Origin of the sequence: Pseudomonas sp. TNT2022 ID642, assembly GCF_028656995.1 — a bacterium.
In the GTDB taxonomy this organism is placed as follows: Bacteria; Pseudomonadota; Gammaproteobacteria; order Pseudomonadales; family Pseudomonadaceae; genus Aquipseudomonas.
The window spans coordinates 1-51,061 of the sequence record NZ_JAMDGW010000040.1; the positions used below are offsets into that span (position 1 = coordinate 1).

At 59.5% G+C, this 51,061-nt stretch carries 47 protein-coding genes, 4 tRNA genes and 1 riboswitch; of the genes, 36 read left to right on the forward strand and 15 right to left on the reverse strand.

Translation table 11 applies throughout. The annotated features are described in order from the left end of the window. Positions 1–102 precede the first annotated feature (102 nt). The 3 genes from M5G26_RS28025 to purM are packed head-to-tail and all read right to left on the reverse strand — an operon-like array spanning position 103 to position 2,533. Positions 103–816, reverse strand: coding sequence for a DUF3108 domain-containing protein (locus M5G26_RS28025; RefSeq protein WP_102900814.1), 714 nt, complete (start codon positions 814–816; stop codon positions 103–105). Positions 817–824: 8 nt separating this feature from the next. Then, complete coding sequence (gene purN, locus M5G26_RS28030; RefSeq protein ID WP_007919841.1) at positions 825–1,475, reverse strand: phosphoribosylglycinamide formyltransferase; 651 nt, start codon at positions 1,473–1,475, stop codon at positions 825–827. Further along, positions 1,475–2,533: a phosphoribosylformylglycinamidine cyclo-ligase gene (purM, locus tag M5G26_RS28035; RefSeq protein ID WP_077571719.1), complete on the reverse strand. Its 1,059-nt coding sequence runs from the start codon at positions 2,531–2,533 to the stop codon at positions 1,475–1,477. Before purM ends, purN begins: the two co-directional genes overlap by 1 nt. Positions 2,534–2,906: 373 nt before the next feature. Here purM and M5G26_RS28040 point away from each other — a divergent pair, with 373 nt between their 5' ends. From M5G26_RS28040 to M5G26_RS28060, 5 genes are all read left to right on the forward strand, one after another. After that, positions 2,907–3,965, forward strand: coding sequence for a DUF2066 domain-containing protein (locus M5G26_RS28040; protein WP_273917050.1), 1,059 nt, complete (start codon positions 2,907–2,909; stop codon positions 3,963–3,965). Positions 3,966–3,999: 34 nt separating this feature from the next. Beyond that, complete coding sequence (locus M5G26_RS28045) at positions 4,000–5,073, forward strand: AI-2E family transporter (RefSeq protein ID WP_102900818.1); 1,074 nt, start codon at positions 4,000–4,002, stop codon at positions 5,071–5,073. A 206-nt stretch (positions 5,074–5,279) separates the two neighbouring features. Beyond that, positions 5,280–5,984: a DnaA regulatory inactivator Hda gene (gene hda, locus M5G26_RS28050; protein ID WP_007919828.1), complete on the forward strand. Its 705-nt coding sequence runs from the start codon at positions 5,280–5,282 to the stop codon at positions 5,982–5,984. 214 nt (positions 5,985–6,198) lie between these two features. After that, the gene (locus M5G26_RS28055) at positions 6,199–6,816 is read left to right on the forward strand and encodes a C40 family peptidase (RefSeq protein WP_007919826.1); all 618 of its coding nucleotides are present in this window, start codon (positions 6,199–6,201) and stop codon (positions 6,814–6,816) included. Between the two features lie 219 nt (positions 6,817–7,035). After that, complete coding sequence (locus M5G26_RS28060) at positions 7,036–7,572, forward strand: C40 family peptidase (protein ID WP_034156233.1); 537 nt, start codon at positions 7,036–7,038, stop codon at positions 7,570–7,572. 132 nt (positions 7,573–7,704) lie between these two features. Here the strand turns inward: M5G26_RS28060 and M5G26_RS28065 are convergent, their stop codons facing one another. Further along, positions 7,705–9,018 (reverse strand): PQQ-dependent sugar dehydrogenase, encoded by a 1,314-nt coding sequence (locus tag M5G26_RS28065; protein ID WP_273917051.1) that lies wholly within the window; start codon positions 9,016–9,018, stop codon positions 7,705–7,707. A 66-nt stretch (positions 9,019–9,084) separates the two neighbouring features. After that, positions 9,085–9,669: a hypothetical protein gene (locus M5G26_RS28070; protein WP_077571724.1), complete on the reverse strand. Its 585-nt coding sequence runs from the start codon at positions 9,667–9,669 to the stop codon at positions 9,085–9,087. A 163-nt stretch (positions 9,670–9,832) separates the two neighbouring features. Continuing rightward, positions 9,833–10,062, forward strand: a riboswitch (cobalamin riboswitch). Between the two features lie 81 nt (positions 10,063–10,143). On the opposite strand from M5G26_RS28070, the gene cobO reads away from it, so the two are divergent. From cobO to M5G26_RS28140, 14 genes are all read left to right on the forward strand, one after another. After that, complete coding sequence (gene cobO / locus M5G26_RS28075; RefSeq protein WP_003223053.1) at positions 10,144–10,755, forward strand: cob(I)yrinic acid a,c-diamide adenosyltransferase; 612 nt, start codon at positions 10,144–10,146, stop codon at positions 10,753–10,755. Further along, the gene (locus tag M5G26_RS28080; RefSeq protein ID WP_273917052.1) at positions 10,752–12,152 is read left to right on the forward strand and encodes a cobyrinate a,c-diamide synthase; all 1,401 of its coding nucleotides are present in this window, start codon (positions 10,752–10,754) and stop codon (positions 12,150–12,152) included. Before cobO ends, M5G26_RS28080 begins: the two co-directional genes overlap by 4 nt. Continuing rightward, entirely contained in the window at positions 12,149–12,799 is a 651-nt protein-coding gene (bluB, locus tag M5G26_RS28085) for a 5,6-dimethylbenzimidazole synthase (RefSeq protein WP_134175153.1), read from the forward strand. Before M5G26_RS28080 ends, bluB begins: the two co-directional genes overlap by 4 nt. Further along, positions 12,796–13,704 (forward strand): adenosylcobinamide-phosphate synthase CbiB, encoded by a 909-nt coding sequence (cbiB, locus tag M5G26_RS28090; RefSeq protein ID WP_273917053.1) that lies wholly within the window; start codon positions 12,796–12,798, stop codon positions 13,702–13,704. The genes bluB and cbiB overlap by 4 nt, the downstream gene beginning before the upstream one ends. After that, positions 13,697–14,689, forward strand: a complete 993-nt coding sequence (gene cobD, locus M5G26_RS28095; protein WP_273917054.1) for a threonine-phosphate decarboxylase CobD — start codon at positions 13,697–13,699, stop codon at positions 14,687–14,689. The genes cbiB and cobD overlap by 8 nt, the downstream gene beginning before the upstream one ends. Then, complete coding sequence (locus tag M5G26_RS28100; RefSeq protein WP_273917055.1) at positions 14,686–16,137, forward strand: cobyric acid synthase; 1,452 nt, start codon at positions 14,686–14,688, stop codon at positions 16,135–16,137. The genes cobD and M5G26_RS28100 overlap by 4 nt, the downstream gene beginning before the upstream one ends. 149 nt (positions 16,138–16,286) lie before the next feature. Further along, positions 16,287–16,808, forward strand: coding sequence for a bifunctional adenosylcobinamide kinase/adenosylcobinamide-phosphate guanylyltransferase (gene cobU / locus M5G26_RS28105; RefSeq protein ID WP_273917056.1), 522 nt, complete (start codon positions 16,287–16,289; stop codon positions 16,806–16,808). Next, positions 16,805–17,860 (forward strand): nicotinate-nucleotide--dimethylbenzimidazole phosphoribosyltransferase, encoded by a 1,056-nt coding sequence (cobT, locus tag M5G26_RS28110; RefSeq protein ID WP_273917057.1) that lies wholly within the window; start codon positions 16,805–16,807, stop codon positions 17,858–17,860. Before cobU ends, cobT begins: the two co-directional genes overlap by 4 nt. Continuing rightward, positions 17,857–18,432 carry an alpha-ribazole phosphatase family protein gene (cobC, locus tag M5G26_RS28115; protein ID WP_273917058.1) on the forward strand — a complete coding sequence of 192 codons (576 nt, stop codon included), beginning with the start codon at positions 17,857–17,859 and terminating at the stop codon, positions 18,430–18,432. Before cobT ends, cobC begins: the two co-directional genes overlap by 4 nt. Before the next feature lies 1 nt (position 18,433). Further along, a complete protein-coding gene (locus tag M5G26_RS28120; RefSeq protein ID WP_273917059.1) occupies positions 18,434–19,165 on the forward strand; it encodes an adenosylcobinamide-GDP ribazoletransferase in 732 nt (243 codons plus the stop codon). Between the two features lie 175 nt (positions 19,166–19,340). Then, positions 19,341–19,745, forward strand: coding sequence for a MarR family winged helix-turn-helix transcriptional regulator (locus M5G26_RS28125; protein ID WP_007919794.1), 405 nt, complete (start codon positions 19,341–19,343; stop codon positions 19,743–19,745). A gap of 53 nt (positions 19,746–19,798) precedes the next feature. Next, positions 19,799–21,007, forward strand: a complete 1,209-nt coding sequence (locus M5G26_RS28130) for an MFS transporter (RefSeq protein WP_273917060.1) — start codon at positions 19,799–19,801, stop codon at positions 21,005–21,007. Continuing rightward, positions 21,004–21,126, forward strand: coding sequence for a hypothetical protein (locus tag M5G26_RS28135; protein WP_273917061.1), 123 nt, complete (start codon positions 21,004–21,006; stop codon positions 21,124–21,126). Before M5G26_RS28130 ends, M5G26_RS28135 begins: the two co-directional genes overlap by 4 nt. 54 nt (positions 21,127–21,180) lie before the next feature. Next, positions 21,181–21,741 (forward strand): glutathione peroxidase, encoded by a 561-nt coding sequence (locus M5G26_RS28140; RefSeq protein ID WP_273917062.1) that lies wholly within the window; start codon positions 21,181–21,183, stop codon positions 21,739–21,741. Positions 21,742–21,921: 180 nt separating this feature from the next. Here M5G26_RS28140 and M5G26_RS28145 read toward each other — a convergent pair whose 3' ends face one another. From M5G26_RS28145 to M5G26_RS28155, 3 genes are all read right to left on the reverse strand, one after another. Then, positions 21,922–23,193: an OmpP1/FadL family transporter gene (locus M5G26_RS28145; protein WP_038364009.1), complete on the reverse strand. Its 1,272-nt coding sequence runs from the start codon at positions 23,191–23,193 to the stop codon at positions 21,922–21,924. Positions 23,194–23,339: 146 nt separating this feature from the next. Then, positions 23,340–23,822, reverse strand: a complete 483-nt coding sequence (locus M5G26_RS28150) for a hypothetical protein (protein ID WP_122597308.1) — start codon at positions 23,820–23,822, stop codon at positions 23,340–23,342. 274 nt (positions 23,823–24,096) lie between these two features. After that, positions 24,097–24,321: a hypothetical protein gene (locus tag M5G26_RS28155; RefSeq protein WP_034156218.1), complete on the reverse strand. Its 225-nt coding sequence runs from the start codon at positions 24,319–24,321 to the stop codon at positions 24,097–24,099. 963 nt (positions 24,322–25,284) lie between these two features. Between M5G26_RS28155 and M5G26_RS28160 the strand changes: the two genes are divergently transcribed. Beyond that, complete coding sequence (locus tag M5G26_RS28160; RefSeq protein WP_095119969.1) at positions 25,285–25,608, forward strand: hypothetical protein; 324 nt, start codon at positions 25,285–25,287, stop codon at positions 25,606–25,608. Positions 25,609–25,783: 175 nt separating this feature from the next. Beyond that, a complete protein-coding gene (gene rmuC / locus M5G26_RS28165) occupies positions 25,784–27,148 on the forward strand; it encodes a DNA recombination protein RmuC (protein ID WP_176470067.1) in 1,365 nt (454 codons plus the stop codon). Between the two features lie 87 nt (positions 27,149–27,235). On the opposite strand, the gene M5G26_RS28170 is transcribed toward rmuC, so the two are convergent. Further along, complete coding sequence (locus M5G26_RS28170) at positions 27,236–30,706, reverse strand: hybrid sensor histidine kinase/response regulator (RefSeq protein ID WP_273917063.1); 3,471 nt, start codon at positions 30,704–30,706, stop codon at positions 27,236–27,238. Positions 30,707–30,964: 258 nt separating this feature from the next. Then, positions 30,965–31,507 carry a TetR/AcrR family transcriptional regulator gene (locus M5G26_RS28175; protein WP_134175128.1) on the reverse strand — a complete coding sequence of 181 codons (543 nt, stop codon included), beginning with the start codon at positions 31,505–31,507 and terminating at the stop codon, positions 30,965–30,967. A gap of 91 nt (positions 31,508–31,598) precedes the next feature. On the opposite strand from M5G26_RS28175, the gene M5G26_RS28180 reads away from it, so the two are divergent. The 4 genes from M5G26_RS28180 to M5G26_RS28195 all read left to right on the forward strand — a co-directional run bounded on the left by M5G26_RS28180 (position 31,599) and on the right by M5G26_RS28195 (position 36,380). Next, positions 31,599–32,786 carry an MFS transporter gene (locus tag M5G26_RS28180; protein ID WP_273917064.1) on the forward strand — a complete coding sequence of 396 codons (1,188 nt, stop codon included), beginning with the start codon at positions 31,599–31,601 and terminating at the stop codon, positions 32,784–32,786. Between the two features lie 51 nt (positions 32,787–32,837). After that, positions 32,838–33,149, forward strand: coding sequence for a cupin domain-containing protein (locus tag M5G26_RS28185; RefSeq protein ID WP_273917065.1), 312 nt, complete (start codon positions 32,838–32,840; stop codon positions 33,147–33,149). Between the two features lie 105 nt (positions 33,150–33,254). Then, a complete protein-coding gene (locus M5G26_RS28190; protein ID WP_273917066.1) occupies positions 33,255–34,406 on the forward strand; it encodes a TDT family transporter in 1,152 nt (383 codons plus the stop codon). 99 nt (positions 34,407–34,505) lie between these two features. Then, entirely contained in the window at positions 34,506–36,380 is a 1,875-nt protein-coding gene (locus M5G26_RS28195) for an MFS transporter (RefSeq protein WP_273917067.1), read from the forward strand. 114 nt (positions 36,381–36,494) lie between these two features. Here M5G26_RS28195 and sugE read toward each other — a convergent pair whose 3' ends face one another. From sugE to rdgC, 3 genes are all read right to left on the reverse strand, one after another. Further along, a complete protein-coding gene (sugE, locus tag M5G26_RS28200; protein WP_122597317.1) occupies positions 36,495–36,809 on the reverse strand; it encodes a quaternary ammonium compound efflux SMR transporter SugE in 315 nt (104 codons plus the stop codon). Positions 36,810–36,928: 119 nt separating this feature from the next. After that, positions 36,929–37,894 carry a bile acid:sodium symporter family protein gene (locus M5G26_RS28205; protein ID WP_273917068.1) on the reverse strand — a complete coding sequence of 322 codons (966 nt, stop codon included), beginning with the start codon at positions 37,892–37,894 and terminating at the stop codon, positions 36,929–36,931. Positions 37,895–38,045: 151 nt separating this feature from the next. Next, positions 38,046–38,966 (reverse strand): recombination-associated protein RdgC, encoded by a 921-nt coding sequence (gene rdgC / locus M5G26_RS28210; protein ID WP_007919763.1) that lies wholly within the window; start codon positions 38,964–38,966, stop codon positions 38,046–38,048. A 159-nt stretch (positions 38,967–39,125) separates the two neighbouring features. Between rdgC and M5G26_RS28215 the strand changes: the two genes are divergently transcribed. The 5 genes from M5G26_RS28215 to M5G26_RS28235 all read left to right on the forward strand — a co-directional run bounded on the left by M5G26_RS28215 (position 39,126) and on the right by M5G26_RS28235 (position 41,214). Continuing rightward, positions 39,126–39,201 (forward strand) — tRNA-Val (locus M5G26_RS28215). Between the two features lie 19 nt (positions 39,202–39,220). Beyond that, positions 39,221–39,297: transfer RNA gene (locus tag M5G26_RS28220), tRNA-Asp, on the forward strand. Positions 39,298–39,488: 191 nt separating this feature from the next. Beyond that, positions 39,489–39,564, forward strand: a tRNA-Val gene (locus M5G26_RS28225). Positions 39,565–39,583: 19 nt separating this feature from the next. Further along, positions 39,584–39,660, forward strand: a tRNA-Asp gene (locus M5G26_RS28230). A 204-nt stretch (positions 39,661–39,864) separates the two neighbouring features. Beyond that, positions 39,865–41,214, forward strand: a complete 1,350-nt coding sequence (locus M5G26_RS28235) for a hypothetical protein (RefSeq protein WP_273917069.1) — start codon at positions 39,865–39,867, stop codon at positions 41,212–41,214. Between the two features lie 20 nt (positions 41,215–41,234). Here M5G26_RS28235 and M5G26_RS28240 read toward each other — a convergent pair whose 3' ends face one another. Both M5G26_RS28240 and M5G26_RS28245 read right to left on the reverse strand, forming a co-directional pair. Then, positions 41,235–42,398: a catalase family protein gene (locus tag M5G26_RS28240; protein WP_134175116.1), complete on the reverse strand. Its 1,164-nt coding sequence runs from the start codon at positions 42,396–42,398 to the stop codon at positions 41,235–41,237. After that, a complete protein-coding gene (locus M5G26_RS28245; protein ID WP_273917070.1) occupies positions 42,395–44,203 on the reverse strand; it encodes a di-heme-cytochrome C peroxidase in 1,809 nt (602 codons plus the stop codon). The genes M5G26_RS28240 and M5G26_RS28245 overlap by 4 nt, the downstream gene beginning before the upstream one ends. 270 nt (positions 44,204–44,473) lie before the next feature. On the opposite strand from M5G26_RS28245, the gene M5G26_RS28250 reads away from it, so the two are divergent. The 6 genes from M5G26_RS28250 to M5G26_RS28275 all read left to right on the forward strand — a co-directional run. Continuing rightward, positions 44,474–45,193 (forward strand): FKBP-type peptidyl-prolyl cis-trans isomerase, encoded by a 720-nt coding sequence (locus M5G26_RS28250; protein WP_103306955.1) that lies wholly within the window; start codon positions 44,474–44,476, stop codon positions 45,191–45,193. A 294-nt stretch (positions 45,194–45,487) separates the two neighbouring features. Further along, complete coding sequence (locus M5G26_RS28255) at positions 45,488–45,943, forward strand: YkvA family protein (RefSeq protein WP_016987828.1); 456 nt, start codon at positions 45,488–45,490, stop codon at positions 45,941–45,943. A 112-nt stretch (positions 45,944–46,055) separates the two neighbouring features. Then, positions 46,056–46,397 (forward strand): helix-turn-helix domain-containing protein, encoded by a 342-nt coding sequence (locus M5G26_RS28260; protein ID WP_134175112.1) that lies wholly within the window; start codon positions 46,056–46,058, stop codon positions 46,395–46,397. Beyond that, positions 46,394–46,765 carry a hypothetical protein gene (locus M5G26_RS28265; RefSeq protein WP_003223109.1) on the forward strand — a complete coding sequence of 124 codons (372 nt, stop codon included), beginning with the start codon at positions 46,394–46,396 and terminating at the stop codon, positions 46,763–46,765. The genes M5G26_RS28260 and M5G26_RS28265 overlap by 4 nt, the downstream gene beginning before the upstream one ends. Then, positions 46,766–47,173, forward strand: a complete 408-nt coding sequence (locus M5G26_RS28270; protein ID WP_175554949.1) for an SEL1-like repeat protein — start codon at positions 46,766–46,768, stop codon at positions 47,171–47,173. It abuts the gene before it with no gap. A 239-nt stretch (positions 47,174–47,412) separates the two neighbouring features. Further along, a partial coding sequence (locus M5G26_RS28275) for a DUF6531 domain-containing protein (protein ID WP_273917071.1) occupies positions 47,413–51,061 on the forward strand: 3,649 nt, incomplete at its 3' end.

Consider the following 51,061-nt stretch of genomic DNA (forward strand, 5'->3'; position numbering starts at 1 on the left):
AAGCCAGATCAGGTGAGGGGTGAAGGTGACACAAAAGGTCGGGCTAAAGTGCAGACCAAAAAAAGCCCCGCATTTCGCGAGGCTCTTTGTTCTTGCGGCGGATCAGCTGCCTTTAACGGTTTTACCGTTGACGGTGCCGTCCTGGAGCATGATGTTGTACTCCTTGCCGTCGGTTTCAACCTGTTGCAGGCGAACCAGCAGGTAATCCCAGTCCTTGGCGAACCAGAGGACGGTGATGCGCTTGCTTTGTGTCGGGTCGCGTACGCGCTCGACCTTGATCGCATCGATCTTGCCAGCCTTGGTTTCGACTTTTTCCGAACCCAGCACGCGGAAGTCATAGGTATCGACTTCGCCGTCATCGACCACTTGATAGCTCATGGTCTTCTTGCCGGCTGCCACATCATGCTGCAGTGCCAGTTGATAGGTGGACTTGTCGACCATGCCACGGTTCAGCGGGATTTTCACCGCGTCGCCACGGTCGGTGCCGGTGACCATTTTGCTGTTCCAGTCGAAATCCAGATCAGCCTTTTTCGCTTTGCCCAGGCCGCCACGTTCGAAGTGGTAGGACTGCGGCAGCAGGGTGTCCTTGTCCAGGGTCAGGGTGCTTTCTTCAGTCAGGCTGGCGATCATCATCGAGGCCTTGAAGCTGAGCTTCCAGACGCCATTGGCTTCCTTGACCAGACTGCGCTCGGCGGTGCCGCTCATGGGCAGTTGCTTCCAGTCGGCGGTGTAGCTGGCGGAGAACGGTTGAAGTTCGGCTGCCTGCGCGAAGGGCAGGGCGAGCAGAGCGCAAGCGAAGAGCAGGGCGCGACGCATAATATCTCCTAGTTTCGAATCAAGTGGCCGCTGGCCGCGAGTAACTGGCCATCCAGTAAAGCACCGTGTTCACCGAGTGCCAGCCTGCCTTCGGCAAACCAGCGTACTGCCATCGGGTAGATCAGGTGTTCCTGAACGTGGACTCGCTGCGCGAGACTCTGCGGCGTGTCGTGCAACTCTACCGGTAATACTGCCTGTACGACCAGTGGTCCGCCATCGAGTTCCTCGGTGACGAAGTGCACGGAGCAGCCGTGCTCCGTGTCGCCGGCCTCCAGCGCGCGCTGATGAGTGTGTAACCCTTTGTATTTGGGTAGCAGCGACGGGTGGATGTTGAGCAGGCGACCCTGGTAGTGGCGAACGAAGTCAGCGCTGAGAATGCGCATGAAGCCGGCCAGCACCACGAGTTTCGGTTGGAATTCGTCGATCAGTTCGATCAGAGCAGCATCGAAGGCCTCGCGACCTTCGAAGGCCTTGTGATCCAGTGAACGGGTGGCGATACCCGCATCACTGGCGCGTTGCAGGCCGTAGGCGTCGGCGCGATTGGAAATCACTGCAGCGATGCGGACCGGGCTGTCGCCGGTCCGCGTGCTGTCGATCAGAGCCTGCAAGTTACTGCCGGTGCCGGACAACAGCACCACGACATCACAGGTTGCGGACATTAATGAGCCTTAAGGTTCTGCAGATCAACCTGAGCAGCGCCTTCGGCAGCGGCAGCGATCTGACCGATGACCCAAGGCTGTTCGCCAGCGTCACGCAGGGTGTTCAGCGCAACTTCTACGTGTTCCTGAGCCACGCAGATAACCATGCCAACGCCGCAGTTCAGCACGCGGTGCATCTCGGTTTCGTCAACGTTGCCTTTTTCCTGCAGCCAGTCGAATACCGCAGGGCGAGTCCAGCTAGCCACGTCAACCACCGCCTGAGCGCCTTTTGGCAGAACGCGCGGGATGTTGTCGAGCAGGCCGCCACCGGTGATGTGGGCCATGGCTTTGACGGCGCCGGTGTCTTTGATCAGCTTGAGCAGCGGCTTCACGTAGATGCGGGTCGGGGCCATCAGCAGGTCGGTCAGCGGTTTGCCGTCGAGCTGGATGTTTTCGATGTCGGCACCGGACACTTCGATGATCTTGCGGATCAGCGAGTAGCCGTTGGAGTGCGGGCCGGACGATGGCAGCGCGATCAGAGCGTCACCGGTGGCGACTTTCGAGCCGTCGATGATTTCAGCTTTTTCCACGACGCCGACGCAGAAGCCGGCCAGGTCGTAGTCTTCGCCTTCGTACATGCCTGGCATTTCAGCGGTTTCGCCGCCAACCAGCGAGCAACCCGACAGTTCGCAGCCAGCGCCGATGCCGGTCACCACTTGGGCAGCGGTGTCGACATTGAGTTTGCCGGTGGCGTAGTAGTCGAGGAAGAACAGTGGCTCAGCGCCGCAAACCACGAGGTCGTTCACGCACATGGCAACCAGGTCGATACCGATGCTGTCGTGCTTGTTCAGGTTCAGCGCCAGACGCAGCTTGGTGCCGACGCCGTCGGTGCCGGAAACCAGCACTGGCTGCTTGTAGCCGGCCGGGATTTCGCAGAGGGCGCCGAAACCGCCCAGGCCGCCCATGACTTCCGGGCGCGCAGTGCGCTTGGCGACGCTCTTGATGCGTTCGACCAATGCTTCACCGGCGTCGATGTCTACACCGGCGTCCTTGTAGCTCAGGGAGGGTTGCTTGCTCATGATCCAGGCCTTTAGGGGAGGGGATTCAGGGGTAACGACCGAGTTCAGCGGGAACTTCGAAATCGACGGGGCGATGGCCTCACGCGAGTTTCGAGGTGCCCGGCTGTTGCCGGTCTGCGAAGGCGCGCGATTTTATCAGGCTTGAGGGGCAGCGGCCATCCTCGCACCGACGGGCAGGGCCATATCCATGGAAATTTTTTGCAAATGAGCCGTATGAACGCCTGTATAAGGTGGGGCGATTAACCGTCTATCGTTATCACTGTGCAAAAACTTACCGCTGTCGTGTGAATGTTTGGTGCTGGCAGATTGTCACAGCCTTGCTCAACCGATTCACGCGGCCTGTTCCAGCCGCTCCTGTCGACGGGAATTTTCCATGCGTTTTTGTAAATTGTTGTTTGTGGGTTGTTTGTCGCTGATCAGCCTGGCGAGTCACGCCGAAAACCTCAAAGGCCTCTATCAAGTACGTGAACCGGTCAATGGCCAGGCGCCGGAGGAGCGTGATCGCGCCACTCAAGCGGCTCTCGATACATTGGTGTTGCGCCTGACCGGCGATCCGAAGGCTGCGCAAAACCCGGGGCTGGCGGCGATTCGCAAGGATCCGCAGCAGATCATCAGTCAATTCGGTTTCGATGCCGGGCCGCCGGAGGTGCTGAAGGTTGATTTCGATCCGGCGACCACCGAGCAGGCGCTGCGGCGTGCCGGGTTGTCGGTGTGGGGCGCCAGTCGGCCGTCGATCCTGAGTTGGTGGCTGAACGACTCGGCTGAGGGGTCGAGTCTGGTTGGCGATGGTCAAGCCGCTGCCGCGCCCTTACGTCGAGCTGCGCAACATCGCGGTTTGCCATTGCGTTTGCCTTTGGCGGACTTGAGCGAGCAATTGGTTGCCACGGCGCCAGCGTTGGAAGGCACGGATCCGGCACCGTTACGCGGCGCTTCCGAACGCTATAACGCTGACGCCTTGCTGGCGGTGCATGCCCGTGAAGAAGGCGGGCAGTGGCAGGCCAAGTGGCACTTGTGGCTGGGCGACCAGAAAGAGGCGGGCAGTGTGCAGGGCGCCGATCAGGCCGCTGTGGCAGACGCGGTAATGCTCGCAGTGGCCGAGCGCCTGGCACCACGTTTCGTGGCCAAACCCGGCGCTTCGGGCCAGCAGATTCTGGAAGTGCAGGGTATGAATCTTGAGCACTACGCGGCGCTGTTACGGTTACTCGAACCGTTTGGCGTGCGTCTGCAAAGTGTTGACGGCGATCGCATCGTCTATCGGGTCAATGGCAGCGCCGATCAGATGCGTGCGCAGTTGTCGCTGGCCAGGTTGCAGGAGTTGCCGGCCGAGGCGCCGATACCGGTGGCTGCGCCACAGCCTGCGGTTGCAGGTGCGGCACCGGTCGCGGCTCCGGCCCCGAGCCCGGCAGCACCGTCGTTGCGGTTTCGCTGGTAAGTCTTTCCTTATATAGAAGCTTCAGGAGTGGTACATGGCCGATACGCGGCGTTGGTTCTGGCTTGGTGGGGTTGTCCTGCTTTGCGCGTTTGTGTGGTTGCTGCACCCGATCCTCACGCCGTTTCTGGTGGCGCTGCTGCTGGCTTATCTGTTCGATCCACTGGTGGATCGCCTGGAGCGACTTGGTTTGTCGCGCACCTGGGGCGTGATCGCGGTGTTTGCTTTGTTCACCCTGATCGTCACGGCGCTGATGCTGGTGCTGGTGCCGATGCTCGCCAAACAGTTGCTGCGACTGTACGAACTGGCACCGCAGATGCTCGATTGGCTGCAGCACACGGCAGTGCCGTGGGCACAGTCGAAGCTGGGGCTGTCGGACGGTTTCTGGAAGTTCGATAAGGTCAAGGCCGCAATCAGCGAGCACATGGGTCAGACCACCGACATTGTTGGCGTGGTGCTGAGTCAGGCAACGGCCTCCAGTCTGGCGCTGATCGGCTGGCTGGCCAATCTGGTGCTGATCCCGGTAGTAAGTTTCTACCTGCTGCGCGACTGGGACGTGATGATGGCCAAGATCCGCAGCCTGCTGCCGCGTGATCGGGAAGAGACCATCGTATCGCTGGCCGGTGAGTGTCATGAGGTACTGGGTGCGTTTGTTCGCGGTCAGTTGTTGGTGATGGTGGCACTGGGGGTGATTTACGCAGCGGGTCTGATGATCGTCGGGCTGGAGCTGGGGCTGTTGATCGGTCTGATCGCGGGTCTGGCGGCCATCGTGCCGTACATGGGCTTCGTGATCGGTATTGGCGCGGCACTGATTGCCGGTTTGTTCCAGTTCGGTGGCGATCTGTACCCGATGGTCGGGATCGTCGCGGTGTTCATGGTCGGTCAGGCGCTGGAAGGGATGGTGCTGACCCCGCTGCTGGTGGGTGATCGTATCGGTCTGCATCCGGTGGCAGTGATCTTTGCGATTCTGGCCGGTGGCGAGCTGTTCGGTTTCACCGGTGTGCTGTTGGCGTTGCCAGTGGCGGCGGTGATCATGGTGCTGGTGCGCCATGTGCACGACTTGTACAAGGATTCTGACATCTATAGTGGTGTCGACGATCCGCAGTTGTAATCGGGCAGGGCGGCCCGGCGAATAGCCGGGTTGGCCCGCGTCCTGCAGGCGTTGGCGCCAAAGAATCTGTCATAAAACCAGCGTGTTAACGCAAACCTTTGATTTTGCTTGGACTCTGTCGCATTGTGCGCTCAGCTTCACGGGTATAAACTTCGCAAACTTTACACAGAGGCCACTAACGGTTCCTTGAGAACTGTTCAGTCAGCATGAAACCGATTCAGCTGCCCCTAGGTGTGCGTCTGCGTGACGACGCCACCTTCATCAACTACTACCCAGGCGCCAATGCCGCTGCACTCGGCTATGTCGAGCGTCTATGCGAAGCCGACGCCGGCTGGACAGAAAGCCTGATCTACCTGTGGGGCAAACACGGCGTAGGGCGTACGCATCTGTTGCAGGCAGCATGTCTGCGTTTTGAGCAAATGGGCGAGCCGGCGGTGTACTTGCCGTTGGCCGAGTTGATGGATCGCGGCGTCGAAATCCTCGACAACCTCGAGCAGTACGAACTGGTTTGCCTGGATGACTTGCAGGTAATTGCCGGCAAGGCTGATTGGGAAGAGGCGATGTTTCATCTGTTCAACCGTCTGCGTGACAGCGGTCGGCGTCTGCTGATCGCCGCTTCCACTTCTCCGCGTGAACTGCCGGTCAAACTGGCTGACTTGAAATCGCGCCTGACCCTGGCGCTGATTTTCCAGATGCGTCCGCTCTCCGATGAAGACAAATTGCGCGCCTTGCAGTTGCGCGCATCGCGTCGCGGTCTGCACCTGACCGATGAAGTCGGGCATTTTATTTTGACTCGCGGCACCCGCAGTATGAGTGCGCTATTCGACTTGCTTGAACAGCTCGATCAGGCTTCGTTGCAGGCTCAGCGCAAGCTGACCATTCCCTTCCTGAAAGAAACGCTAGGCTGGTAACGGCGCGGCTTTCAGCGTGTCTCGGCATATTTCAGGCGCCAGAAAATCCGCTTTCCTGCAGGGTGTGCAGGCCGCGTATCGGTTCAAATGGGCTTAAGCGCTTAGATGTAAACGAGAAACCGAGAAGTCACAAAAAGATCGATTGAATTTGCAAATGAGGTTGATAGCGGGCATAGTCTCGGCTTCTTTACAACTATCAGCCACGGTCGTGCCCATGCTAAAGCGCTTCGCACCCCTCGTGCCTCTCGCACTCGTCACCCTGTTGTACGGTTGCGCTGCTCATTCTCCAGTTCAAGAGCAGCCTCAACAGGTTAAAAATTCTGCCACGGCCCAGTCTTCCGTTATTTACCAGGAAGAGCTGGACACCGAAAAAGAACTCAACGAATTCAATGGCAAGAAGCCTTATCAGCTTCCTGTTCTGGCCGACAGCATCCTCGAACGCGGCATGTCCCTGATCGGTACCCGTTACCGTTTCGGCGGTACCTCTGAAGCCGGTTTCGATTGCAGCGGTTTCATCGGCTACCTGTTCCGCGAAGAAGCCGGCATGAACCTGCCACGCTCGACCCGCGAAATGATCAACGTTGATGCGCCACTCGTGTCGCGCAGCAACCTTGAGCCGGGCGATCTGCTGTTCTTCGCCACCAACGGTCGTCGCGGTCGTGTCAGTCACGCCGGGATCTACCTCGGTGACAACCAGTTCATCCACTCCAGCAGTCGTCGCAGCGGCGGTGTTCGCATCGACAGCCTGGGTGACAGCTACTGGAGCAAGACCTTCATCGAAGCGAAACGCGCTCTGGCCAACGCTCCGACTGTAGTCACTGCTCGCAAGTAATCCCCCGTTGTCGCTGCGTTCGCGGCGACAATCAGGCTTCCGGTAACGGAGTAGACCTAGACTTTACAAGGTGAAGTTAAAGTCTTACTTGAAGTTTGCCGCGTAGCCGCTAGAATCCTGTATCTATATTGATGGCAAACCGCCTGCGTGCTCACGCAGGCGGTTTTGTTTTCTGTCCTCCGGCAGAAAAAGCCGCAGCCAGATCAGGATGTTCTGCTTATGACGATGTCGGCCCGCCTCACTTTGATCTTCTTCGCAGCGCTGCTCAGCGCCTGCGCCAGTCGCACACCGCCTCCTGCGCCGGTGGTTCGCGCGCCGGTCGTGTTCGGCCCCTCCCAAGCTTTTTCACCTGCTGCTGAAGACGTGCTGTTTCGCGCGCTTGGCCTGGTGGGCACGCCTTATCGCTGGGGCGGCAACACGCCGGATTCGGGGTTTGATTGCAGCGGGCTGATCGGGTTTGTCTATCGCGATGCGGCGGGAATCTCTCTGCCACGCTCCACACGCGAGATGATCGTCATGCAGGCACCGAATGTCGGCAAGGAAGGCCTGCAGACCGGCGACCTGATCTTCTTCGCCACCAATGGCGGCTCGCAGGTCAGTCACGCGGGGATCTACGTCGGCGAAGGGCGCTTTGTACATGCGCCGGCCACGGGTGGCACGGTCAAGCTGGACAGTCTGTCGAAGGCGTATTGGCAGAAGGCTTATCTGAGTGCCAAGCGGGTGTTGCAGCCGGAGCATCTGGCGCATAACCCGTAGTAAAATCGCAGCAATCCTGATGTGGGAGCGAGCCTGCTCGCGAAAGCGGTGTATCAGTCAACTCAATGGAGACTGACACTCCGCATTCGCGAGCAGGCTCGCTCCCACAGTTGTTTCAGGTCACATCCAGCATCACTTCGTGGCCGACACTCGCCACACCTTGTTGCCGACATCATCCGCCACCAGCAAGCCACCCTGCTGGTCGATCACCACGCCCACCGGCCGCCCCAATGCATTCTCGTCTTTGTCGAGGAACCCGGTCAGGACATCCACCGGTGTGCCGCTCGGCTTGCCACCGGTAAACGGTACGAAAATAACTTTGTAACCACTGTGCGGTTTGCGGTTCCATGAGCCGTGCTGGCCGATAAACGCGCCTTCCTTGAACTGCGCCGGCAACGTGTTGCCCTCGGCAAAACTCAAGCCCAGCGAGGCGGTGTGTGGCCCGACCGCGTAATCCGGGGCGATGGCCTTGGCCACCAGGTCGGGGTTTTGCGGCGAAACGCGGACATCGACATGTTGGCCGTAGTAGCTGAACGGCCAGCCATAGAAACCACCGTCCTTGACAGAGGTGATGTAGTCCGGCACCAGATCACTGCCGATCTCGTCGCGTTCGTTGACAGCTGTCCACAGCGCGCCACTTTTCGGCTCCCAGGCCAGACCATTGGGGTTGCGGATGCCTGAGGCAAAAATCCGGTGATTGCCGGTCGCCCGATCGACTTCCCAGATCGCTGCGCGACCTTCTTCCTTATCCAGACCATTTTCGCCGACGTTGCTGTTCGAGCCGACGGTGACGTACAGCTTGCTGCCGTCCTTGCTGGCGATGACGTTTTTGGTCCAGTGGTGATTCAGCGTGCCGCCAGGCAAATCGACAACCTTGATTGGCTGCGACTTGATCTCGGTCGCGCCCGGTTCGTAGTTAAAGCGCAGCAGGCGGTCGGTGTCAGCGACGTAAAGATCATTGCCGACCAGGGTCATGCCGAACGGCGAGTTGAGGTTCTGCAGAAACACCGTGCGTGTTTCCGCGACGCCATCGTGGTCGGCGTCACGCAGCAAGGTGATGCGATTCGGGCTCGGCACGCCGGCGCCGGCCTTACCCATGACTTTCTTCATGACCCAGCCGCGAATGCCGCTGCTGTCATCAGGTTTGGGCGGGGCATTGGTTTCTGCCACCAGCACGTCGCCGTTGGGCAGTACGTAAAGCCAGCGCGGATGGTCGAGGCCTTCGGCGAATGCAGCGACTTGCGTGCCAGTCGCTGCCGTCGGTTTAGCGCCCTCCGGCCAGCCGATTGCCGGGGCGATATTCACCGTCGGGATCAGGGTCTTGTTCGGTTCGGGCAGCTTCGGCGACGAGCCGGTGCCGTCGGAGACTTGCAGGCTGGAGGTTTCACCGCAGGCGGCGAGTCCTCCGGCGAAGGCGATGACAAAAACGAGCTGGGGCTTGCGCATTGCTGATCTTCCCTATGAATGCATTCCTAATCATAGAGGAGGGCGCAAGCCCGATGGTTCAACTGCTCAGCCGCGGGCCTCTTTGAACAGCACGGCGATGCCCGGGTGATAGTTGCCCGCTTCGCTGCGCAACTTGCGGTAGGCGTAAGGGAAATACCAGGCGACCGCGCAGGTGTGTTCCTTTTGCAGATCGTCGACCATGTCCTGCAGCTCTTCGGGGCTGGCGCTGTGCTGGGCTTTTTGCGGCGCGACAAACAGGCAGCCGAGCTTGAGGTCGCTGGCATAACTGATGCGTTTGGCGTCGTTGGTGATGTCCAGCAGGGCTTGGGTCAGATTGAGGTTGGTAACCTTTGGCCAGCGCTGGGTGGCCTGGATAAAGGCGCGGTCTTCGGCGCCGGCGAGAAACAGATCGGCGCGGGCATTGCGCTCGCCTTCTTCGTTCTGTTTGCGCGTGGCAGTGTCGTTCAAAGTGACCAGCTCAGCCATCCAGGCGGCTGCCGAGAGCAATCCGAGATTGGCTTTCTCGTCATGCCAGTAAGGGGTGTCGCTGTCGCCGCGCACGGCGTTGTAGCGGTCGATACAGTCAAACCAGCGTTCAAGCACCGGGCGCAGAAATTCCAGGCGCGGGTTGCTGATGATCATGCCTTGCATCGTCATCATCCTTTATTGTTGTAGTGGGCTTTTCGGGAAAAGCATGGCTCTTTGATATCATTTGTATCAGTGTGGCACAAGATTGGCGTCAGATAATTGATCGGCGGCAGTTATTCGCCCGATGGCCGCCTCTTTAATTGACGCTCCCCCCCCAACCCTCTAACCTTCGCGGCTTGTTTCAGGTGCTCTGTGACCTGCGTCGACAGAGTGAAACAGGGAAGCCGGTGAGGGTTGTCTTCGCACGAAGAACCACCACGATCCCGGCGCTGCCCCCGCAACGGTAAATGAGTGAAAACTGCGCCTTGAGCCACTGCCTCGACAGAAGCGGGAAGGCGCGCAGTCAGGCCAACGCCGCTCATGAGCCCGGAGACCGGCCTGATCCATCCAGCGGCATCACGGTGGGCGATGCCAGGCTTTTTGCCGTCTATTCTTGTGCCTGCCCGCCGTTATCCAGCCTCAACGGAGAGCTCCCCCATGACTGATTCCCCCGAGCGCGACGAACGCCATCTGGCCCGTATGCAGCGCAAAAAAGCCGTGATCGACGAACGCATCGCCAACTCGCCTGACGAGTGCGGCCTGGTACTGGTGTTGACCGGTAACGGCAAAGGCAAAAGCAGCTCGGCCTTCGGCATGCTTGCGCGCGCCATGGGCCACGGCATGCAGTGCGGCGTCGTGCAGTTCATCAAGGGGCGCAACAGCACCGGCGAAGAATTGTTTTTCCGCCGCTTCCCTGAGCAAGTGCGCTTTCATGTGATGGGCGAGGGCTTCACCTGGGAAACCCAGGATCGTCAGCGCGACATCGCCGCTGCCGAAGCCGCGTGGGCTGTGTCCCGCGAACTGCTGCGCGATCCGTCGATCGGTCTGGTGGTGCTCGACGAACTCAACATCGCTCTCAAACATGGTTACCTCGATCTCGATCAGGTGCTCAGCGATTTGCAGGCGCGTCCGCCGATGCAGCATGTGATCGTCACCGGTCGCGCGGCCAAGCCGGAAATGATCGAAATGGGCGACACCGTGACTGAAATGGGCATGCTCAAACACGCCTTCCAGGCTGGCATCAAAGCGCAGAAAGGCGTCGAACTTTGAATCAACCACGTCACTGCCCGGCGGTGCTCATCGCCGCGCCGGCCTCCGGTCAGGGCAAGACCACCGTCACCGCCGCACTGGCCCGTTTGCATCGCAATCAGGGGCGCAAAGTGCGCGTGTTCAAATGCGGCCCGGACTTTCTTGATCCGATGATTCTCGAGCGCGCCAGCGGTGCGCCGGTGTATCAACTGGACATGTGGATGGTCGGCGAGCAGGAAAGTCGTCGCCTGTTGTGGGAAGCCGCTGCCGAGGCGGATCTGATTCTGATCGAAGGTGTGATGGGCCTGTTTGATGGCACGCCTTCCAGCGCCGATCTGGCGCGGCATTTTGGTGTGCCGGTGCTCGGCGTGATCGACGGCACGGCCATGGCGCAAACCTTTGGTGCGCTGGCGCTGGGCTTGGCGAAGTATCAGCCGGATCTGCCGTTTGCCGGCGTGCTGGCCAATCGTGTCGGCACCTTGCGCCATGCGCAATTGCTCGAAGGCAGCCTCACCGAAGGCCTGCGCTGGTATGGCGCATTGTCCCGTGAGACGGGCATTGAGTTGCCAAGTCGTCATCTCGGCCTGGTTCAGGCCAGCGAACTGAATGATCTGGATGTGCGTCTCGACGCCGCCGCCGATGCATTGGCCAGCAGTTGCGAGGTAGCGCTGCCACCGGCCGTGGAATTCGCCGCGCCTGATGTGATCGCCGTCGAACCGTTGCTGAAAAACGTGCGAATTGCCGTCGCCCGCGATGAAGCGTTTGCCTTCACCTATGGCGCGAGTCTCGATCTGTTGCGGGCGATGGGCGCCGAGCTGAGTTTCTTCTCGCCGATCCGCGATACGCAATTGCCTGACGCTGACAGTCTGTATCTGCCCGGTGGTTATCCGGAATTGCACCACGTTGCGTTGTCGCAAAACACCGCGATGCTGGAGGCGATTCGTGCGCATCACGCGACGGGCAAACCGTTGCTCGCTGAATGTGGCGGCATGTTGTATCTGCTCGACTCTTTGACGGATGTTGAAGGCACTCGCGCCGAACTGGTCGGCCTGCTTAAGGGCGATGCAGTAATGCAAAAGCGTCTGGCGGCGTTGGCATTGCAAGCGGTGGATCTGCCGGAAGGTTCGTTGCGTGGCCACACTTATCACCACTCCCTGACGACGACTGAGTTGACGCCGATTGCCCGTGGCTTGAGCCCGAACGGTGGGCGTGGGGCGGAGGCGGTTTATCGCGATGGGCGGATGACGGCTTCTTATGTGCACTTCTATTTCCCGTCGAATCCTGCGGCTGTCGCAGCATTGTTTGCGCCTGGCCTCCAGGCCGCCATCGCTGGCAAGCCAGCTCCCACAGTGGACGGTGAGCTTCCTGAAGAAATGCAATCCCCTGTGGGAGCTGGCTTGCCAGCGATGGGGCCATGACCGACAACTCATTTACCGAAGCCGAACGCCAAGCGGTCTACAAAGCCATTGCCGAACGCCGCGACATGCGTCACTTCACCGGCGGCACCGTTGAACCAGAACTGCTGCGCCGACTACTGGAAGCCGCCCACCAGGCCCCAAGCGTCGGCCTGATGCAGCCCTGGCGCTTCATCCGCATCAGCGACCGTACCCTGCGCGGCGAGATCCAGAATCTTGTGGAAGAGGAACGCATCCGCACCGCTGAAGCCCTCGGCGAGCGCAGTGACGAGTTCATGAAACTCAAAGTCGAAGGCATCCATGACTGCGCCGAGGTGTTGGTTGCCGCATTGATGGACGATCGCGAAAAACACATCTTCGGTCGCCGCACGCTGCCGGAAATGGACATGGCTTCGCTGTCCTGCGCGATCCAGAATCTGTGGCTGGCCGCGCGCGCCGAAGGCTTGGGCATGGGCTGGGTTTCGCTGTTCGAGCCGCAGGCACTGGCGGATTTGTTGAAATTGCCCGAAGGCGCCAAGCCGCTGGCCGTTTTGTGTCTGGGCCCGGTCAAGGAATTCTATCCGGCGCCGATGCTGGTACTCGAAGGGTGGGCGCAGGCGCGGCCGCTCAATGAGTTGCTGTATGAAAATTATTGGGGAGTGAGTCAATGAGTGTGGCGTTGCTGAGTGTCGCTGCGGTTGCGCTGGATGCGCTGCTCGGTGAACCGAAACACTGGCATCCGCTGGTGGCGTTCGGTAATTTCGCCGGGCGCATCGAGCAACGATTCAACGCCGGTGGTCGTGGCTGGCGCAGCCATGGCGTCACTGCGTGGGTGATCGCCGTGCTGCCGCTGACCTTGCTCGCCACTGCGTTTTCCTGGGCGCCTTACGTGGGCTGGGTCGTCGAGATTCTCGCGCTGTATTGCGCCCTCGGCATGCGCAGCCTCGGCGAGCATGTCGCGCCGGTGGCTGCTGCATTACGTGCGGATGATCTGGACGAGGCGCGCAAACGCGTTGGCTATCTGGTCAGCCGTCAGACCGATGAGCTCGACAGCACCGCTGTCGCTCGCGCCGCCACTGAGTCAGTGCTGGAAAACGGCAGTGATGCGGTGTTTGCCGCGTTGTTCTGGTTTGTCGTCGCCGGTGCGCCGGGCGTGGTCCTCTATCGCTTGAGCAACACGCTCGATGCGATGTGGGGGTATCGCAACGAACGCTTCGAGCGCTTCGGTTGGGCGGCGGCGAAAATCGACGACGTGCTGAACTACATTCCTGCGCGTCTGGTGGCATTGACCTACGCGCTGCTCGGCAAAACCCGACTCGCGCTGAAGTGCTGGCGCACCCAGGCGCCGCAGTGGGACAGCCCCAACGCCGGTCCGGTGATGGCGGCCGGTGCCGGTGCGCTGGGCGTGGAATTGGGCGGCCCGGCGATCTATCACGGTGAACTGCATGAGCGCCCGCAACTCGGCGAAGGACAACCGGCCGATGCCGATTCCATCGACCGTGGCTGGCAATTGGTCCAGCGCGGCGTATGGTTATGGCTGCTGATTCTCTGCGTGGGGGCTGAATTCTATGCTTGAGCACGGTGGCCGGCTGCGCAAGGCTGCTCACGATTACGGCATCGCCGAGGCCGACTGGCTCGACCTCTCCAGCGGTCTGGCGCCGTGGCCGTTTCCGATCCCGGCGATCCCGCTGCGTGCTTGGGCGCGCTTGCCGGAAACCGATGACGGTCTGGAGCAAGCCGCGTGCGATTACTACGGCACCGCGCAAGTGCTGCCGGTGGCCGGTTCGCAGATGGCCATCCAGTTGCTGCCGCGTTTGCGCCGGGCCGGCAAGGTCGGCGTGTTATCACCGTGTTATGCCGAACATGCCGAAGCGTGGCGCCGCAGCGGTTACATCGTGCGTGAAGTGCTCGAGCAGGAAGTCGAGTTCTTTCTCGACAGCCTCGATGTGCTGGTGGTGGTCAATCCGAACAACCCGACCGGCCTGAGTCTGACCCCGGCGCGCTTGCTCGACTGGCACGCGCGGCTCGCGCAGCGCGGTGGCTGGCTGGTGGTCGATGAAGCGTTCATGGACAACACGCCACAACTGAGCCTGGCCGCCCATGCCCATCAAGTCGGGCTGATCGTGCTGCGCTCGTTCGGCAAGTTTTTCGGCCTGGCCGGCGTGCGTCTGGGCTTTGTGCTGGCGGAACGCAAGTTGCTCCGACTGCTCGCGGAACAGGTCGGGCCGTGGGTCGTCAGCGGGCCGACGCGGGTGCTGGGGCAGGCTTGCCTGCAAGACACCGAAGGGCATACGCGACAACGGATTCGCAGTGATGAAGCAAGCGAACGGCTGGCGGCGTTGCTTGAACGCTACGGCTTCAAACCGCAGGGCGGCTGCGCATTGTTTCAGTGGCTGATCACCGATCAAGCGCCAGCTCTATACGAATTCATGGCCCGGCGCGGCATTCTTCTGCGCATCTTTACCCACAACAGCAGTCTGCGTTTTGGCTTGCCCGCCGATGCGGCTGAAGAGGCGCGTCTCGAACACGCTTTAATCGCCTTCACCAAGGACAACTCATGACCACGCTGATGGTGCAGGGCACCACTTCCGATGCCGGTAAAAGTACGCTGGTGACGGCGCTGTGCCGTTGGGCGACCCGGCAGGGCGTGGCGGTCGTACCGTTCAAGCCGCAGAACATGGCGCTCAACAGCGCGGTGACTGCCGATGGCGGGGAGATCGGCCGTGCGCAAGCGGTACAGGCGCAAGCGGCGAACCTTGAGCCGCACACCGACATGAACCCGGTGCTGCTGAAGCCCAACAGCGACACCGGCGCGCAAGTGATCATTCATGGCCGCGCGGTTACGTCGATGAACGCCGTTGCCTATCACGATTACAAAGCCATCGCGATGCAGGCCGTGCTGGCCTCGCATGACCGTCTCAGTGCGGCGTATCCGATGGTGATGGTCGAGGGCGCAGGCTCGCCCGCCGAGATCAATCTGCGCGCTGGCGACATCGCCAACATGGGTTTTGCCGAAGCGGTGGATTGCCCGGTTTTGCTCATCGCGGACATCAACCGTGGCGGGGTTTTCGCGCATCTGGTCGGCACACTGGAGCTGCTGTCGCCGAGCGAACAGGCGCGGGTCAAAGGCTTCATCATCAATCGTTTTCGCGGCGACATCGCCTTGCTGCAACCGGGCCTCGACTGGCTCGAACAGCGCACCGGCAAACCGGTGGTGGGCGTGTTGCCCTACGTGATGGATCTGCATCTGGAAGCCGAGGACGGCATTGATCAGCGCCAGACCGACAAGGCCGAACAAGTGCTGAAAGTGGTGGTGCCGGTGCTGCCACGCATCAGCAATCACACCGACTTCGATCCGCTGCGCTTGCATCCTCAGGTCGATCTGCAATTTGTCGGGTCGGGGCAGGCGATTCCGGCTGCCGACCTGATCATCCTGCCGGGGTCGAAGAGTGTGCGTAGCGATCTGGCCTATTTGCGCGCCAATGGCTGGGATACGGCGATCTCTCGGCACTTGCGTTATGGCGGCAAACTGCTGGGGATCTGTGGCGGTCTGCAGATGCTCGGCGAGCAGGTGCATGATCCGCTCGGCCTCGAAGGTGCGCCGGGCACGAGTGCCGGTTTGGGCTTGCTGGCGTTCGACACTACGCTTGAAGCCGAGAAGCAGTTGCGCAATGTGCGTGGGCGGTTGGCGCTGGAAGATGCTGAGGTCAGTGGCTATGAAATTCATGCGGGCGTGACCACGGGACCGGCACTGGAAAGCGCAGCGGTGCATCTGGATGACGGCCGTTGCGACGGTGCGCAGAGTCCTGACGGGCAAGTGTTCGGCACCTACTTGCATGGCTTGTTCGAATCGCCGACGGCGAGTGCAGCGTTGCTGCGCTGGGCCGGGTTGAGCGATGTGCAGGAGGTGGATTATCACGGCTTGCGCGAACGCGATATCGAGCGCTTGGCGGATCTGGTGGAGCAGCATCTGGATACTGATCTGTTGCGACAGCTCTGCGGGATTTGAGGTGACTGTGCGGGCCTCTTTGCGAGCAGGCTCGCTCCCACAATGAATGCGGTTAGCCATACATTTTGAGTACAACTCATAACCCTGTGGGAGCGAGCCTGCTCGCGAAAGCGACGGCCGCCTCACTAGATATTTTCCTGGATAAACCCATGCTCCAACTGATCCTCGGCGGCGCCCGCTCCGGCAAAAGCCGCCTGGCGGAAAAACTCGCCAGCGAAAGCAATCTTGCCGTGACCTACATCGCCACCAGTCAACCGCTGGACGGTGAAATGAGCGACCGCGTCGCCCACCATCGCGCGCGCCGTCCCGCTGAATGGGCACTCATCGAAGAACCCTTGGAACTGGCCCGCGTCCTGCGCGAAAGCGCCAGCGCCGAACGTTGCCTGCTGGTCGATTGCCTGACCCTGTGGCTGACCAATCTGCTGATGCTCGATGACGCCGAACGTCTCGCCGCTGAGCGCGAAGCCCTGCTCGAATGCCTGGTCTCGCTGCCGGGTGAAATCATTTTTGTCAGCAACGAGACCGGAATGGGTGTCGTGCCGCTGGGCGAATTGACTCGCCGCTACGTCGATGAAGCCGGTTGGCTGCATCAAGCTCTGGCCGAGCGCTGTCAGCGTGTTGTCCTGACCGTCGCCGGCCTGCCCCTGACTCTGAAAGGACCTGCGTTATGACTCAAACCTGGTGGCTGAATCCGTGCAAACCGGTCGACCTCAACGTCGTTGAACAAGCGGCGGCGCGGCAGCAGCAACTGACCAAACCCGCCGGCTCCCTCGGTCGTCTCGAATCGGTGGCAGTGCAACTGGCCGGCCTGCAAGGTCAGGTCAAACCGACGCTGGCGCAGGTCTGGATCGCGATTTTTGCCGGTGATCATGGCGTGGTCGCAGAAGGGGTTTCGGCATTCCCGCAGGAAGTCACCGGGCAGATGCTGCTCAACTTCGTCAGTGGCGGCGCGGCGATCAGCGTGCTGGCACGTCAGCTTGGCGCGCAGCTGGAAGTGGTCGATCTGGGCACGGTGAATCCCTCGCTGAACCTGCCGGGTGTGCGCCACTTGAACATCGGCGCGGGTACGGCGAACTTCGTGCTGGGCGCGGCGATGACTCACGCCCAGGGCGAACGGGCATTGCAGGCCGGTCGCGACAGTCTGCTGCGGGCGAAAGCGGCGGGTGCGCAGTTGTTCATCGGTGGTGAAATGGGCATTGGCAACACCACAGCGGCAAGTGCCTTGGCTTGTGCCTTGCTCGATTGCCCGGTGGCGCATCTGACCGGCCCCGGCACCGGGCTGAATGCCGAAGGTGTCAGTCACAAGGCGCAAGTGATCGAGCGGGCGCTGGCGTTGCATGCAGCGCAGCGTGGCGATGCGTTGCAGACCCTGTTCAATCTGGGTGGTTTTGAAATCGCCGCGTTGGTCGGTGCGTATCTGGCAGCGGCTCAAGAAGGCGTTGCGGTGCTGGTCGACGGCTTTATCTGCACGGTCGCGGCGCTGGTCGCGGTGCGCTTGAATCCAGCCTGCCGCGAGTGGTTGTTGTTCGGTCATCGCGGTGCCGAGCCGGGCCATCGTCATGTGCTGGAAACCCTGAACGCTGAGCCGTTGCTGGAACTCGGCCTGCGTCTGGGCGAGGGCAGTGGCGCGGCGCTGGCGGTGCCATTGTTGCGTCTGGCCTGTGATCTGCACGGGCAGATGGCGACATTCGCCGAAGCAGCAGTGGCGGATCGTCCGGCATGACATTACATCTGGATCTGCTGCGCCATGGTGAAACTGAGCTCGGCGGTGGTTTGCGCGGCAGCCTCGACGATGCGCTGACCGAAAAGGGTTGGACGCAAATGCGTGCAGCCGTGGTCGAGGGCGGGCCGTGGGATCGGATCGTCAGTTCGCCGTTACAACGTTGCGCGCGGTTTGCCGCAGAGCTGGGTGAGCAACTGAACCTGTCAGTGCATCTGGACAAGGATCTGCAGGAACTGCATTTCGGTGCGTGGGAAGGGCAGAGCGCGGCAGCGTTGATGGAGACCGATGCTGAAGCGCTGGGGTTGTTCTGGGCCGATCCGTATTCCTTCACTCCACCGCAGGGTGAGCCGGTCAGCGAGTTCGCGGCGCGGGTGCTGGCGGCTGTTGCGCGCCTGCACAGCGCCTACGCGGGTGAGCGGGTTCTGCTGATCAGTCACGGCGGGGTAATGCGCCTGTTGCTGGCGCAAGCGCGGGGGTTGCCGCGCGAACAACTGCTCAATGTCGAAGTCGCTCACGGCGCGTTGTTTGCGCTGACGGTTGAGCCCGATGGTTCGCTCAAGGAAGGTCACTGACATGTTGCCGCTGTGGATAGCCCTGCAATTTCTCAGCAGCCTGCCGATTCGTTTGCCGGGGATGCCCGAGCAGGAGCAACTTGGGCGGTCGTTGCTGTTTTATCCGCTGGTGGGATTGCTGTTCGGCGTGATCCTGTGGGCGCTGAATCTCGCCTTGAGCGGCGCGCCGTTGTTGCTGCATGCGGCATTGCTGTTGACGGTTTGGGTCTTGCTCAGCGGTGCACTGCACCTTGATGGTCTGGCTGACAGCGCCGATGCCTGGCTCGGTGGTTTTGGTGATCGCGAGCGCACGCTGACGATCATGAAGGATCCACGTAGCGGGCCGATTGCGGTGGTGACGCTGGTGTTGGTGTTGCTGCTCAAGTTTGCGGCGCTGTTGGCGTTGGTCGAGCAACAGCAAGGCCTTGCGTTGATCATCGTGCCGTTGCTCGGGCGGGCGGCGTTGCTCGGGTTGTTTCTGACTACACCGTATGTGCGTGCGGGTGGGTTGGGGCAGGCGTTGGCGGATCATTTGCCGCGCAAAGCTGGATGGTGGGTGTTGGGCGCAAGTGCGCTGGGCTGCTTGCTGATCGCCGGTTTTAGCGCGGTTGTCGCGTTGCCGATCGCTGTCGGTGTGTTTGTCTGGTTGCGGCAGGTGATGATGCGGCGGTTGGGCGGGACGACCGGTGATACGGCGGGGGCGTTGCTGGAATTGCTGGAGATGATGGTGCTGGCTGGATGGGTTTTGGTCTGACAGTTTTGGATTGTCTGTGCCGGCCTCTTCGCGAGCAGGTTCGCTCCCACAGGGGAGCGCATTGCAAATGTGGGAGCGAGCCTGCTCGCGAAAGCGGTGTGTCAGACACCAGAAATGTTATGGGTAAACTCATCTGTAACTTGATTTAACATAGTCGCGGGTATATACACGCATCATGCTTCCTTCTCAGTGTTTGTGCACCAACCTGCGTCGCGCCGCTCGTGGCGTCAGCAGGCATTACGACGGCGCTCTCGACGGCTTCGGGATCAACGTTGCCCAGTATTCTTTGCTGTGCAACCTGCAGCGTCTGGATCAACCGAGTATTTCCGAGCTGGCCGAAGCCATGGGCCTGGACCGCAGCACCCTCGGGCGCAATTTACGGGTGCTGGAAGGTGAGGGGCTGGTGGCATTGGCCGAGGGCGAGGACATGCGTAACCGCATCGTCAAGCTCACTGAAACCGGCGTGCAACGCCTGGCAGCAGCACTGCCAGCCTGGGAGGCGGCGCAGCAGCGGTTGATCGACCGACTGGGTGCCGAGAAGCGCGAAACCTTGCTCAGATTGCTGGATGAACTGGCCTAAGGCCGGTTTTTTCCAAACTCAAGCGGGTATATACCCGCAAGCGGAGAATAACAATGACATCGATGTGGCGTACGTGCGGTTGGGTGTTGCTGGGGAGTGCGCTGATCCTGGCGTTGTCGTTGGGCGTACGGCACGGTTTCGGTCTGTTCCTGTCACCGATGAGTGCGCAGTTCGGCTGGGGGCGTGAGGTGTTCGCCTTCGCCATCGCTTTGCAGAATCTGATCTGGGGTCTGGCGCAGCCGTTTACCGGTGCGCTGGCCGACCGTTTCGGTGCGGCAAAAGTAGTGCTGATCGGTGGCGTGCTGTATGCACTGGGTCTGGTGTGCATGGGCCTGTCGGACTCAGCGGTGACGCTGTCACTGAGCGCCGGTTTGCTGATCGGTATCGGTCTGTCCGGCACTTCGTTCTCGGTGATTCTCGGCGTCGTCGGCCGCGCCGTGCCGCCGGAGAAACGCAGCATGGGCATGGGCATTGCCAGCGCCGCCGGTTCGTTCGGCCAGTTCGCCATGTTGCCGGGCACCCTCGGGTTGATCGGCTGGCTCGGCTGGTCGGCGGCACTGTTGGTCTTGGGGCTGCTGGTGGCGATGATCGTGCCGTTGGTGAGCATGCTCAAGGACAAACCGCTGCCGGTGCTGGGTCATGAGCAAACCCTCTCCGAAGCCTTGCGCGAAGCTTGCTCGCATTCCGGTTTCTGGCTGCTGGCGTTCGGTTTTTTCGTCTGCGGTTTTCAGGTGGTGTTCATTGGCGTGCATCTGCCGGCGTATCTGGTCGATCAGCATCTGCCAGCCAGCGTTGGTACTACGGTGCTGGCGTTGATCGGCTTGTTCAATATCTTCGGCACCTACACCGCCGGTTGGCTCGGCGGGCGCATGTCCAAGCCGCGCTTGCTCACAGCCCTATACCTGTTGCGCGCGGTGGTGATCGTGTTGTTCCTGTGGCTACCGGTGACGACTGCGTCGGCGTACCTGTTCGGCATGGCCATGGGCTTCTTGTGGCTGTCGACGGTGCCGTTGACCAACGGTACGGTGGCGACCTTGTTCGGGGTGCGAAATCTGTCCATGCTCGGCGGCATCGTGTTCCTGTTCCACCAGTTGGGTTCGTTCCTGGGTGGCTGGCTGGGCGGGGTGGTGTATGACCGAACCGGGAGTTATGACTTGATCTGGCAAGTGGCTGTTCTTTTGAGTCTGCTGGCGGCCGCGCTGAACTGGCCGGTACGCGAGCGTCCGGTCGCACGCCTGCAAGCCGCGGCGAGTGGCGCATGAGTCGATTCTGGCCACGATTGGTCATCGCTGCACTCGGCGTCGCTCTGCTGGCGCTGGTGTGGTGGGGCTGGCATCAGGGCGGTCTGGCGCTGATGCAGTTGGGTATGAGCATTTGCTAGAACGTGGCGTGGCGAGTAACGTCGAAGTCTGACAACTGCTCAAGGATGCTCGACATGCTGAAGCGCTGGTGTGCTGTTCCCGCGTTGCTGATGGCGTTGACTGGCCTGGCTCAGGCCGCCGACTGTCCGGAATTGCTGCAAGGCTCGCTGCCCAAGCTGCGAGCCAAGGAATCCATTGATCTGTGCAAGCAGTACGCCGACAAGCCGTTGGTGGTGGTCAATACCGCGAGTTTCTGTGGTTTCGCGCCGCAGTTCGAAGGCCTTGAGGCGCTGTATAAACGCTACGAAGGTCAAGGGCTGCAAATGCTCGGCGTGCCTTCCAATGACTTCAAACAGGAGTCCAAGGACAGCGCCGAGACCGCCAAGGTCTGTTACGCCAATTACGGCGTGACCTTCGCCATGACCGAACCACAGAAGGTCCGTGGCGATGACGCTACGCATCTGTTCCAGGTGCTGGCTGCACAAAGCAGCGCACCGAAGTGGAATTTCTACAAATATGTGGTCGATCGCCAAGGCAAGGTCATCGCCAATTTCTCCAGCCTGACCAAACCGGATGATCCGGAGTTTATTGCCGCGATCGAAAAGGCGATCGCCTCGAAACCCTTGAAGCCATGATCTGCAGGAGCTGCGGCACGCTGCGATCTTTTGATTTTAAAAAAACAGATCAAAAGATCGCAGCCTCGTTGCACTCGACAGCGCCTGCAGGTCGCACAAATTTCAGGCACTAAAAAGCCCCGCCTCTGCAAAGAGAGCGGGGCTTTTTTGTGGGCGAGGGATCAGCCTCGCCACAAAGCATCAGAAGCGGTAGGTCGCGCCGACACCGAAACCATTTGCCGAGTTTTCATACTTGGCATCGTAGGTCTGGCCACGGTTGTTTTCGTTGCGGATCTTGACCGACTCTTCCTTCAGGTACGAGTAAGCGACGTCGATGGTCAGGTCGTCGGTCGGGCTCCAGCCGGCACCGATACTGAAGATGGTGCGGTCGCCAGTCGGAATGCGTGGCGAACGGTCTTCGTTATTGGTCGGCGACTGGTCGAACGTCAGGCCGGTACGCAGTACCCATTCCTTGTTCAACTGATACGAAGTACCCACGGCGTAAGCCCAAGAGTCGTGCCAGTTCTGGTCTTCGTTGATCGAACCGAACTGGCCGGCCAGCAGCGGCTGAACGCCAGAGTTTTTCACGGTGATTTTTTCCAGCTGGCTCCAACGGGTCCAGGTGGTACCGGCATACACGTTCCAGCGGTCGTTGATCGCCTGGGTAACCGAGAGGTCGACCGATTCAGGCGTGGTGATCTTCAGCGAAGCGTCGTACTTCTGGTTGGCGCCCAGGCCGATTGCACCCAGCACACCGTAGTTGACCTTGGTGTTGCCTTCGAGCTTGTAGTCGACTTTCGAGTGGTAGGTCAGACCGACACGAGTGGTGTCGGTGGCTTGTACCAGCAGGCCGACGTTGTAGCCCAGTGCGGTGTCGTCACCCTTGATCTTGACCTTGCCGTCCGGGAACGCCGGAGAGATCGACAGGTTGGATTCCAGCGCGCCGTCAATGCGGTTGATGGTTGGGCCGAAACCGATCGACACTTTGTCGTTGAAAGCGTAGCTGACGGTCGGTTGGAAAGTGATGACTTGTACTTCGGACTTGCTGCCAAAGTAACGGCCGGCAAAGCCGTTTTCATAATCAGTGATCAGGCCGAATGGCACATAAACGCCAAGGCCGAATGCCCAGTGATCATCAATCGGTTTGACGTAGAAGCCCATAGGTACAGCGGTGAAGGGCACCATGTCGCCTTTGTTGCTGCCGCCGTTGGGGCTGGAACTGGCATTGCTGATATCGGTGTGAGCATCGACAACGGCTACGCCACCGGTCACTTGTTCGCGCTTGATGCGCGACATGCCGGCAGGGTTGCCATAAACAGTGCTTGCGTCGTCGGCAGAAGAAGATCGCCCGGCAAAACCAGTCCCCATCCCGCTGATGCTTTGTTCGTTGAGGGCAAAGCCGGCCGCGAAAATTTGGGTGGAGGCGAGGGTAACGGCGAGGCTAAGGGTGGTTTTGAGCATGACTTTTTTCATTATTAGAACTCCTGATGATCACCGGGGCGAAAATTACCAACATTTTCGTCCCAGCGCTATAGTCCGTATGCCTTGAGTTAGAGCGGTTTTGTAGGACAATCCGACCAGAATCGCGACCTGTTGGGCGATCTTCTGAAACCGGTCGGTCAGCAAGCGACCTGATTCACCGTTGAAACACAGGTGTGCCAGGCAAAAGTGAAGTCGCGCAGACGACCTTGGGGTTGAAAGGTCTGACGCCAGATACGCGCCATTCCCAGCAAATCGTTGGAATCGGGAAGGGTGGGGTTTTGTTCTTCAACCAGCAGCCAGGCAATGGCCGTGGCGTAACGCAGATTTACCGTCAATTCCAGGTGCGGGCCGGTCAGGAAGGCATGCTGACTGGCGAGGCCGCGAACCAGGCTGGCACGTTCCGGATCGAGTGCCAGATAATCATCCCAAAGGGCCTGATGGCGATGCTCGGCAATCCGGTAGAGGCCGTGGCCACGGCGGTCGTGCAGGGCGGAACCCAAGGCTGACTGGCTGGCGGCAATGCCCAGCAGCAGAGATTCGGCAGTCGCGCTGTGACGTCCCAGATAGATCAGCGTAGGGCGGATCACGTAGCGGCACAGTTCGCTGGCAGCGATACCCATAAAACCCTCGGTTCTTGTTATTGATGGCGAGTCCTGAAGGGGGGCTTGGCAGCAGTGGATCGGTTCAGGCTCGCCGCAAGCGGATCACGCCGCTTGAGTTGAAGTGTAGTGTCATATTCGCGACGTAAAGGCCTGTTTTTAAAATATTTCCGGCTTCGAGTTATAACCGTTATATCGGATGGTGCTTAAGCGCAAAGGGTAAAAAGTGAAACATCGGGCAATAAAAAGCCCCGCATTGTGTGCGGGGCTTTTGCTTTTGCAGCCTTTTCGGCTCTCAGGCAATCAATGCCTGACGTGTACGGTCGATCACGGCCTGCAGCGGTTCGGCGCTGGAGTACTGATCGGGGTACAGACGCTCGCTGTGGCGGGCGATACCGTGTTCGTTGACCAGTGTGAAGCTGAAGCAGCCTTTGCGAGCGGCCATGATCAGGCAGTTCATTGGTGCAAAAGCGTTGGTTAGGGTGCGAATGGCATCCTGAGTGTGGATTTGAGTAGACATAGTTATTAGGTGTTCCTACAAATGACACGGATAAGAACCGTGCAACGTTAAAACGTTCCAGTAACGTCAACCACCATTGGTCGAACGAAGAACCCGACTGGAACAAAGCAGCCAGTTTGAAGCGCAATATAAGTTGGCGCGCTTGGGCTGGCAGGTAGGTACTTAGGAGGGCAGGCAACACATCAAGGGCAAAGGTTCTGGGCCCAGGGTGAAGATCCTGATCAATTTGCAGGTTGGTTCGGTCAGAGTAAGTGGTCTTCGCAACACCCTTCGCATCATTCGAAGGCGGTGTCGTCGCAAGATTTACCTGGAAACCATCGAGGGGTCGTTCCCGCTTTTTTCGGTAGGGCTTCTTGGTAGAAGGCTGACCGTGGGGATGTGTTCGACCGGAATTGACTTTCAGCTTGGTACTAACGCCGCGGATAGTAACGGATCGAAACGGGTAAAGCAAACCTCGTGTAGAAAAGAGTGCAGCCAGAGATCGAGCCTGTTTTGCGTGTTTGCTCAATTGCCCGCAATTGGCGCATTTTTCGACCGTCGGTCGGTGAAGATATCTTCATCAAACCGCGCGATAGACCGGCTTATCCCCAAGCCTGACCATAAACCGACCCGAAAAAGCGCATCGATATAACCAGGTAACAGGTACTTGTGCACATTAGTTGCGCAAGCTGTAACAGCGCTGTCATACCAATCCTGACTCCAATGGCTGCCTGCATCGAAAGTTTAAGTCAATGAAAAACATCGCTTTTTTTTGTTGGTGAAAAAATCGTCAGTTTGACTGCGAGCCCCATTCCATAAGGCTTTGCGAGGGTTGGAGGGCGGTTGTCCACTGAGTTATCCACAGCTTCTGTGGATTGTCCCGAGCGCTTGCTCTAGGACGGGCGTGCCGGGTTGTTTTTCGACTTTACCTGTAAGAAAAAGAGAGTAGAGTGGCGCGCCTTCCGATTCGTCCCACAGTGCTTTATGAAGTTTCGCTCAGTATCAGACTCTGTTACCTCAGAACCTCCTCGTGTTACTCCACCCAAGCGCTTTACCGTTCGCGTTGCCGAATGGCTGCTCGACAGCCCGCGCCTGAGCGCCAGCCACAATGCCAAACACCTTGCTGGCCGACTGCTCAAGCAACCGGCGCGTGAAGGTGTGGTCGCCGCGCAAAGCCGCCTCGGACAATTGATGTGCCGCGAGTGTGGGAACGCCCGTGACCGGCGTATCGGTCAGGATCTGCTGCGTCAGGCCGCCCGCGCTGGCGACCGACGCGCGCAGCAGGAACTCGGTCTGCTCGAAGACTGAGCTGTCCAAGACCTGACACCTTGGTTAACCTTCAGGCTTTATCGAATCGGCAGGAGTCGCTATGGCTATGGACTTGACCAGCGTGTTGCTCGGTCTCGCAGGGGCAGGGCTGCCATTGTTGGCACTCGCCTGGCAACTGCAGCGCCGGGCGAGCAATGGCCAAGCCGAGGTCGCCTTGCTCGAAGAGCGCCTGGCCATGGCACAACTGGCACAGGACGGACTCAACGCGCAGCTCGACGCCAGTCGCGATGAAGTCGCCGATCTCGGCCAGGCCAATGCCGCCAAGCAGGCTGATCTGGCCGCTTTGCGCCGGGAAGTCGAACTGCTGCAGATCGAGCGTGACGACGCCCGCGATGCCTCACATGCCTGGAACCTCGAACGCGCCAACAAGGAAGCTGAACTGCGCCGCCTGGACGCACAGGCCGCTTCGCTGAACGCCGAGCTGCGCGAACAACAGGAAAGCCACCAGCAACGCCTCAGCGACCTGCAAGGCTCGCGCGATGAGCTGCGAGCGCAGTTTGCCGAACTGGCTGGCAAGATCTTCGATGAGCGCGAGCAGCGCTTTGCCGAAACCAGTCAGCAACGGCTCGGTCAGTTGCTCGATCCGCTGAAAGAACGCATTCAATCCTTTGAAAAGCGTGTGGAAGAAAGCTATCAGGCCGAGGCTCGCGAGCGCTTCTCGCTGGCCAAGGAGCTTGAACGGTTGCAGGCGCTCAACCTGCGTTTGAGCGACGAAGCGACCAACCTGACCCGCGCCCTCAAAGGCCAGAAAACCCAAGGCAACTGGGGCGAGCTGATTCTTGAACGTGTGCTCGAACACGCCGGTCTGGAGAAGGGCCGCGAGTACCAGACGCAGGTCAACCTCAAAGGCCCGGACGGCGAGCGCTTCCAGCCTGACGTGATCATCTATCTTCCGGGCGACAAGCAAGTGGTGGTGGACTCCAAGGTGAGCCTCACCGCGTATCAGCAATACGTGGCTGCCGACGACGACAGCCTCGGGCAGATCGCGATCAAGCAGCACGTGCTGTCGTTGCGCAATCACGTCAAAGGCCTGGCCGGCAAGGATTACAAGCGTCTGGAAGGGTTGCACAGCCTGGATTTCGTCTTGCTCTTCGTGCCGATCGAAGCGGCGTTTTCGGCGGCGTTGCAGGCTGAGCCATCACTGTTCCAGGAAGCCTTCGACCGCAACATCGTCATCGTCAGCCCGACCACATTGTTGGCGACCTTGCGAGTGATCGACAGTCTGTGGAAGCAGGAGCGCCAGAGTCAGAATGCCCGGGAAATCGCCGAGCGCGCCGGGTGGCTGTACGACAAGTTCGTGCTGTTCATTCAGGATCTCGACGAGGTCGGCAATCGACTGCAACAGCTGGATAAAGCCTACAGTTCAGCGCGCAACAAGCTCACAGAGGGGCGCGGCAATCTGGTCAGTCGCAGTGAACAACTCAAATTGCTCGGCGCGCGGGCGAGCAAGAGCTTGCCGGCGGATTTGCTGGAGCGGGCGATGACCGACGTCGATGGTCTCGTCGAGCTCCCTGAATAAAGATCAAAAGATCGCAGCCTCCGGCAGCTCCTACATTGGTACGGCGTACATCCTGTAGGAGCTGTCGAAGGCTGCGATCTTTTGCTTCTATAGCGGCAAATACCGACTCAACAACGCCCGCAACGCCGCCGGTTTCACCGGTTTGGCCAGATAATCCAGCCCCGCCGCATGCACCTGCGCAACCATTTCCGGTCGCCCGTCAGCACTGATCACCACTCCAGGCACCGGCTCGCCCAACGTGGTGCGCAACCACGCCATCAACTCGGTGCCGGTATCCCCGTGATCGAGGTGATAGTCGACCAGCGCCACTTGCGGTCGCACGCCGTCGTTCAACAACGCCGCGCATTCCTCACGATTACGCGCCGTCCATACCTGACAGCCCCAGCGGCTCAATAAGCTGTTCATGCCGATCAGAATGCTGTCTTCGTTGTCGATGCACAGCACTTGCGCGCCGCTCAGCAGCTTGCCGTTCAATTCCACGGCGGCGCTGGCCGGCACGGCTTGTGAGCGAGTCAGCGGCACGCTGACGCTGAACACGCTGCCGCGGCCTGGCCACGAACGTACACGCAAAGTGTGGCCGAGCACTCGGCACAAGCCATCGGCAATTGCCAAACCCAGCCCGAGGCCTTTTTCGGCGCGGGTCTGATGGCTGTCGAGGCGCTTGAACTCCTCGAAAATCACCTGTTGTTTGTCTTCCGGAATCCCTGGTCCGCGATCCCACACTTCCAGACACAATTCGCCGCCACGTCGACGCACGCCCAGTAACACCGGGCCTTTGGCGTAGCGGAACGCATTGGTGAGGAAGTTCTGCAAAATCCTGCGCAGCAATTTGATGTCGCTGTCGATACGCAAATGACTGCCGCGCACACGGAAGCTCAGGCCTTGTTCCTGCGCCAGCGCCTTGAACTCGGCACCGAGAGTGTCGAACAGCTCATTGACGGCGAACGGCTTGCGATCCGGGTTGATCTTGCCGTTTTCCAGTCGGGAAATATCCAACAAATCGCTGATCAGATCCTCGGCCGAGCGCAACGAACTGTCGAGATGTTGCACCAGTTTCTGCGCCTCGCTGCTCAAGCCGTCGTCCTGGTGGGAGAGGGCGGCGGAGAACAGCCGGGCGGCGTTCAACGGTTGCATCAAGTCATGACTGACCGCCGCGAGAAAACGGGTTTTCGACTGGTTGGCGGCTTCGGCGGTGCCCTTGGCTTCGGTCAGTGCGACGTTGAGTTGCGACAATTCTTGGGTGCGTTCGCTGACTCGCTGCTCCAGCCCTTCGTTGGCTTCGGTCAACGCCTGCTCGGCTTCGCGGAACGCGGTGATGTCGGTGAAACTCATGACGAAACCGCCACCCGGCATCGGGTTGCCGATCAACTCGATCACCCGGCCGTTGGGAAACAGCCGTTCAGATGTATGCGCGCGGCCCTGACGCATCCAGTGCAAACGGCGGGCAACGTGGACTTCCGCTTCGCCGGGGCCGCACAGGCCGCGCTCGGCGTTGTAGCGAATGATGTCGGCAATCGGCCGACCGACGCTGATCAAGCCATCCGGGTAATTGAACAATTCCAGATAACGCCGGTTCCAGGCCACCAGTTTCAGCGACTGATCGACCACACTGATGCCTTGGGTGATGTTCTCGATCGCACCTTGCAGCAGAGCGCGGTTGAACTGCAGTACCTCGGAGGCTTCGTCGGCGATTCGGACGACGTCTTCCAGCTGCATTTCCCGACCTTCGATGGCGGCTTTTACTACAGCACGCGTCGAAGAAGCGCCAAGCACACCGGCCAGCAAGCGCTCGGTATGGGCGATCCATTCGCCGTCGGCATTCTGGTTCGGGTTGAAGCCTTTGCCCTGTCGATAGGCGAAGCGAATAAAGCTCTGACGCGCACGTTCCTCACCGACGAAACGCGCGGCCAATTGCAGCAGGTCGTCGATTTGTACCGCCAGCATCGAGCGCGCACTCGGCCGTGCACTGATCTCCTGACCGATGAAACGCCCGGCCTGCCAATGCTCCGACACGCGCGTGCGGGATAGCACCGAGACCCAGGCAAACAAGGTGAAGTTACCGGCCAGCGACAACACCACACCTTGGGTCAGCGGGGTAATCGGCAAATTCAGCGGATTGCTGTGCAGCCACGCCAGCCCCGGAAAACTGCTCAGTGACCAACCGAGACTGTGCGCGGCAATCGGCAGGATCAACGTGTAGAACCAGAGGAAAGTGCCCGCAGCCAAACCGGCGAAAACGCCGCGACGGTTGGCCTGTTTCCAGTACAAGGCGCCGAGCATGGCCGGTGCCAGTTGCGTGACGGCTGCAAAAGCGATCTGGCCGATGGTCGCCAGGCTCGCCGTTGAACCGAGCAAGCGATAGCTGACGTAGGCCAGCAACAGAATCACCACGATGCTCACGCGCCGCACCGAGAGCATCCACTGACGGAACACTTCGAACGGGCGCTCGGCGTTATTGCGGCGCAGCAACCACGGTAACAGCATGTCGTTGGAGACCATGGTCGATAGCGCCACGCTGGCGACAATCACCATGCCCGTGGCCGCCGACGCGCCACCGATAAACGCCAGCATCGCCAGCGCCGGATGCGCCTGCGCCAGTGGCAGGCTGATCACGAAGGAGTCGGGCAGTACGTCGCTGGGCAGCAGCATCTGACCGGCCAGCGCGATCGGGACTACAAACAATGCGGCCAGCGCGAGATAGGCAGGAAACACCCATTTGGCCAGACGCAGATCCTGCGGATCGATGTTCTCCACCACCGTCACATGGAACTGCCGGGGCAGGCAGATGATCGCCATCATTGCCACGCCGGTCTGCACCACCATCGAGGGCCAATTGATGGTTTCTTTCCAGTATTCCTCGAGGCGTGGGGCGAGCATCGCCTGGTTGAACAGGTCATCGAAACCGTCATACAGGCCATAGGTGACGAAGGCGCCGACGGCGAGAAACGCGAACAGTTTGACCAGCGACTCAAAGGCAATCGCCAGCACCATGCCCCGGTGGTGCTCGGTGGCATCGAGGTTGCGCGTACCGAAAACGATGGTGAACAGCGCCAGCACCAGCGACACGATCAGCGCGGTGTCCTGGGCGCGGGTGCCCATGGCGTCCGCCCCGGCGCCGATCAGCAGGTTTACGCCGAGAACGATGCCTTTGAGTTGCAGGGCAATGTAGGGGAGGACGCCGACCAGGCAGATCAGCGCCACGACCACCGCCAGCGATTGCGATTTGCCGTAACGCGCGGCGATAAAGTCAGCGATGGAGGTGATGTTCTCCTGTTTGCTGATCATCACCATTTTTTGCAGGACCCACGGCGCGCCCACCAGCAGCAAAATCGGCCCGAGGTAAATCGGCAGGAATGACCACAATTGCTCGGCGGCTTGACCGACAGCGCCGAAGAACGTCCAACTGGTGCAATAAACCGCCAGCGACAGGCTGTAAACCCAGGCACGCACGCGCGGCGGCAACGGCGCGCTGCGCCGGTCGCCGTAGAAGGCGATGGCGAACATGATGGCCATATAGGCCAGGGCGACGGCGGCGATCAGCCCGGTGGACAGCGACATGCAACACTCCCGACAAAAGACTCCCCGGCACTCCTGCCCGGGCGGACAGTCTCGCATGCGCGGGGCGGTTAGTCAGTGTCGACCAAGGTCGTGGCGTGGTGGGGTGTCGCAGGTTTGAATGGAGGCGTTGTGCGTTGACATTGCCAGGCATCGAACCCTGTAGGAGCTGTCGAGTGAAACGAGGCTGCGATCTTTTGATTTTTCAAAATCAAGATCAAAAGATCGCAGCGTGCCGCAGCTTCTACATGAATATCGGCGTCAGTCCTGACGCAACGCAATATCAATCAGCCGATGCAGCTCATCCACCTCCAGCGCCGCCGCCGAAAACAGAATGCGGAACACCACCGGCGCCACCACCAGATTGATCAACCGATCAACACTCGGAGCCGCCTCATCGGGATGTCGCTCAACAATCGTCTGCAACTGCGCGCCAATGATCGTCACGCAATAGCCCGGCGTAGCACTGGCCTGCACGTCGCGCATCATGTTGCGTCCAGGCTCGGAACTCATCTCATCGAGATACTGCTCGGCCCAAGCCCGAATATCACTGCGCAAGCTGCCGGTCTGGGCCGGTTCGCTGTCCGGACGCATGCGGGCGAGGGCGACGTCGGCCAGCAACGCCGACAGATCACCCCAACGCCGGTAAATCGTCGACGGCGTCACCCCGGCGCGTGCGGCGATTTGCGGGACGGTCACGGTCGAGCGCTCCTGTTCTTGCAGGAGCGCTCGGACTGCCGAATGAATTGCATCTTGCACCCGGGCACTGCGGCCGCCGGGGCGTAAACCTTCTTTAATAGCCATGGCGCAGACCTTAACACAAAGAATTTGCTTTAAGCGCGAGGCAGTAGCACACTCCGCAAAAGCAAAAAATTAGCTTTTGCGGAGTGTGCCCATGACCAGCCTTGCTTCTAACCGTTCCAGCCTGTGGTTTCTGGCGATAACTCTTCTGAGTTTTCTCGCCGCCTCCACAGCACCGACGCCGTTGTATCACCTGTATCAGGATCAACTGCACTTTTCGGCAGCCGTCCTGACCCTGATTTTCGGCGTCTACGCCCTCAGCCTGTTGGCGGCTCTATTAACCGTCGGCTCGCTGTCCGACCACTTGGGGCGCAAACCGGTGATCTTCGCCGCGGTGCTGCTCAACGCCTTGGCGATGTTGCTGTTTATCTACGCCGACAGCGTGGCGTGGCTGATCAGCGCGCGCGTTCTGCAGGGTTTTGCCACCGGCATGGCAACCGCTGTTTTAAGCGCAACATTGCTCGATGCCGATCGTCAGCAGGGGCCGCTGATCAACAGTGTCGCGCCGTTGCTCGGCATGGCCTTGGGCGGCATGGGTTGCGGTTTGCTGGCGCAGTTCGCGCCAGCGCCGTTGCAACTGACCTATTGGCTGCTACTCGGACTGTTTGTACTGCAGGGCATTTATGTCTGGCGCTTACCGGAAAGCGTCACCCCGCAAGCCGGGGCGTGGGCATCGTTGCGCCCGACGTTGCATGTGCCGGTGCAGGCGCGTTCGACGTTGTGGCGCGTGTTGCCGCTGAATACGGCAACGTGGGCACTCGGCGGTTTTTACGCATCGCTGGCACCTTCACTGGTGCGCACGGCCACCGGTTCGAACTCCAATCTGATCGGTGGCGCAACCGTGGCTGCCTTGACGGTGACCGGTGCATTGATGATTTTCACGCTGCGCAATCGTCCTGCCGCGCGAGCATTGCAGTTGGGCGCGAGCCTGCTGCCGATCGGTCTGGTGTTGATTCTGCTGGGTGTGCACAGCGCCAGTCTGTCGCTGTTTTTCCTCGGCACGCTGGTAGCCGGTTGCGGCTTTGGCTCGGGATTTCTCGGTGCCGTGCGTAGCCTGGTGCCGCTGGCCTTGCCCCATGAGCGGGCAGGATTGATGGCGGCCTATTACGTGCTCAGTTATCTGGCGTTCTGTCTGCCGGCATTGCTCGCCGGGCACTTGTCGCGCAGCTACGGTTTACTGGCGACCACCGATGGTTACGGGGCGATTTTGATTGTTTTGGCTGTCGGCGCGCTGTTGCTCAGCCTGCGCCCAGCGCCAGCCAAAGTCTGTCGCGCTCCATAAACGGCGCGCTTTCGGTTAGCCTTGCCCGGCCTTCTTCTCACGGATCGACTCATGAAGATTATTCGCAGCAAGACCTTCACCGCCGAGCGCGCCTGGGGTGCGCTGGACATCGCCAATATGAACGGCATCACCACGCGCCTGCACTGGACGGATCAGCCGTACAAATGGCACGTCAACGATGGCGCGGAAGTATTTGTGGTGCTCGATGGCCAAGTGCTGATGCATTACCGCGAGCAGGGCGAAGAAAAACAGGTGCAGATGAATGTCGGCGACATCTTCTATGCGAGCGTCGGCACCGAGCACGTCGCCCATCCGCAAGGCGCGGCGCGGATTCTGGTGATCGAGAGCGAAGGCAGCGTTTAATCGCTTATTGGTAAAACAGATAACAGTTAGAGATATTACCCGTTATATAGATATTCGATTCGGTTCTACCATGGACTCAACCTCACCAGAGGACAGGAGTTCATGATGATTTGCCCCAACAGCGCCAAACCCGGCATCAAGCCGCTCAGTCAACTTCAGCATCCGCGCGAAGTGATCCGCCAGTTCACCCCGAACTGGTTCGCCGCCACAATGGGCACCGGTGTGCTGGCGTTGGCGCTGGCGCAACTGCCGTTGGCCATTCCAGGCCTGCACGCCATTGCTGAAGGTTTGTGGTTGTTCAACATTCTGTTGTTCAGCCTGTTTACCGCTGCCTACGCCGCGCGCTGGATCCTGTTCTTTGATGAAGCGCGGCGGATTTTCGGCCACTCCACGGTATCGATGTTCTTCGGCACCATTCCCATGGGGCTGGCCACGATCATCAACGGCTTTCTGCTGTTCGGCCTGCCGCGCTGGGGCGACGGTGTGATTCATCTTGCCGAAGTGCTGTGGTGGATTGATGTGGCCATGTCACTGGCTTGCGGCGTGTTGATTCCGTACATGATGTTTACCCGTCAGGAACACAGCATCGACCAGATGACCGCCGTTTGGCTGCTGCCGGTGGTGGCGGCAGAAGTGGCAGCGGCCAGCGGTGGTTTGCTCGCACCGCATCTCACCGATGCCCACTCGCAACTGGTGGTACTGACGACGAGCTACGTGCTCTGGGCCTTTTCCCTACCGGTAGCGTTCAGCATTCTGACGATCCTGCTGCTGCGCATGGCCCTGCACAAACTGCCCCACGAGAACATGGCCGCTTCGAGCTGGCTGGCCCTCGGCCCGATCGGCACCGGTGCGCTGGGCATGTTGCTGTTGGGCGGTGATGCACCAGCGATTTTCGCGGCGAACGGTCTGCCGGGCATCGGCGAGATCGCTTCGGGTCTGGGACTTATTGCCGGCATTACCCTGTGGGGTTTCGGGCTGTGGTGGATGCTGATGGCACTGCTGATCACCGTGCGTTACTTGCGTGACGGCATTCCGTTCAACCTCGGCTGGTGGGGATTCACCTTTCCGTTGGGCGTGTATTCGCTGGCAACCCTGAAACTGGCGAGCACTCTGAACCTGACGTTTTTCAGCGTCGTCGGCACGCTGTTGGTGATTTTGCTGGCGGTGATGTGGCTGATTGTCGGCAAGCGCACCGTGCAGGGCGCTTGGCGTGGCGAGCTGTTTGTCTCGCCGTGCATCGCAGGTTTGAAGAAATAACCTGAAAAGTTTAGGTAAGGTGTGGCCTGGATCGCGCTTCGGGATTCCAATAAGCAGTACCCAGGCCTCTCTACCTTAAACATCAGGGAAACACGGAAGATGAGTCACCCCTCACAGTTCAACCTGCTGCGCACCCGGCGCTTCTTGCCATTCTTCATCACGCAGTCGCTCGGCGCGTTCAACGACAACGTGTTCAAGCAGTCGCTGATCCTCGCCATTCTCTATCGGCTGACCATCGAGGGTGACCGTTCGATCTGGGTCAACCTGTGTGCGTTGCTGTTTATCCTGCCGTTCTTCCTGTTCTCGGCGCTGGCCGGGCAGTTCGGGGAAAAATTCGCCAAGGACGCGCTGATCCGTCTGATCAAGCTCGCGGAAATCGCGATCATGGCCGTAGGATCGGTCGGTTTCCTCTTCGATCACCTGTCGCTGATGCTGGTGGCGCTGTTCGCCATGGGCACGCATTCGGCGCTGTTTGGACCGGTGAAATATTCGATCCTGCCGCAGGCGCTGCGTGAGGATGAACTGGTTGGCGGCAACGGCCTGGTGGAAATGGGCACGTTTCTGGCGATTCTCGCCGGGACGATTGGCGCCGGGGTCATCATGTCTTCCTCGCACTATGCGCCGTTGGTGTCCTGCGCGATCGTCGGTATTGCCGTGCTGGGTTATCTGGCCAGCCGCAGCATCCCGCGCGCAGCGGCGTCCTCCCCGGAGATGCGTCTGAACTGGAATATCTTCAGCCAGTCGTGGGCCACGTTGAAACTCGGTTTGGGCCAGACGCCGGCGGTATCGCGTTCGATTGTCGGCAACTCGTGGTTCTGGTTTGTCGGGGCGATTTACCTGACGCAGATTCCGGCCTATGCCAAAGAGTGGATGCACGGTGATGAGACCGTGGTCACCCTGATCCTGACAGTGTTTTCGGTGGGTATCGCGCTCGGCTCGATGCTCTGCGAGAAGCTGTCTGGGCGCAAAGTCGAGATCGGTCTGGTGCCGTTCGGCTCGTTTGGTCTGACCGTGTTCGGTTTGCTGTTGTGGTGGCATTCCGGCGGAATTCCCGACAGCGTCACTGGCCACAGCTGGATTGAAGTGCTGGGCTTCGTGCACACCTGGGCGGTGTTGATCGACATCCTTGGCCTCGGCATATTTGGTGGTTTCTACATCGTGCCGCTGTACGCACTGATCCAGTCACGCACGGCCGAGAACGAGCGGGCGCGGGTGATTGCCGCCAACAACATTCTCAACGCGTTGTTTATGGTGGTATCAGCCATCGTCTCGATCGTGCTGCTGAGCGTGGCCAAGCTGTCGATCCCGCAGTTGTTCCTCGTGGTGTCGCTGCTGAACATCGGCGTCAACGCCTACATCTTCAAGATCGTCCCCGAGTTCAGCATGCGCTTCATGATCTGGCTGCTCAGCCATTCCATGTACCGCGTCGAGCACCGCAACCTTGAAGCGATTCCCGATGAAGGCGCGGCATTGCTGGTGTGCAACCACGTGTCGTTTGTCGATGCCTTGCTGATTGGCGGCGCGGTGCGTCGGCCGATTCGCTTTGTCATGTACTACAAGATCTACAACCTGCCGGTGCTGAACTTTATCTTCCGCACCGCAGGGACAATTCCGATTGCCGGGCGTAACGAAGACATCCAGATCTACGAAAAGGCCTTCACCCGGATTGCCCAGTATCTGAAGGACGGCGAGCTGGTGTGCATCTTCCCGGAAGGCAAGCTGACGGCGGATGGTGAGATGAACGAATTCCGGGGCGGGCTGACACGGATTCTCGAGGAGACGCCGGTGCCGGTGATTCCGCTGGCATTGCAAGGACTGTGGGGAAGTTTCTTCAGTCGCGATCCGAATAAAGGTGTGTTTCGGCGGTTGTGGTCGCGGGTGACGTTGGTGGCGGGTTCGCCGGTGGGCATTGATGCGGCTGAGCCGGCGAAGTTGCAGGGGTTGGTGGGGGAATTGCGCGGGGCTGTTAGATAGTCGGCGATTTTAAGGGGCTCTTCGCGAGCAGGCTCGCTCCCACAGTTGATCGTATTCCTCTGACGGAACGCGATTGAATGTGGGAGCGAGCCTGCTCGCGAAAGCGGTAGTGGTTTAAGCGCTGACCTTAAGGCCAATCAGTCCGGTAATGATCAACGCCACACTGGCCAGCCGAATCAACGCCATTGACTCGCCGAACAGAATAATTCCGGCAATCACCGTACCCACCGCGCCGACACCGGTCCAGATCGCATAGGCCGTGCCCAGCGGCAATTCCTTCATCGCGAGGCCAAGCAGGCCAAGGCTGATGGCCATGGCCGCAATGGTCAGGACGGTGGGGAGTGGGCGAGTGAAACCGTCGGTGTATTTCAGGCCGACGGCCCAGCCGACTTCGAACAGGCCGGCGAAAAACAGAATGATCCAGGACATGCAAGACCTCCATCGATAGACGGGGTCGTCCCCAGATTAATGACTCGATCGAGCCGCAGGGTCGTCCCCGCGTTGCGCGCTAGTTTGACCAGCATTAACCCGGGGATCAAGTTTCGAGGTCAGTCAGCCGCTTGCTGCGCCAGTGTCTCGCGATCTTCCTTTTCACTCATGCGCCGGAAGTACGTCGACAGCAGGGCGCCGGAAATATTGTGCCAGACGCTGAACAGCGCGCTCGGCACCGCTGCCAATGGCGAAAAATGCGCACTGGCCAACGCGGCGCCTAATCCCGAATTCTGCATGCCCACTTCCAGTGCCAGCGACTTGCGTTGGGCCAGCGGCAGCTTGAACAGGCGTCCGGTGAAGTAGCCCAGCAGATAACCGAAGCTGTTGTGCAACATCACTACGGCCATGATCAGCAGGCCGGATTCGGCGATTTTCGCTTGGCTGGCGGCCACCACGGCGGTGACGATGATCACGATGCTGACCACTGACACCAACGGCAACACATCCACTGCGTGGCGCACTTTGTCGCCGAGCAAGCGTTGGGCAACCACACCGAGAATGATCGGCAGCAACACCACTTGCAGGATTGACCAGAACAACTCCATGAACGACACCGGTAGCCACGCCGAAGCCAGTAGCCAGATCAGCGCCGGCGTCAGCAGCGGGGCGAGGAGGGTGGTGACGGCAGCGATAGCCACCGACAACGCCAGATCGCCGCGAGCCAGCCAGGTCATCACGTTGGACGACGTGCCGCTTGGGCAGCAGCCGACCAGAATCACCCCGACGGCGATTTCCGGCGGCAGATGAAACACCTGGCAAAGCAACCATGCCACACCGGGCATGATCACGAAATGTGCAACCACGCCCAGCGCCACACGCCACGGGTGGCGGGCAACGGCAGCAAAGTCGTCGAGTTTGAGGGTCAGGCCCATGCCGAACATGACAAGCCCGAGCAGCGGTACGATCGCGCTTTTCAGGCCGAGGAACCACGCCGGTTGCAGTAATGCCACGACGGCGAAAATCAGAACCCAGTAAGCGAAGGTATTGCCGACAAAGCGGCTGAGTGCAGCCAGTGCGCGCATGGCTTGATCCTTATTATGTGAAAGCGTTAGGAAGCTAAGCATACGTCGCCAGCAAAAAGATCGCAGCCTCCGGCAGCTCCTACAGAAAAACACGTCCTTTGTAGGAGCTGCCGAAGGCTGCGATCTTTTAAGCGTTCACACAAAAAACCGATCAGATCCCCTGCGGAGTCTCTTCCCCACCCAACGCTTCCACCAGCGCCGGCAGGAAATCGCCGAAGGTCAGCATCATCAGGGTGAAGCTGGCATCCAGTTGGCCCAGTGCCTCGTCGCCGCCGTCCTGTTCCGCCTGATCCTGCAACAGATCTTCGAACTTCAGGCGTTTAACGGTCATCTTGTCGTCGAGCATGAACGACAGTTTGTCCTGCCAGGCCAGCGACAGCTGAGTGACCACTTTGCCGGTGCTCAGGTGCAGCTGGATTTCTTCGCTGGTCAGGTCTTGACGCTTGCAACGGACGATACCGCCATCTTCGTGGGTGTCGCGCAGTTCGCACTCGTCCAGTACATAGAAGTCGTCGGCGGCTTTTTGCGTGGTGACCCATTCGGTCATGGTCGCGGTAGGCGACATTTTTACGGTCAGCGGACGGACGGGCAGGGTGCCGATCACTTCACGCAGGGTCGACAGCAGGTCTTCAGCACGTTTCGGGCTGGCCGAGTTGACCAGAATCAGGCCCTGTTTCGGCGCGATGGCGGCGAAGGTCGACGAGCGACGAATGAAGGCGCGCGGCAGGAACGCCTGGATGATTTCATCCTTTATCTGGTCGCGTTCCTTCTTATAGACCTTGCGCATCTGCTCGGCTTCGATCTCTTCGACCTTTTCCTTGACCGCGTCACGCACGACGCTGCCCGGCAGAATACGTTCTTCTTTACGCGCGGAAATCAGCAGGAAGTCACCGCTGACGTGCACCAATGGAGCATCTTCGCCTTTGCCGAACGGCGCGACGAAACCGTAGGTGGTCAACTCCTGGCTTGCACATGGACGCGCCAGTTTGGTGGCCAGTGCAGTTTCCAGCGCCTCGGCATCGACAGGCAGGTCTTGGGTCAGGCGATAGATAAGCAGGTTTTTGAACCACATGGGGTGAGTCTCTCCTTTATACAAAGGGGGGCATTATTGTCTTCGCCGTCTCATAGGCCAACCCTTCTCTAAGCCTTTGGAAGGCCTGAGAAAATTATTTAAAAAAGTGCTTGCCAGAGGTTGGGTCGCTCCGTAGAATGCGCGCCACACCGAAGCGAAGGGTGATTAGCTCAGCTGGGAGAGCGTCTGCCTTACAAGCAGAATGTCGGCGGTTCGATCCCGTCATCACCCACCATTCGTTTCAAGTGTTTAGCGCAGCGGTAGTTCAGTCGGTTAGAATACCGGCCTGTCACGCCGGGGGTCGCGGGTTCGAGTCCCGTCCGCTGCGCCATATTCGGTAACCTGGACCACTGAACGCCAGGTCACCACGGAAAAACCCGCCAAGGCGGGTTTTTTTCTGCTCCGAGGTTGTACCCGCGGGATGTGTCGTTTCACCGGTTTTCGGATTTATTTGAAAAAAACTTCAATTAAATCAACACTTTACGAAAACTTGTGGCATAATGCGTCCCGTAACGAAGCGAAGGGTGATTAGCTCAGCTGGGAGAGCGTCTGCCTTACAAGCAGAATGTCGGCGGTTCGATCCCGTCATCACCCACCATTCGTTTCAAGCGTTTCGCGCAGCGGTAGTTCAGTCGGTTAGAATACCGGCCTGTCACGCCGGGGGTCGCGGGTTCGAGTCCCGTCCGCTGCGCCATATTCGGAATCTGGAACACTGAACGCCAGATTCCACGGAAAGCCCGCCTTGTGCGGGCTTTTTGCTGTCTGGCGTTTGAGTATTTTTCGCTGCATATATCTATGTAGTGCCTGCCAGCCAAGCCGCTTTCGGACAATGGGCAACGTTGTTCATGACTCATTTCGCGTCATGAATTGGTTCATTGCCTACCGAGAGACTGAGTTCATGAGTGATTCCCTTCCAGCAAAACCTGCCGAAAATTCGGTGGACCTGACGTTTCTGGCCCGTAAACCGTCGTTTCTTGAGTGTGATGACGCTGCAGCCTTTCTACATGGCATGAAATTCAAGGAAAACACAGAAGTTCTCTGGTTTATCCTGAAAAATAGCCAAGGACGGTACTTTTGTGCCGAGTTCTTAAAATCAGACGCATCGGAAGTGAATAGCGACAGTGTCCCACCCAACGGTTCGCTCTTTGTATCCAAGTGTGTAAGGAACCAACTGTCCGTCCCTACCGGGTATACCGTCGCCGCCAGTTTTCATCTGCATCCATTTGCAGAGCAGGGCGCGCCAGAAAGCGGAGATGATTTTGTTTACCGTAATCGTTTTTTTTCAATTTCCGATCTGTGGAAAGTCACGAACACAGATCGCCATTATTCCAGGTGCTATCTCTCCATAGGTAACGACGGTCTTATTTCATACGCTTCAACCTCATCAGACTTTGAGCTTGAGCTGTCCAAACAAATTGCGAAAACGTCTGGACGCTCCCAGTTGTTTCAGAGTTTGTACGAAAGAGGGGCTTTTCAGACCAACATCTGGATTTTATTGGCTATCGGGGCCGGTGAACTCAACATTGTTGTCGCAGGCGTTGTAGAAAAGGCGAAGTGGTCTCACCGAGGCGCACTGAAAGCGAGTTGGATACGGGACAATGATCCGGCAAACCAGACAAAACAATCCTCGGTCGAATTGATGCCGATTTTCAGCCCCGTTTTCAATGACGTGGCAGGCGTTGCGTCTTATTGGCGTATCAGGCAGCCCAATTCATCCGAAGGGCAAACTGTGGGCGTTATTCTCAAACATAACCACCGGGATGAGTTTATTGCCACCGCTGCCGAGTCCGGCGAGTACGTTAACTTTGACTTGTCTGTGGTCTTCCCCAAGGATCAGCATGGCAACGTCCAGCTTCCCGAGGGCTTCCGGGTCTATGGTTTCTACCATTCGAGCAAGCCATCGCTTCCAAACCATCTGCCCGCAGCGGACACCGATCTCTTCAAGAACTTTTTTTCCCCAGCCGATATGAAAGTCGGACTGGATCGATTGGTTGCGGCTCCTCAGCACCACTTGTTCATGATCACACCTGATGAGGCGGTCTTGAGCTTTTCGCAACCCGATATTCCTGTCAGATCGTTGATTATTGAATTGACGGCGGACTTTGAGCGGAAGTTGGTCTCGGGTGAAATCACCACACAGATGTTTGTCGACAAAGTAGCGGCGGCCGGAAACCTGAGCGTGCTCTTGCCGAGCAAGACATGGCCCGATGTCGGCCGGATCAGGCCGTCTGTCGAGGTAGTAGGGTGATTGCCGAGCCGGCGCAGTGATCATTTGTCATTACGCTGGTGACGATAATCACTCACCGCCTCGTAAACCGCTTTGCGCAACCGATTGATCCCACCGATTGGTCGATGCGCTTCAATGCCAAACCAAGGATTGAACGACAGGTTGTCGCATTGCAGATTCAATGCCGGGTTATCGAAATCCTGCGGTGGCAAGGTGATCCGCGCGACGGTTTCGAAGGGTGAATCCTGCTCACGCCATTCGATGCTGGTGTCCTCGATCGGCATGTATTTATGGGCATCCTGACGCTGAATCTGCAGCACGAAGCAGGCGGGTACGCGATCGGTCGACAGCTGTTGATTCAACGCGCTGCGCAGGAAGTTCGGCAGGTCGTGATTCTGTTTAGGCAATGTGTAAGCGGGGCAGTTTTCCGGATCGGGTGCTACACGAAACTTTGCATTCGCCTCACCGAATTTGTAGGGCGAAACCGAAAAGTATGTGGTCGCCGTCGGGCTATCCGGCGGCGGCGACAATGTTGCCAGCGCAATAAACAAATGGCGGATCTGCCAGGTACGCGGATCCCATCCGGGGAAAAACGCCATGACCTTCTTGCCATCGGCCTGCGCCGCCACATTCTGACGGTACTCGGCGACATCGCTGACAAAAAAGTTCGGGTGGCTGAACATCACGAAATCCTGTTCAGGCTGTGCCTGGCGGTTGCCGAGCAACTGTTGTCCCGAAACGTCCAGCAGTTTGATCGCCATGCCCCTGGCGTCGCGAATACTGTCGAATTGTGGGTAGGCATTGCCATTGGACAGACGAATCATCGCCTGCCAGGTTTTGCCGGGCTCACTGAACACGCCTTGCCGCAGTGACTGCGCCAATTCCGGCAGAACTTGCACCTGAGCCTTGACGCAGCCATGAGCCTTGGCATGTGCATCACGCAAATAGCGTGTGCCTTCGCGGTGCTGATCGACGATGCGCACGGCGGTCTGGATCACATCCTGAGTCATCGCGGCTTCACCGGGCGGAATCTGCTCCAGCGCTGAAACCGGACCGCGGTGTTGCCAGGCAAACCATGCCGTGGCAACGGCCCAGCCGAGCAGGCCGATGGTGACCATTATCAGTAGGGCTTTGCCAAGCAGGCGTCCAAGCCATAACCAGATTCTGGCCAACAGCGGCAACTCTTTCTTGAAGGTCGAAATCATGGCAGTTGTGCCTCCAGTGGGCCGCCGAGGACTTTCAGGTACTCAAGCAACGCCCAGCGTTCTTCGGGCTGCAGCAGCCGGCCAATCACGCCGTTGCCGCGTTCGCCAGCGCGGAATTCATGGCCGCTGTTGTGGTTGCCAGTGATGCGCGTGTCGAACAGGAAACCATTGGTAAAGGCCTCGCTTCGATAACCCAGATGTCGCGGATCGTATTCGAAGCTGCCCTTGAAAAAGGTCGTGACGCGTTCATCCTGCGGCGACAGCAACTGATAGATGCTCGGCACCGAACCGTTGTGCAGAAACGGCGCGGTGGCCCAGACACCGGCCAGCGGGCGGGCCTTGTAGGCGACTTTTTCACGCACACCGATCGGCAGGCCGAAACCGTCCAGTTGTGGTTTCTCCTGTGGCGTGACGTTGGCTTCGCGGTAGGCGCGATCCTCGACGAAGGCGGTGACGTAAGCCAGGCCTTTGGCCACTGACAACTGGCTCAGATCCAGTGGCTCCTTGGGCGTGGGATGCAGTTTGACGTCCATTTTTTCGAGTTCTTTCAGATCCCACTGCAGGGCGGTCAAATCGAAACGATGGCTGGCGATATTGTTGGCGGCGGTCGGGTCGGTGCCGATGACATTGACCGGCAGCATGTGCAAATGCTGCACCCGGCGCTCACCTTCCTGAGTCTGTCGCGGAACGTGGCAACCGGCGCAATTCTCGGCAAACAGCGAGCGTCCTTTGGCTGCCAGGGGCTTGTCGATGGCACCCAACAGAGCCTCTGGCCAAGCGGGCGGCTTGAGCTTTTGCAGGGTTTCTTCGATCTTGTGCAGATCACGCACGCGCACGCTCGAGGCATAGCGAGCGTCGCCTTGCAGCGGCTGGCCGTTGCCATCGAAAAAATTCAGGGTGGCGCCGACGCCTAACGCTTCACCGATATTGCGCGCCATTGGTTGCTGCGCCGAGCCGTTCCACTGCACCCAATCGAACGTCCACATGTCCCAGAGCTGCGGGTAATCCACCGGAGCATTGGCCACGCGGTAGTTGGCGGGGGAAATCGCATCGCCAAACGTCGCATTGGCAATGCGTCCGAAGGCATCGGCGCGGCCGGGACCTTCTTCGGTCGGATAGAGGCCGCGATGGGTATCGTTCCAGGCGACCTTGAGGAACGTATTCAGTGAGGTTTTGAAGTCTCTGCGCAATTGCTCGTGGCGCGCGTCGTATTCGTCGCCCAGCACGGTTCTGGCGAAACGTTCGAATTTCCATGGGTTGTAGTAAGTCGAGGTAAGACTTGCCACCAAAGCCTGTCCGAAACTGCCGCCGCGCAAAGTAGGAACACTGGAAGGCAGCACATGTTGCGCGGTACCGCCGTCAATCCGCACGGCTTGGCCTTTGAAGCGCAATTCGCCGGTGTGGCAAGCGGCGCAAGTGATGTCCAGATATTGCTCGGAGCTGCCGGGATCCTGATGGCGGGCAAAACCGACGGGGAGGTTGCCGGGGTTGTTCGCCGTGGCTTTCTGCTGCGGATCGATCAGAAAACCAAAACGCGCCAGGTACTCGGGGGAGGCGAAACGTTGCGCCGAGAAGGGCAGTTCCAACGCCTGAAACCACTTATAGCGCAGGCCTTTGACCTGCGTGCCTTGCGGCGTGAAATAGTAGGTTTGCCGCTCTTCTTCGCTCCACTGATCGAGGTAGTGCACCTGCTCGGCGGGGGTGTAGAAGGGTAGTTTCGGGTTGGCGACGTAATACAGCACCACGGCGAGAACCAGTCCCGGCAGCGCGATGATCAGGGTCAGCACACGGAATAAAAGGCGCAAGTTAAACATCCTTGTCGAATTGTTCTGCTGTTATGCCTGAGCCGGACCCGATGCGGCAAGTGGCCATTACGCCAGAAGATGCAAGCAGAGACGCCAGTCATTGTCGGGACAAGATGACAGAAGCTTCATCGTCGCTTTGCCCCCCTGCGTTTTAATCCCTGAACTTATCGGAAGATTCCTGCTCTCATGCCGGTAGCCATTGGTCGTGGCGGCCTGATAAGCTCGCGGCTTTACTCGATTGCCCTTTCGGCGCATGAACAAGGAAATAGCATGAAACAGCATCGGTTGGCGGCGGCGGTAGCCCTGGTTAGCCTGGTACTCGCGGGTTGTGATTCGCAGACCAGCGTAGAGCTGAAAACCCCGGCGCAAAAAGCTTCCTACGGTATCGGCCTGAACATGGGCAAGAGCCTGGCTCAGGAAGGCATGGATGATCTGGACTCCAAAGCGGTAGCCCAGGGCATCGAAGATGCCGTCGGCAAGAAAGAACAGAAGCTGAAAGATGAAGAACTGGTCGAAGCTTTCGCCGCGCTGCAAAAGCGTGCTGAAGAGCGTATGGCCAAGATGAGCGAAGAGTCGGCAGCCGCCGGCAAGAAGTTCCTCGAAGAAAACGGCAAGAAGGCCGGTGTCACAACAACCGCTTCGGGTCTGCAGTACGAAGTGGTCAAGAAAGCCGACGGCCCACAGCCTAAGCCGACCGACGTAGTGACTGTTCACTACACCGGCAAGCTGACCAACGGCACCGTATTCGACAGCTCCGTCGAGCGCGGCAGCCCGATCGATCTGCCGGTTAGCGGCGTGATCCCGGGTTGGGTTGAAGGTCTGCAACTGATGCACGTTGGCGAGAAGTACAAACTGTACATCCCTAGCGATCTGGCTTACGGCGCTCAGTCGCCAAGCCCGGCAATCCCGGCCAACTCGGTTCTGGTCTTCGACCTGGAACTGCTGGCCATCAAGGATCCAGCCAAAGAAGACGCCGCTGCTGCCAAGTAAGCAGTTACGGTTTCAACAACAACGCCTCGCTTATGCGGGGCGTTGTTGCATCTGGAGTCTGGCAAGGGTAAACAGAGCGAACCGATGGCGGTCGCAAGAGTCATAGCCATTGAGGCTGCCCGCGCTAGCCGCCCTGAGCAGCCAAGTCAATGAAATATTGGGGTTTTTTATGTGAGTAAAAAACGCCCGATCTGAGCGCAGCCCTTATGAAACGGGGCTTTCAGCGCTGAAATGCAGCTCTGTTCACAAGGTTATCCACAATTTGTGTGGATAACATTTCAACGGGAGGAATAGATGAAAGCTCCGTGGAATTTCGCTCGATTCCTGCCTCTGGCCGGCCGCCTGCTGGCACGTGGCCGCTTGCCGACCTTGCTGTTTGCGGTCGCCAGTAAGGGCGCCGCACAAGGCAATCGCCTCGGTAAACTCAAGGACGATTTACGTTTACTCCAGGCATTGTGCCTGGCCTATTGGCGCGGCGAGTATCGGGCAATCAGTGGCAAAGCGTTGATTTCGGTCGTTGCGGGGTTGATGTACTTCCTCAGTCCGGTCGATGCGATTCCGGATTTCATTCCCGTATTCGGCATGCTCGACGACATCGCCGTCCTCGCCTGGCTGATGAAAACCCTCGACGATGAACTCAATGCGTTTCGCCTGTGGCGCAACCGCCAGCAGCCGGAAAAACTGGCAGTCGTCGAACGCCTGCCGGATACCCCCGAACAACTGCAACTTCAGGGGCCGAAAAAAACCTGATTCCTCAACACCCGCCACAGATAGATACCCCCCGCGACCTTGGCCGCTGTTAGGATTACACTTCTAGGGAAAAGTGCCGACTCGCTAAGTGTTGTTGTCCTACGGGGTAGTCATGGATATTCAGATAATTGCACGCGATGGCGAACCCGAATACGCGGTTCTGCCGTGGGCTCAGTATCAGGCTCTACTAAAAGCAGCAGGCATCAACGAAACACCGTCGCGTCCGGCAGCCACGCCGCTCGCGGCCTCACCAGACACGATTCTTCCAGGTCTGGATCAACTACGCAGTTTGCGCGAAGGGAAGGGCATCGCCATTGAGGCGTTGGCCCGCACGGTAGGCATCAGCCCGTCATATCTGGCCATGATCGAAAGTGGCGAGCGTCAGCCCGACGCCGCGATTCGCCGCAGCCTGGCCTGGGAATTGACGGTGCCAGGGTGGAGGGATGAATCGTGAGCGTACGCATCAGTCGTCAACATTGGGATGGATTGCTCGGGGAACTGGATCAGGCGCGCCGCCAGCGCCATCTACTGACTTATCGCGCCTTGCTCGAGCGTTTGCAATTGCCGACACCGGCCATGCAAACCTTGACTGCCGCGCTTGAACATCTGGCCGCGCTGGATGCCAAGGCCGAACAACCCTTGCGCAGCTCGCTGGTGATCAGTCAGGGCGCCAGTCGCCTGCCACGCACCGGTTTTTTTGAGTGCGTTGAACGTCTGGGGCGTTTTTCCGGGCCGTCCGATGGTGTTGCTGCGGCCTCTTGGCATGCTTCGGAAGTCGTCCGTGTTTTTGAATACGAGTACCCGGAATCGGCGGAGGCCTGAGTGTTTTTACGACTCAAGGCGCGGGCAAGTTACTGGCTGGCTCGCAGGCTGTTTCACTGGTCATGGTTTGTCCGTCAACCGCGCGGCTGGCGCTGGCTCGAAGGTCAGTTTGCGCGCATGGCCAACCTTGGCGATGTCGGGGCGCAAAGCTTCTATGGGCACATCCTGACCTTTCGTGGTGTCGGCCTGGGTGCGCGTGAAGAAGGTGTGCGCCTGTTGCGGCTGGCGGCACTTGCGGGTGATGGCAAAGCGGCTTACCAGGTCGGCGTGATCAGCTTGGCCGGGACACCGAGCAAGCCGCCGGATCCTGTCGAAGCCGCCCGTTGGTGGCGCATGGCTGCCAAGGCTGAGCACCCGTTGGCTGAACTCAAATTGAAAGAGCTGAGTGCTCGCGACTCAACACTGTAAATCCATTTGTGTCTGCTCAAATAAACGCGGCGTGAGGTTTTCCTCACGCCGCGTTTGCGTTTTTGCGCGCCTGTTTATCTATGAGCGATTTATTACAGACAAGTCCTACAGTCATCGCCTACTTGCCTGACTTCTTTCCTGATTGATCCCCCGCACAGTTCCCGCGCCTAATTTTTGCGCGAGGGAACGCTCATGTTTGATCTGCTTATTCAGTCCACTTCGCACATCCGCGTGCGCTGATGGAAGCCGTCACCCGCATCGAGCAAGCACTCGACAGCTTTCCCGCCACCCTCAGCCTTTACCGCGAGCAGCTCAAGCATTGGGCCAGTCGAGCGGCGGACGAAGTCAGCCACGCCGCAGATCTGCCGTCGCTGATGGGCATGGAGCGGGTCATTCGCTTCGGCTCCGATAGCACTGTCGTCAGCAGCACCGACAACGAGTTTTTCTCCGGCGTCGTCCAGTGCCCGGAGAGCGGCCCGATGCTGATCGAAAGCAAATTCGAGTCGGTGTACGACATTCCGCTCGGCAACATCGTGGTCGATGTGATCGCCATGGACGGTGGCGCAACCACCCCCATCACCCTTGATGCGCAAGGCAAGGGCTCATTCAAAGGAATACCTGGCAAGTTCTACCGGGTGCAGGTGCACAGCGATGTCACTCCGGGTCAGCTCGAGGACCTTTTCAAAGCTTATGACGGCCTGACCGCTGAGCTGGATGGCTGGCTGCGCAGTGAATGGAAGGGTTTCAAACCGCAGTGGTCGCAGTCGGTGGCGACGGCGGCAGGCAACGGCATGCTGGCCGGGAGTTGGGCGGCGATCGAGGGGGTGTGGGACAGCATCGGCCTGCTCTCGGACATTCTCCAGGACCCCGGCCAGTTTGCTGTGCGCTTGGGCAGTGGCGCGGCGGATCTGATCGAGCTGGCGAAAACCGCGCCCGAGGTCATGCAGAACCTGCAACTGCTGGTCAGTGACGAAGCTGCACTGTGCTTGTTGCTACGCACTGCCAGCCTTTGGCTGGAGATGCTGCCGCCCAGTGAAGTCGCCGGCAAAACTGCTGAAGCAGCGTCGATGATGATGGTGCAGTTGCTCATCGATGTGCTGATCAGCGTCGTCTTGACGTTCGTCAGTGGTGGCGCAGGCATCGCTTATCTGACGCTGCGTCTGGCGGATCGCGCCGTGCAATTGCTGTCGGCGGTGAAACGTTTGGTGAAGGCGATGTTCGGCATCGTCGAAGGGTTCATCAAATACGTCGATCAATACAAAAGCGTTGCCGCCCGCGGCATCGCCTCCGGGGTGAAAAAGGGCCGGATGCAATTGCGCTGGAATGCGCAGCGCAACAGCTTGTTGAAGAAAGACGAGCATCACGACGACTCGCCGGATCAGGCGAAAAACCCCAACGGCGACAGCGCCGATTGCGTGCCCTTCACCTGCACCAATGGCTGTCCGGTGTCGATGGTCACCGGCGAAGAACTGCTGACCCTGAGCGATGCGGTGCTCGATGGCGTGTTGCCGTTTGAGTTTGCGCGGTTGTATCGCTCCAGCGCCGCCGAAATCGATATCGGGCTCGGGTTTGGCTGGAGTCATTCGCTGGCGCATCGGCTGGAGTTTTTCGCTGATGAGGTGGTTTGGGTCGATCACGAAAACCGTCGTACCCGCTTTCCAGTGCCGAGCGTTGAACGACCGGCGATTCACAACAGCCTGTCGCGGGCGGCGATTTTCCTTGGCGATGAACCGGAAGAACTGATCCTCGCGCTGGCCGGGGACGCGGCGCGCTTTTATCACTTTCGCGCGGGACGGCTGACAGCGATCAGCGATGCCTATGGCAATCGTCTGACGGTGCAGCTCGATCGGTCTGACCGGGTGCAGCGCCTGGACAACGGCGCCGGGCGTTCGCTGTTGTTGCGCTATGACCGGGCGCAGTTGCTGGGTGTTGATTATCAGGTGTTTCGCGACGGTGCCTGGAGTACCGAACAGGCGCTGGTCAGTTACCGCTACGACGCTTATCGGCACCTGATCGAAGCGACTAACGCCGTCGGCGACAGCGAGCGCTACGACTACGACGACGCTCACGTGATCCTGCAGCGGCAACTGGCCGGTGGCGCGAGTTTCTTCTGGGAGTGGGAGCGTTCGGGGAAATCGGCGCGTTGCGTGCGCCACTGGGCGTCGTTTTCGCAGATGGACACGCGTTACGTCTGGAACGACGACGGCAGTGTCGCGGTGCATTACGTCGATGGCACCGAAGAAACCTACGTCCACGACGAGCGTGCGCGGCTGGTGCGTAAAGTCTCGGCGGATGGCGGCGAACAGCTCAAGGCCTATGACTCATCGGGTCGCTTGATTGCCGAGCAGGATGCCTTGGGTGCCGTCACCGAATACCGCTACGACGAGGTCGGACGGCTGATCGCGCTGATTCCGCCGGCTGACGCGCCAACGTCCTACGAGTATCGCAACGGTTTCCTGCATAAACGCTCTCGCGGTGACGCGGTGTGGATCTACCGGCGCAATGCCGAGGGTGACGTCACCGAGGCAGTCGATCCCGACGGTCAGGTCACCCATTACTACTACGACACCCGTGGACAGTTGCTGTCGATCCGTTATCCGGACAGCAGTCGGCATCGCTTGGTCTGGAACAGCCTCGGCCAGTTGACCGAAGAAACCTTGCCCGACGGTGGCGTACGGCGCTTTTCCTACGATGCACTGGGGCGGCGGACCACGACTGCGGACGAACACGGTGCAGTCACCCGTCAGCACTGGGACGCCGTTGGCCGACTGATTCAGACGACGTTTCCTACCGGCAGCACCCGCGCCTACAGCTACGGCGCCTACGGTCAGGTCACCGCCGAGCGCGATGAGCTGGGGCGCATCACCCGCTACGAATACGATGATGACCTGCACCTGGTCTCGCGGCGGATCAACCCTGATGGCACGCGAGTGCAGTACCGCTACGACCATGCGCAACTGCTGCTCACCGAGATCGAAAACGAGTCCGGAGAAAAGTATCGGCTGGACTACACGCCGACCGGGCTGATTCGCCAGGAGGTCAGTTTTGACGGCCGCCGCACCGCGTACGTCTATGACCTCAACGGGCATCTGCTGGAGAAGACCGAGTTCGGTGATGACGGCTCTTGTTTGCTCACTGCTTATGAGCGCGATGCTGCCGGGCGTCTTCTGCTCAAAACCCTGCCCGACGGGATCAAGGTTTCCTACCAATACGACCGCCTCGGCCGTCTGACTGGTGTCGACGACGGCCAGCAACATCCTTTGGCCTTCGAGTACGACCGCCAGAACCGCTTGATCACCGAGCATCAGGGCTGGGGCACTCTGCGTTACCGCTACGACGCCTGCGGCCAGCTCAAGCGCATACGGCTGCCGGACAACAGCCTGCTCGACTACCACCACGCCAAGGGTGGCGCGCTGAGCGGCATCGACCTCAACGGCGCGCCGCTGACCCGTCACGTCTACCAGTCCGGGCGCGAACAACAACGTCAGCAAGGCCTGCTGCTCAGCGAATATACCTACGACGATCAGGGCCGATTACTCGCCCACGCCGTAGGCCATCAGCGTGATGCGCTGTACCGCCGCGATTATGCCTACAGCGCCAACGGCAATCTCGCGCACATCGCCGACAGCCGCCACGGCCAACGCACCTACGGCTACGACGCCCTCGACCGGCTGATCCGCGTACGTCACTCACGCGACGAACTGCCGGAAAGCTTCGCCCACGACCCGGCCGGCAACCTGCTGATGCAGGACCGCCCCGGCCCCACCCAGGTAAAAGGCAACCGCCTGCTGATGCAGGGCGATCGTCATTACGACTACGACGCCTTCGGCAACCTGATCCGCGAACGCCGTGGTCGCGCGCAGACACTCGTCACCGAATACCGCTACG

What these genes read in the sequence shown, in the direction of transcription:
- M5G26_RS28025 (WP_102900814.1), bottom strand. Translation starts at nt 816, where the DNA reads ATGCGTCGCGCCCTGCTCTTCGCTTGCGCTCTGCTCGCCCTGCCCTTC.
- purN (WP_007919841.1), bottom strand. Translation starts at nt 1,475, where the DNA reads ATGTCCGCAACCTGTGATGTCGTGGTGCTGTTGTCCGGCACCGGCAGT.
- purM (WP_077571719.1), bottom strand. Translation starts at nt 2,533, where the DNA reads ATGAGCAAGCAACCCTCCCTGAGCTACAAGGACGCCGGTGTAGACATC.
- M5G26_RS28040 (WP_273917050.1), top strand. Translation starts at nt 2,907, where the DNA reads ATGCGTTTTTGTAAATTGTTGTTTGTGGGTTGTTTGTCGCTGATCAGC.
- M5G26_RS28045 (WP_102900818.1), top strand. Translation starts at nt 4,000, where the DNA reads ATGGCCGATACGCGGCGTTGGTTCTGGCTTGGTGGGGTTGTCCTGCTT.
- hda (WP_007919828.1), top strand. Translation starts at nt 5,280, where the DNA reads ATGAAACCGATTCAGCTGCCCCTAGGTGTGCGTCTGCGTGACGACGCC.
- M5G26_RS28055 (WP_007919826.1), top strand. Translation starts at nt 6,199, where the DNA reads ATGCTAAAGCGCTTCGCACCCCTCGTGCCTCTCGCACTCGTCACCCTG.
- M5G26_RS28060 (WP_034156233.1), top strand. Translation starts at nt 7,036, where the DNA reads ATGACGATGTCGGCCCGCCTCACTTTGATCTTCTTCGCAGCGCTGCTC.
- M5G26_RS28065 (WP_273917051.1), bottom strand. Translation starts at nt 9,018, where the DNA reads ATGCGCAAGCCCCAGCTCGTTTTTGTCATCGCCTTCGCCGGAGGACTC.
- M5G26_RS28070 (WP_077571724.1), bottom strand. Translation starts at nt 9,669, where the DNA reads ATGCAAGGCATGATCATCAGCAACCCGCGCCTGGAATTTCTGCGCCCG.
- cobO (WP_003223053.1), top strand. Translation starts at nt 10,144, where the DNA reads ATGACTGATTCCCCCGAGCGCGACGAACGCCATCTGGCCCGTATGCAG.
- bluB (WP_134175153.1), top strand. Translation starts at nt 12,149, where the DNA reads ATGACCGACAACTCATTTACCGAAGCCGAACGCCAAGCGGTCTACAAA.
- cbiB (WP_273917053.1), top strand. Translation starts at nt 12,796, where the DNA reads ATGAGTGTGGCGTTGCTGAGTGTCGCTGCGGTTGCGCTGGATGCGCTG.
- cobD (WP_273917054.1), top strand. Translation starts at nt 13,697, where the DNA reads ATGCTTGAGCACGGTGGCCGGCTGCGCAAGGCTGCTCACGATTACGGC.
- M5G26_RS28100 (WP_273917055.1), top strand. Translation starts at nt 14,686, where the DNA reads ATGACCACGCTGATGGTGCAGGGCACCACTTCCGATGCCGGTAAAAGT.
- cobU (WP_273917056.1), top strand. Translation starts at nt 16,287, where the DNA reads ATGCTCCAACTGATCCTCGGCGGCGCCCGCTCCGGCAAAAGCCGCCTG.
- cobT (WP_273917057.1), top strand. Translation starts at nt 16,805, where the DNA reads ATGACTCAAACCTGGTGGCTGAATCCGTGCAAACCGGTCGACCTCAAC.
- cobC (WP_273917058.1), top strand. Translation starts at nt 17,857, where the DNA reads ATGACATTACATCTGGATCTGCTGCGCCATGGTGAAACTGAGCTCGGC.
- M5G26_RS28120 (WP_273917059.1), top strand. Translation starts at nt 18,434, where the DNA reads ATGTTGCCGCTGTGGATAGCCCTGCAATTTCTCAGCAGCCTGCCGATT.
- M5G26_RS28125 (WP_007919794.1), top strand. Translation starts at nt 19,341, where the DNA reads ATGCTTCCTTCTCAGTGTTTGTGCACCAACCTGCGTCGCGCCGCTCGT.
- M5G26_RS28130 (WP_273917060.1), top strand. Translation starts at nt 19,799, where the DNA reads ATGACATCGATGTGGCGTACGTGCGGTTGGGTGTTGCTGGGGAGTGCG.
- M5G26_RS28135 (WP_273917061.1), top strand. Translation starts at nt 21,004, where the DNA reads ATGAGTCGATTCTGGCCACGATTGGTCATCGCTGCACTCGGCGTCGCT.
- M5G26_RS28140 (WP_273917062.1), top strand. Translation starts at nt 21,181, where the DNA reads ATGCTGAAGCGCTGGTGTGCTGTTCCCGCGTTGCTGATGGCGTTGACT.
- M5G26_RS28145 (WP_038364009.1), bottom strand. Translation starts at nt 23,193, where the DNA reads ATGAAAAAAGTCATGCTCAAAACCACCCTTAGCCTCGCCGTTACCCTC.
- M5G26_RS28150 (WP_122597308.1), bottom strand. Translation starts at nt 23,822, where the DNA reads ATGGGTATCGCTGCCAGCGAACTGTGCCGCTACGTGATCCGCCCTACG.
- M5G26_RS28155 (WP_034156218.1), bottom strand. Translation starts at nt 24,321, where the DNA reads ATGTCTACTCAAATCCACACTCAGGATGCCATTCGCACCCTAACCAAC.
- M5G26_RS28160 (WP_095119969.1), top strand. Translation starts at nt 25,285, where the DNA reads ATGAAGTTTCGCTCAGTATCAGACTCTGTTACCTCAGAACCTCCTCGT.
- M5G26_RS28170 (WP_273917063.1), bottom strand. Translation starts at nt 30,706, where the DNA reads ATGTCGCTGTCCACCGGGCTGATCGCCGCCGTCGCCCTGGCCTATATG.
- M5G26_RS28175 (WP_134175128.1), bottom strand. Translation starts at nt 31,507, where the DNA reads ATGGCTATTAAAGAAGGTTTACGCCCCGGCGGCCGCAGTGCCCGGGTG.
- M5G26_RS28180 (WP_273917064.1), top strand. Translation starts at nt 31,599, where the DNA reads ATGACCAGCCTTGCTTCTAACCGTTCCAGCCTGTGGTTTCTGGCGATA.
- M5G26_RS28185 (WP_273917065.1), top strand. Translation starts at nt 32,838, where the DNA reads ATGAAGATTATTCGCAGCAAGACCTTCACCGCCGAGCGCGCCTGGGGT.
- M5G26_RS28190 (WP_273917066.1), top strand. Translation starts at nt 33,255, where the DNA reads ATGATTTGCCCCAACAGCGCCAAACCCGGCATCAAGCCGCTCAGTCAA.
- M5G26_RS28195 (WP_273917067.1), top strand. Translation starts at nt 34,506, where the DNA reads ATGAGTCACCCCTCACAGTTCAACCTGCTGCGCACCCGGCGCTTCTTG.
- sugE (WP_122597317.1), bottom strand. Translation starts at nt 36,809, where the DNA reads ATGTCCTGGATCATTCTGTTTTTCGCCGGCCTGTTCGAAGTCGGCTGG.
- M5G26_RS28205 (WP_273917068.1), bottom strand. Translation starts at nt 37,894, where the DNA reads ATGCGCGCACTGGCTGCACTCAGCCGCTTTGTCGGCAATACCTTCGCT.
- rdgC (WP_007919763.1), bottom strand. Translation starts at nt 38,966, where the DNA reads ATGTGGTTCAAAAACCTGCTTATCTATCGCCTGACCCAAGACCTGCCT.
- M5G26_RS28235 (WP_273917069.1), top strand. Translation starts at nt 39,865, where the DNA reads ATGAGTGATTCCCTTCCAGCAAAACCTGCCGAAAATTCGGTGGACCTG.
- M5G26_RS28240 (WP_134175116.1), bottom strand. Translation starts at nt 42,398, where the DNA reads ATGATTTCGACCTTCAAGAAAGAGTTGCCGCTGTTGGCCAGAATCTGG.
- M5G26_RS28250 (WP_103306955.1), top strand. Translation starts at nt 44,474, where the DNA reads ATGAAACAGCATCGGTTGGCGGCGGCGGTAGCCCTGGTTAGCCTGGTA.
- M5G26_RS28255 (WP_016987828.1), top strand. Translation starts at nt 45,488, where the DNA reads ATGAAAGCTCCGTGGAATTTCGCTCGATTCCTGCCTCTGGCCGGCCGC.
- M5G26_RS28260 (WP_134175112.1), top strand. Translation starts at nt 46,056, where the DNA reads ATGGATATTCAGATAATTGCACGCGATGGCGAACCCGAATACGCGGTT.